Raw genomic sequence first — 57,671 nt, forward strand, 5'->3', positions numbered from 1 at the left:
TCCGTGATAACTTTAACTTGGAATCAAAAATTCCAGAAAATATCAATATTAAAATTTTAGAAATTGAAAATCATAGTGTTTTTAAGCGCTGACTAAATAATTTTAAACTTGATTATATGGGTAACGGAAAATTACTATGTTAGTTAAAATGTAAATCGTCAGCAAAAAGTAGACTACTTTTAGCATAAACCACTATAGTGTTCTCGTAGTAATATTTAGTTTTAAATATTATGGAAATGCCTACAAAACCTACACCGGAAAATCACATCAAAGATATCCACAGAAAAACCAGAAGGATTTAACAGCAGAAAAGAAAATAATAAACAGGTTTTGTACATGATCCATGATGAGACATCAATGGATTTAACCAATAAAACAGGGGGTTTAGTCCCTGTTTTAGTCCCTGGTAGTTCTTAACTGTCTGATTATTAGACTTGTTTGTAGAGAGGATGGGATTCGAACCCACGATACAGTTACCCGCATACTAGCTTTCCAGGCTAGCTCCTTCAACCACTCGGACACCTCTCTGAATGGGATTGCAAAAATAAGTTTTTTAATTGAATTCTTATGATGTTTTTTATATTTTTTTAAAAATTTTAAAAATGCTCAGATATTTCACCTCTTAAATTTTTCTCAAAGTTTTCTGCAAACGTTCCTTCGTAATTGGGATTGTCCAACAAATGCATCGCTTTGGTGATGGCACTTTCTGCCGTCATGTCTTTTCCAGAAATTGCCCCAACCTCTGCAAAAACATTGCTGTTATTATATTTACCAATGGAAATTCCACCAGATACACACTGAGAAACTACCACAATCTCGGTTCCACTCTCTCTAAGTTTTGTAAGCGTATTTCTTGTTTTTTCAGTATTAAAAATAGTACCAGAACCGAATGCTTGCAAAATCAAAACCTTCATTTTTGGCAATTCTTTAAATAGAGATAATTGCATTCCCGGAAATATGCGCCAAAACAAAACATCTTGAGAAATATGCAAGTCTGCACAAAAAGATTCTTCTTTATCTGCACGGAAAAGTTCGGCTCTTTCTATATTTAAATGAACTCCAGATTTTCCTAAAACGGAATAATTTGGACTTTGGTAAGCATCAAAAAACTCCGCAGAGTATTTTAAACTTCGGTTGCCTCTCAACAATTTATATTCAAAATAAAGGGCTACTTCTTGCACCATAGCTTCGTCGTTTTCGTACAAACTAGCGTAGTACAAACTCGTTAGTAGATTTTCCTTAGCGTCTGTCCTCAAATCTCCAATCGGCAATTGCGATCCTGTGAGAATCACTGGTTTTCGCAAACCTTTTAGCATAAAACTTAATGCTGATGCAGTATAAGACATGGTATCTGTACCATGAAGAATAAGAAATCCATCATATTTTTCATAATTTTTACCGATGTAGTTGGCAATAATTTTCCATTCTTCTGGGCCCATATCCGAAGAATCCAATGGAACTTTGAAGGGATGTACAGAAACTTTGCATTCCAGCAAATTCATCTCCGGAATTTTTTGGAAAATATTTTCAAAATTGAAAGCCTGTAAACTTCCCGTTTTGTAGTCTTTTTCCATACCGATAGTTCCGCCAGTATAGATTAGTAGTACTTTTCGTTTCATATGTAAACATATATTTTTTAATGTCATATGTTATCGCTCAAACTTTATCCTAGATTGTTTGAAAATTTGTTAACAGCGATTTCATAAATCCAAAAATACGATTATTTATTTCAACTTTAGAATCCAATTCATGAAGGAATATTTTTAATTTGTTAGAAAATTTAATAAAGAAAATTTTCACTTTTACTGATGAAAATTATACTATTATTTTCACTTATTTCCTTGCAGCTTTCTCTTAAAAAAGTTTGATGCAGGAGCTTCAAGTTTTAATGATGAGAAACTTGCAATTGCTTCTGCAGCCTCAAATATCGACAGGTTAAATATTGATAATTCGGCAACAGATCAAGTAAAAAATGAAGAGCCAAAAGATGGACTTTTCACCAAATGTTGTTTTGATGGAAACTTAAAATCAGTATTTTTTATAAGAAGCTTATTATATTCAATTACAGAAGTGAAGCGGAACACATTTAAGCAAGTGCAAATGGACAAATAAAAATATGATTAAAACGATGTATTTTTTAATAATGAATCGCATTTAGAAGTTTAACGGTTTAAATTTTTTAATTTTATAAATCTTGGTATTATTCTTGACAAGCATTCCGTAACTAAAAACCAATCTTAAATGCTCAAAAAAATCTGTACTATTTCCATGCTGTTTTGCCTTTCTTTCCTATTTCTGCAATGCGAAAAAAATGAATCGGTACAAAATACAACATCAAACAGTGCTTCTGATGTAGCTTCGAAAAAGGCTGAAGTACAACAAGAAATTGTAGAACAGAAGGTTGAACCTATTAAATATTCTGAGTTTGTTTTCCCAAAAGGTAAAAAAGATTCTGCAATGGCTGCTTTTGACGAAAAATATTCTGAAGAAGAGCAATACACGATTTTAGCCTTAAATAGATTAGATAAAAAAAATAAATGGCGCGCAGATACTTTGATAATTCCAGAAAAATTGGATACAGATTTTTTAATTTATTCGCCTTTTCCCAAAAAAGTTGAAAATCTTTCTGCGGTTAAGAAAATGGTTTTCTTTTCTTACGCCATTCACGCTTTTGCTGTTTACGAAAACGGAATTTTAAAAAAATGGGGACCATCTAGTATGGGAAAACAAGGTACGCCAACAGAAAAAGGACTTACTTTCACCAATTGGAAAAGTGAAATGGCAACTTCTACCGTAAATTCCTCTTGGAAATTAGGCTTTAATTTTAATATTTACAATAGATTAGGAATTGGTTGGCATCAATACGATTTACCCGGCTATCACGCTTCCCATTCTTGTTTAAGATTGCTAAATGAAGATGCAAAATGGTTGTATGGCTTTGCAGATCAGTGGGTTTTGGACAATACTGGAAACAAAGTTTTGGCAAAAGGAACTCCTGTATTGGTTTTTGGTGATGCGGAATTTAAAACAAAACCATGGCGAAATCTACTGAAAAATCCGGAAGCAAATACCTTATCTGAAGAAAAGATGTCTGAAATAGTACAACCAATTCTTACCAAAATTTTGGAAGAGCAAAAGAATTCTGAAGAAGTAAGAAGTAGGAGAGAAGCAGAAAAAAATAACGATGCTTAATCTTCATTTTCTACATCTAAATCTTCAAATTCTAAGGTAGATTCTATAGCAAATCTGCGGAGTTGTGCCATTTCCCTTTTGCTTTTATTTTGTCCAAATCTTGCTGCAGCGTAGGTGAAGATTATCAAAGCGAGTACAACTAATGCCACGGGTAAACACCAAGTAAAATCCTCGATTTTTATATTATTTCCTACAAACCAGAGCATCATTAAACTACCAAAAGATAGTATTAAAAAACTATAGAGAAACATAAACATCGTCCAGATATTAGAACTAGGACCAAAAACTCCTCGCACTACCGTTTTGCCTTCATCTATTTCTGTGCGCAAAGATAAATAAGGTTTGTAGTAAAAATCTTCCTCTGTTTCTAGGTAAATTGTAGCAATTTCCCTATTCACGTTGCCGCTAAATTCCTTATTTTCAGCGATGTATTTTTTCAAACTAGATGCATATTCATCTGGAGATAATGTTGTATAAACTTTAAATCTTGGCCGGGTGCGAATTCTATCAATACTGGATATTTCTGGTTTCATAGTTATTTTTGATAAGGGATTGGATCTTTCAATGTGATGGTGAATTCCATAGGATATCCACCTCTTAATATTTCGAATTTGAATGTTTTTCCATCTTCTTGCTTCATCATTTCATTTAACTCTGATAGAGTAGTGTAGGATGTACTTCTACCATTTATTTTTTGCAAAACATCATCCTTTTGCAAACCAGCAAAATATGAAGATGAATTTGAACGAACCGACGAAATTGCAAAGACTGGCTTCAAAACAAATTTGTATATAAATTCTGAAGTGGTGACCAATGCTTGAGAAGATACATTGTTTTCATTACCTCCATTAGACATTTTTATATACTCTTTTTCATAGGTGACGCCAATATGTTTAAAATCTAATCCACTTTTATTAAAAAGAAATGGCTCCTCAAAAAATCTATTTTTTTTGATATAAATTTTGCGGTTAGGATAGTCAAAAACTACATCAAGTCTGCGCATTATTTCGCTACCGATGGATCCTTTTCTTTCATTTTTCAATTCCAATTGTTGTATAGAAATCGAATCTGGAAGCGAAGTAATGGGTTGATCAAATACAAAATCTTTTAAAATAAGTTTCTCTATTCTTGTTCGTTTTCCAAATATATCTCCATTAAAACCTCTTCCCAAAAAATCGTCTATATTTGGTCTATCCACTGGAATTTTTTTTAATGCAGACGGAAATAACCACAATGCATCACTATTTCCAATATCTATCAAAAGTTTTGCGGCGTTGTTTTCATTGTTGAAATTTGCATTTGTTACCACGTAAGGCTTGTTTCCATCAATAGAAATGGGAACTTCTGCAAATGATTTCGTTTTTCTTTTGAAATATTTTGCATCATTATAAATGGTGATTCTTTTTGTACTATAATCAATTTGTATTTGATGTTTTTGAAAAAAATCGTATCCTATAATACCGTGAACGGGAATACCAACATGTGCAGAAAAATTAAAAAATTCATCTAATATTATGTAGACTGTATGGTGATAATCTATAAACTTCTCAGAAATTTTCATCATGTTATTGGTAGATTTCAAACCATCTACATTTAATTCACCTCCTAAACCTGTGAATTTTATTTTTTCAGCATTTGTAAAATTTATATCTGTATCGCCTTTGCTGATTAATAAAGTTTGGTTCACGCCAGTATCTACTAAAAAAGTGAGCGGAACGGAATTTAATTCTACCTCTACAAATATCAAATTATTAATTAATTGAAAAGGTATGGTGATTTTTCTATCTCCACTTGGTATCGTAAATCTGCTTTGCCCGAAGCAAAACTGACCAAAAAATACAAATATTAGAAGAAACCATTTCATCTCTTGAATTTACGATTTATTTCTGGAATTATTTCAAAATAAAAAATCCGTTTCAATATTGAAACGGATTAATTAATTATTAAGATTTAAATCTAGTATCTGTAGTATTCTGGTTTGTATGGACCTTCAACTTCAACTCCAATATATGCAGCTTGTTTGTCTGAAAGTACTTCCAATTCTACTCCTAATTTTGCAAGGTGCAAGTAAGCTACTTTTTCATCTAAATGTTTTGGTAGCATATACACTTCGTTTCCATAAGCTTCAGAATTTTTCCAAAGTTCTAATTGTGCTAAAGTTTGGTTGGTGAAAGAGTTACTCATCACAAAACTTGGGTGTCCTGTTGCGCAACCTAAATTTACCAATCTACCTTCTGCAAGGATGATGATATCGTTTCCATCAATGTTGTATAAATCTACTTGAGGTTTGATCTCGTCTTTTGTGTGGCCATAATTTCCGTTCAACCAAGCCATATCAATTTCATTATCAAAATGTCCGATGTTACAAACGATTGTTTTATCTTTCATTTTTTTGAAATGTTCACCTGTAATGATGTTGAAATTTCCTGTAGTGGTAATTACGATATCTGCAGTTGCAACTACGGTATCTAGTTTTTTTACTTCAAAACCGTCCATTGCAGCTTGTAGAGCACAAATTGGGTCAATTTCTGTAACAGTAACGATAGAACCAGCACCTTTGAAAGATGCAGCAGTACCTTTACCAACATCACCATATCCGCAAACTACTACTCTTTTACCAGCAAGCATAATATCTGTAGCTCTTCTTACAGCATCTACAGCAGATTCTTTACATCCGTATTTGTTATCAAATTTAGATTTTGTTACAGAATCATTTACGTTGATTGCAGGCATTACCAAAGTTCCATTTTTCATTCTTTCGTACAATCTATGTACTCCAGTTGTAGTTTCTTCAGAAAGTCCTTTAATTCCAGCAGTTAATTCTGGATAGTGATCAAAAACCAAATTGGTTAAATCTCCACCATCATCCAAAATCATATTTAATGGCTGTCTATCTTCACCAAAAAATACTGTTTGCTCTATACACCAGTTAAATTCTTCTTCCGTAAGACCTTTCCAAGCGTAAACTGGGATTCCTGCTGCTGCAATTGCTGCTGCTGCATGATCTTGTGTAGAAAAAATATTACAAGAAGACCAAGTAACATCTGCTCCAAGTGCTACCAAAGTTTCGATTAAAACTGCAGTTTGTATTGTCATGTGAAGACAACCTGCTATTCTTGCTCCTTTCAAAGGTTGAGATGCGCCATATTCTTCACGAAGAGCCATCAAACCTGGCATTTCTGCTTCGGCTAATGTAATTTCTTTTCTTCCCCAGTCTGCTAGAGAAATGTCCTTCACTTTGTAAGGAACGTATTGTGTTGTAGTTTCCATATATCTTTTAAATATTTATGCAAATTTACGAACTATAATTTTCTTACACAAAATACTGGATAAAAAATAACAAGATATCTTTCTTTAATTTTAATAATGATAAGATTTAGTTCTAAATTTATAAATAAAGTTTTTTCATTTCTTTTACGTAGTCTGTGTAATGCAAAATTGCTCTCTTGTTTTCCCCAGATTCTACCAACATTACTGAAGGCAAAACTAAATTTTCATAAATATGATCTAAAATTTCTCCCTTATTATACGCATTGTTTATATTTGTGAGCATTTTTGGGGCGATAATTTCGTATTCAGAAATCAATTTTTTATAGTTGATGTCTGGATTCATGATATTTTTTCGCAAATTTCTTAACGTCGTTAATTCATAGCAATCATCTGGAAAACCTTTATGAAATACGCATGCTGTAGTTAAAAAACATTCAATATTATCCGGTATTTCTCTTTCTTCAACATTAAAATTAATATCGGTTTCCAAATCCTTATTATAAATTAAAGCGTTTACACCTCTATCTATGAGCAAAACCGATTTTTCTCCAAAATTATCCTCTGCAAATTCAATATCGCCGTAGGTTTTATTTTCATTTATTTTAAGAGATAAATAGTATAAATTTTTTGAGCCGGATTTTTTAAAATAAAAATTATTTATATCGAAGTATAAAGTCTTATTTACATTTGGTTCTTCTTTCATTACAAACATTTGTATTTGCTTTAACATTATGATATCTCTTGTAGATTTTGTGAGTTTAATATTATCAATTGTAAATGATAAAACCCATTTTTCACCATCTACATCTTTAAAATCAACAGATTTATAATCTTCATAAACGCTATCAATTTCATGTTTTTCATTAAATGATATTAATGGAAGTAATGTTGCTGCAATTACTCCAGATGAGGCTTTTTTTAAGAATTTTTTGCGATCCATAGTGTTGATTTTTTGTAATTAGCTTAATTTACAAAAAAAATTATTTAGAAAATGATGAATATGAAGAATTCTCTCTTTTTCCAGAGTTATACAATTCTAATTTTTTGTTTATTTTTACTTTTAAAATTAATAAATGCCTTTATACCAAGATTTTTCAACAGACGATGCAATTATTTTGATTTGGTCTTTTGATGAAAATGAAGAATTTGACCATCAAAAATTAATCGAACCAGAAAACAGAGCACGAGTAGAGCGTTTTTTGCCAGAGAAATTAGCAGAGTATTTAATGATTCGAACGATGCTGAAAAGGATTTATCCCGATCATAAAATTTTGTACAAAACCATCGGTCAACCTTATTTGCTCCCAAAAGATGCTTTTATTTCTATCACGCACTCTTTTCCACTGGCTGCATTGGCAATTTCTAAAAAAAGAATTGGTATAGATTTGGAAAAAGCGACTCCAAAAATCATCAGAATAAAGGAAAAGTTTCTACATCCTAATGAACATTTGTGGATTCCAAAAGATCATGAAGTAGATTTTTTGACAATTATTTGGGTGATAAAAGAAGCTTTGTACAAACTTCATGCTTCTAAATATTGGTCTTTAAAAATGCATTACGAAGTAGAGAAATTTACTTTAGATAGTTTGGATGAGGTAAAATGTCGGGTTTTTGATGATGAATTTGAAGATAATTATATCGCAAAAGTTACTACGATTGATGATGTCTACTTTGCAACTATTGAAGAAAATCACAAAATAAATTACAAAATTCCAAGAGATAAAAAGATGTTTTAAAGCAATTTACAATAACTTATACTTATTCTTTTTTGCTCGGCAAGTACTTCTGACAAGAGTTCTAGTAACTCTGTAATGTTATTTAATTCTGCAAGCATAGAAATTTTTGATATATCTCTTTTATCAAAAAATTCATTTTCTTCTATCTCGTTTTTCCTTATCTTTAATAAACTTTCTAGGTGATTTTTCGGTTTTTCCAAAATCGCGGAATTTTGTGGAGAATCTTCTTCATTTTTAAAAATTTCTTCAATTTCTGCAAATTGCTGCAAAATTTTGATGTTCCATTGGTTAAAATCAATTTTGCTAAACAATTTCGTAGCATCGGAAAATTGGGAAAGAGAAGCGGTGTAACCCAAAGCGAGGTGAGAAGTGTTTACAAATTGATGCACATATTCCAATCTTTCTTGATGATTCTTTGGGTCGGAAAGCATCCGCTGAAAGTTATCTGATAGATTTGCTAAAGAAATGATGGCATCTCTTCTTTTCAACTTATAATTTTCTGCCTTTTCTGTGTTTTGTAGCAGATTTTCCATGACGACTTTGTAATAGTTGAGGTTTTCTTTCAAACAAATTTCCATCAAAGGTTTGTTGAGTGCCTCTTCCCAAATAGGAAAAATAAATAGAGAAACTAAAAACACCAAAACGCCTGCAATAGTAGTATCTACAAGTCTATCTTTAAAAATTACATTTACATTACCAGGATTTAAAAAATTGAAAGAAATAAAAATATAAATGGTCATAAAGAATACTGCCCAAGCATATTTGGTTTTTAGCAATGAAAAACACAAAATCATGCTGGAAAATAAAATGGTGAGTAAAACGGTATTATTTCCTACAAAATGCAGAATTAAATACGCTAAAAGTGCACCGGCAAATGTGCCGTAAATTCGCAATAAATTTCGGTGTTTTGTAATGCTGTACGCTGGTCTTATAATCGCGATAATGGTGATCAAAATCCAATAGGAATGCCCAATGCCGAGAAATTCAAATTTTGAAATTGCATAGCCCAAAAGCATAGCAACTGTTAAACGGATTGCATGGCGAAAATGAGAAGACTTTAAAGAAAAATTTTGCGCAAATATTTTAAAATTTATTTTTTCTTCTTGAGGTAAAAATTTTAAGACATCAAAATTTTTAGAAATGTTCTTTTCAATTTTTTCGTTCTGTGACCATTTTTTTTGAATGATTTTTACCTCATCGTTCATTTCTTTTATGCGCATCATCACTAATCTTAGAGATAAATATTTCTCTAGATTGGTTTCATTTAAATTAGCATTGCGAAGTTGAAAATATTTTTGATATACTTTTTCTAAATGGATGTTGATATTAATATTGGGTGAAATTTTATTCCCACTTTGCAGTGCTATTCCTACATTTTCTACTTCTTCTGCAAGATAGAGGAGATGATCATGGATATCTGTGAGAATTCCCGTCTCGGAAAAATTTTCTTGTAACTTCTTAAAATCCGTATTTGTGGTAATTAATTTTTCGTAAAAATCTATAGATGTCAGAAACATCAACATCAACATTCTACTTTGGTTGGTGGCTTCATCAACAATCTTTCTGGTTTTAAATAATACTTCTCGTGTATCTTCTTGCAATGTTTTTATGATGCTCAGCTGAGAAATTACCTCACTTATTTTATTTTCTGCCTCTACACCAACTTTGTAAAATTGTGCTCTTAATCTTAAATACTCGGCAAGTTGAATATAATTTTCACCTATCAGTTGGCTCGCTAGTTTGTAAGGTTGAAGTTTTGAAACAACAAGGAAAATAAATAAAAACCAAAAACAACCTGCGGAAAATATAAGTATGCTTTTTAAAATATCATCTCCGGATAGATGACCATCTACAAATACAGAAAAAATGACCAGGGAAATACCACCAACTACTGACAATCTTTGTCCGTACACTCCAAACATAGAGTAAATAATGCCAAATATGATGATTTCTAAATAAATAAATACAGTGTAATCTTTTAATAGTGAGGCAATTGCGGCAACGAGAATGAAATTTGTAATTGCAAAAATTAAGGTATTTCTCCGTCTGATATATGGCCCTATTTGATCTGTAAGTCCTACAAAACTTGTGGCTAGTGGAAATAGGAAATACTCTTTTAGCAAGCCAAAATAGGCCAAAATTATACTCGGAATTACCACTGCAAGAGCAACTCTCATTCCGGAGAATAAGGCTTGGCTGGTTGCAAATTTTTTTAATTCAGATGTATAATTCACTTGTATTCTTTGATGTTATGCAAAACTACTGAAACCTATTCATAAAAAAAACCTCAAGCAATTGAGGTTTTATATTTTAAGAAATTATTTTATTAATAATCTTGTGCGTTGTAAGTTTCTTCGCCGATATTCCATGTAAGACCAAATCTTAATGTATTGTCTAGCGCTGAATTTATTTTTGAAGTATTTATTAAATAAGAAACATCCAAAGCGAAAGAATTATATTTCAATCCAATACCAGCAGTACCGAATTGTCTTGCGCCTTGCTCCTCACTCTCATGGAAGTAACCTCCTCTTAAAAAGAACGCATTATCATAAGAATATTCTACACCTCCAGAAAGCATGATGCTTTTTTCATTGTTAAAGGATTTTCCTATACCTTGTAGAACGCCTACATTTGGTATAGCAAAAGTATCGTTTCCATTTCTATCTTGTCCAGTAACTTCTTGCCCTGGAACCAATAATTTAGATCCTTCTGCGGTGATGCTCACTTTGTTCATGTCATCAATAAAGAAATCATATCCTAAACCTAATCTACCAATGGTTGGCAAATAAGATCTAGATTCATCGTCTCCTGTATAGTCTAGTTTTGGTCCTAAATTTTGAACAGAAAAACCTGCATTTAATTTATTATCCATACCTCCTAATCCAGAGAATTTTGGAGAAGAATAGTATCCAGAAACATCAACTGCAAAAGAGTTTGCTGCTTTTAAAGTTGTATCTGTGTTGAAACCACCCGATAAATCTGAACGTATAAATCTACCAGTAACAGCCATAGAAAAAGAGTCTGCTAATTTTAAAGCATACGCTACATCTACTGAAAATTCATTTGGTTTTGCTGTACCGCCATCTGCCACAGTATTTTCACCAACCAAAGTTCTCAAATCTACCTCTCCCATGTTGAAATAATACAAACTTGCAGATATTGTAGATCTTTCTTCATCACCTATAAATGTGAAGTAAGAACCATAAATGAGAAAAACATCGTTGGTAAGTTTATTAAGATATGGAGTATAATTGACACCTACACCAGAAGTAGTTCTGCTGAAAGGATATTTTGCTGCATTCCAAAATTGAGAATAAACATCCGGAGATGTAACCACACCTTGATCTCCTAGACCACCAGATCTAGCATCTGGTGCAACGCGCAAAAAAGGTGCTCCGGTTAGAACGGGCCGTATGTTGCTCAAGTCTTGTGCAAAAGCAGCGAAACTAAATCCTAATCCTACGCCTAAAAGCAATTTTTTTGTGAAATCCATATAATCTTATTTTTTAAAGTTCAAATATAATAATTATTTTAATAATACCATCTTTTCTATTGCAGTTGCTCCACCTTTGCATTTGTCTTGATTCTGGCTGCGAGCAAAAATCTTAAAAATATAGGTTCCTTTCCCTACTGTATCGCCAAAATCGTCTTTTCCATCCCACATTATCGCTTGTCTTGGTGTTCTGAAACCTTCAAAAAATGGTTCTCCAGATACAGATTGGCTTATTGTTTTTACTAATTTTCCGGTGATGGTATAAATTTGTACGTTCACATCAAGAATATCATCACAATTATGTTCAAATTGGATATACGTTTTATCTGTGAAAGGGTTTGGCCAGTTCAGCAATCTTTTTACTTGCAATTGTTGATCAGTTTCATCTTTTACTATAAAGTTTAACGTTTCCGTAGTAGAATTATTGTTGATGTCCCAAACTTTAAATGTAAGTGTGTGCTCACCTGGTGCAAGATTTCTAAAAGGGTAGGTTACATATCCCTTTTGATATTCTGCAAGATTTGGACTGGCACAGCCCAATCCATCTCCCGGACTATAGAAATCATTTAACACTACAGTGTTTATTATTTGCCCATCTAGAAATACCGTTATATCATGTCCGATACCTGATCCTGTGCTATTAATACCTGTATCATCTGTGATACATGCCAATAAAAGTGGATTTTGATTGGTGATGCCGCCGTTTGCAAAATTCGTGTTATTCATATATAATCTTACCGCTGGTGGAGTGCTGTCTGTAATTCCATTAGGATTGATGTCTCCTATTTGATAAGGTAAATTTGTGAATACATCAAAAACATTATTATCCGCATAAGCAAGAATTCTACCTGTTCCAACTACATAATTAATATCATTTGGCACATAAAATTCTACCGTAAATTGCCCATTAATGGCTACTCCTGCAGCTTTTACGATTGGGCTTCCTTCTTCTATATAATTTAAAATTGGAACCAGATTCCCATCATTATTTAAAGTAGATTTGGATACCTTTTTGTCGAAAATATTAATTGCAACCTTCCCATTAAATGTAGTATCTACAGATCCACTTGCATTATTTATATGTCCGGTAATAGTTACAAAATCTAAAGCTCTTATAATATTTGGAACTGGTGTTGCAATGTTATCAATTTGTATTAATCTTTTGGGTCTACTCATTTTCATGGCTGGATCTCCAAAAAAGTTTACTTTAAAATGATTGGAATTTCCGCCAAAATTCTGTTTCGCTTCAAGGTGTGCATCTCCCAATGTTTTAAAATCATCATTGAGAAGTTTGAACATCGTCCGCGTAAATTCCGCAGTAAAAAGTACACCATATCCTACATCTATTGCTCTGCTAGAGGTAATCATAGAAGATGCTCCGCCATTCTTCAATTTCATGGTTTGCTCTCCAGTAGAAAATACATTCGGCTCGTCCCAAAGCGTAAATTCGCAGGTAATGGTAGATACGAAAGGCGTTCTACTATAAATTTGATTAAAATTATTAAAATTTGAAACTTCATCTGAGGTTAAAATTCTTTCTTGAGACCATCCATTTGGTCCACCATGTCCAAAGTAGAACATATACATGCTATTGCTTATATCATTAGAAATAATTTGATTTACTTGCGGATATCTTTGTCCACCTGCCGTGCTTATAGCGGGGAAAGAATCATTATATGCTTTTCTTACGTTGTACTCTGGCTTATCAGAAGTGCCTTCAAATGTTTGCACCAATGCACTATTCATTACCGTGTGAAAAGGTGTTCCGCCATCATTATCATCATCTGCGAAAAAATCTAATTTCATTCTCCACACACCAAATGGGGTAGATTGTCCTGGCAAAGCATTGTAATAGCCCAATGTTTTATCAATCATATTTGTCGCTTCTGTAATATTTGCCGCAGGAATTCTACCGACTGGTATATCTGGAATGATACCCGGGATGAATGTAGAAGTTTGCGGTTGCGTCATTGCAAAATAATCATCTGTTACATAAGAATTTACAAAATCTGCACTATATTCACTTTGAAATCCTGGTACGATGTTAAAATTATTGGGTGTTCTATTTTTGAAATCATAAGTTGCATCACCTAAGATAAAAACATATTTTAATGTTCCAGCTGGTCTATTTAGTTCCGTAATAAAATCTCTAATTGCAGTCATATCTTGGCTACCACTGCTATATTCGTTATAAATTTTATTAATATCTACTATTTGTACATTATAATTATTCTTTGTTTGATGGTAATTTGCCAATCTTTGTGCTTGGGGAATCATTTGAGGTTGAGTAAGAATCACATAATCTACATTTTGCAAACCTTTCAAATTTTGATTGGTTATTTTCCCGACGAAAGCTGGCGAGAAGGCTGCATCTGCACGAAATGCCACAAATTCATTATTGAAAACAGGACTATTGGTAGAGTATCCAAAATTAAACGTAGAATTATTTGATGCTTTATTCACTTTTCTACTCGCATTTGTAAGGTCAGATACATCCCAAATCTGATCCATCGCAGTAGCATTTGCTACAGAAAAACCATATAGCGTTCCGGATCCGCTTTGAAGAGAAAAATCTCTAAAATTCATCTGCGAACCATTAAAATTTAGATTTTCTTTGTACTGCACCTCTGCATAATCTAAATAAAATACACCATTAGGATTAATAGTCACATTTGGAGTATAATTAATTGAGATAGAATTACCAGATAAATTACTCACAAAACCGCTATATCGCAGTGGAATGAATATTTGTGCAGCTCCACTTGGTACGGTTTGAGTAGAATTATTCTGTGAGTTTACGTTGAATTGAATATTTGTGCCTTGTGCGTTAGAACCAACAACTTGGGTTCTGTATCTTATTAAATCCCCAGCTTGTATTGGGGAATTTGTATTAAAAGTAACAGTTTTTGGGGTAGAAAAAAATGCGGCATCTAGCCATAATCTACCTAATTTTAATAAATTTACTTCGTCTTTATTTATAAATTGAAAATCATCATACCTCGTTATTAGATTAGCAGGTAGCACTTCATCTTGCAACTGTACCCTTTTACCAGGCCCTTTATCAAAATTGATAAAGTAATAAGAAACGTCTTCATATATATTTTTCACGTTATTGCTTCTGTCTGTTCTGGTATCCGTTCTTTTAAAGCCATTGCCATTTGTAGTATCATACAAATTATATCCATCCGGACCTTGAGCATAAAACAATGCGAAATCCCCAGTATTCCAAACTCCATCATCTTCACCTACAACTTGTATAGCATTTTCTTGCAATGCATCATATTTTGTATTTTGGTTAAATTCTGAAAGCATGACTCCACCATTACCGTAAATTCTAAAATTTTTGGGGTTTACATTTCCTGGATTTATACCATTGCTCTGTAAAAATTGACTTGTAATTTTAAAAATACCAGATTTATCTACTTTTATTTTGTAGAAATCACCAGAAGAAAGCGGATTATTAGTTGTTCCAACCTTCTGTATTTGTCGCGGAGTACTATTTCCACTCGATAAATTAAAAGAAGATACACGTTGTAATTGATTATTAAAAGATCTAAATAATGCTAAATTGATAGAAGCTATACTACCGTTTTCTCCGTTGTAGTAAGAAATTCCAGAAATTTCATGATCTGCAATATCATTCGGAACCAAATCATACAAGTCTTTTCCAGTAATATTATCCCATTGAATATTATCAATTTTTAAATTTTTTTCTGGAACATTTTGTTTTATATTAATAAATATATTATTTTGGTCGAATGAAAATCCTTCATTGGTAAAATGAGGAAGATTCATTTTGGCTACACCGAAATCGTGGATTTGAGAGCCATCCCATTGAATATTGACTCTTTGAGAAAAATAAAAACTATTAAAAACTAATAAAAATAAAAAAGTATAAAGCCTGATCATATTGCGAATGTATTTCTAAATTACAAATTAAACGAAAATTTATAAAATATTGTATGATAGAATAAAAATAATTTCGCTGCATTCGATAAAAAAATCAATTTTTTACTTGATTTATTAATAAAAATATTATTTCTTTGTACTTTGTAAACATTAATTAAACTATGAAAAAACTAAAGTTATTTTCATTAATAGCATTAAGTTCAGCATTTATTCTTTCCAGTTGTGGAGGTAGTAATGGTGGTGGCACTAAAAGCTTTGTGAGTAAAACAGGATGGAAACCAAACGACAAGAAAGGTTGGTTCTTTGCCGGAAAACAAGAAAAACAAAAAGGTTGGCCAGGAATGGTGCTTGTTGAAGGAGGAACTTTCACGATGGGATTGGTGAAAGATGATGTAATGCATGATTGGAACAATACGCCGCATAGAATGCAGGTAAGTTCTTTCTTCATGGGTGAAACGGAAATCACAAATTATGAATACCGTGAATATCTTACGTGGTTAAAGTACGTATTTCCACCATCTGATCCAGATTTTAAAGAAATTTATAGTGGAGCTTTACCAGATACTTTGCTTTGGGAAAACAAATTATCAAGAAATGATAATGCTACCAATTATTTCAGAGATCCAGGTTATGATTTCTACCCAGTTGTAGGAGTTACTTGGACACAAGCAAATAATTATTGTGATTGGCTTACCAATAGAGCAAATGAAAAAGCATTAATGGATAAAGGCGTAATAGCTAAAAATTTATACCTTAATGATTCTAATAATATTGGAGCTACAGCCTTTAATATGGATAAATTCAAATCGAATGATCCAGAGATGGCAGCTTATATTAATAAACAAAGGTTAGATCAAAAATCTGGATTGAAAGGAGTTACTGATAGAGTAAGATCAGCAAATGGTTCTCCAAATTCAGATCTAGTTACCAAATTCAGACTTCCTACAGAAGTAGAATGGGAATTTGCTGCTCTTGCAGTTGAAAAAAATAGAGAATACAATAATCTTCTAGGTAAAAATCCAGAGATTGAAAATTTAAGAGGAACAAAAGGAAAAAATTCTGGTATGTTCTTAGAAAATTTCAAAAATGGAACTGGTGATTACTCTGGTGTACCTGGATGGAAAAATGATGGTGCTGCAAGAACTGCAGATGTTAAAGATTTCCCATCTAATGCTCTAGGTCTTTATGGAATGTATGGAAACGTTGCAGAATGGTGCGCGGATGTTTACAGACCTATAATTGATGCAGAATATAGCGATTTCAATTACTTTAGAGGAAATGTTACTCAAAAAATTAATAGAAATGGAGACGGTTCTTATAAAAAAGTAGAACAAGGTACAATGAAATTTGATACTTTGAATGACGGAAGATTAGTTCCAAGAAATTTACCAGGTGAATTCGAAAGAGAAGTAATTGCAGATTACAGTAATTTCAGAGACGGTGATAGAAGATCTTCTCTTGAATACAGAACAGAATCTGACAGCACAGATCCGAATTTTTCTATGTATAATGCTCCAAAAAAGAACTTTTATGTAGATGCAAACGGTAAAGTGATTTTAGAAAAAGACGTTGCAAACAGAACCTCGCAAGTTGCTAATTATATTAGAGTTGTGAAAGGTGGTTCTTGGCAAGATACAGCATACTGGTTAGATCCGGGCCAAAGAAGATACAAAGATGAAAAACAAGGCTTTGGTTGGATTGGTTTCCGTGTAGCGCAAGATGCTAAATCAAATGAAAAAAGTAGAACGAGAAGATAATATCTTCTAAATTTAATACAAATCCTTCCTATTTATAGGAAGGATTTTTTATTTTTGCAAAGATGAATGCACAAGATTTTTATTCGATATTTAAAAGATGTACCGCTGTACAAATAGACAGTAGAAAAGTGAAAAAGAATGATATTTTCTTTGCCTTTTCTGGCGATAATTTCAATGCTGCCCAACTTGCAGAAAGTGCAATAGAAAATGGCGCACTTGCAGCAATTGTAGAATTACAAGAGTTTGAAAACAAAGAAAAAAATATTTATTATGTAGCATCCACTTTGCAATTTTTACAAGAATTAGCCATTTATCATAGAAGTAAAATTGATATTCCTATCATTGGTTTAACGGGAAGTAATGGGAAAACTACTACCAAAGAACTCATTCATACAGTACTTTCCGCAAAGTACAACGTATTAGCAACAGAAGGTAATTTTAACAATCATATTGGTGTTCCCCTTACTTTGCTTTCTATAAAACCGGATCATGAGATTGCAGTGGTAGAGATGGGTGCTAATCATCAAAAAGAAATTGAATTTTTGTGCACGCTGGCTAAACCAACTTTAGGATATATTACTAATTTTGGAAAAGCACACTTAGAAGGTTTTGGTGGTTTTGAAGGTGTAATAAAAGGTAAATCTGAGATGTATGCTTACTTAATGAGTGAGAACAAAACAATTTTAATTAATAAATCTGACCAAATACAAGTTGAAAAAACGGTAGATTATAAAGATGTCATTTCTTTTGGAACTCCAAATGCAGACTATTATTTTGAAAATTACACAGAAAACAATCTGGTTGGTCTAGAATTCTTAGGTCAAAAACTACTTTCACAACTAACTGGAAGCTACAATTTCTCCAATCTTTCAGCTGCTGTCGCATTAGGATTAAAGTACGACATTGATTTTACAAGTATAAAAAATGCTGTTGAATTGTATGTTCCTACAAATATGCGCTCTCAAATACTAAGAAAAAATGATAAAACTTTAGTTTTAGATACCTACAATGCAAATCCTTCTTCGATGGTAGAATCTTTGAAAAACTTTAGTTCATTTGCTGGTTCCAAAACTATCATCATTGGCGATATGCTTGAATTAGGCAATGAAAGTGAAACAGAACATAAAGAGATTTTAAATTTCGCTAAAAACTTTTCTTTTAATCAAATTATTACGGTCGGAAGAGAATTTCAAAAAGCGAATACTGGAGATTTAAGTTTTACAAATACTCAAGAACTGATTGAATATTTGCAGGGAAATAAAATTATTACAGAAAATATTCTATTAAAAGCATCACGAGGAATAGCTTTGGAGAAAATTTTAGATTTTATAGATTGATTGTTTGCTAGATTTTTTATGAAATTAAACTAATGAAATCCTATGTTTTCAAGAATCATTTTTATATTTTTGAACGTTTTAGGATATACTATTTCCACTATATCACGTTTGTTTTTCCAGGCAACTTCAGAAATTCCTTCTTCAATTTGAGGAATAGGAATTTCATTTCCAGCATAATTCATAGAAAACCAATGCGTGATTTTTAAAATATTTTTCAAATTTCTATCTGTGTAGATGTGGTATGTTTCTGTAATGAATTCTGTAATTTCTAGATGAGTAATTCCTGTTTCCTCTTCAACTTCACGTAAAGCAGCATTTTCTGTAGATTCACCGATTTCAATTTTACCTTTTGGCAAATCCCATTTACCCATTCTTTTTATAAATAAAATTTCCTCGTCCATGTTTTTCACAATTCCGCCTGCCGCTTCTATTGTAATTATAGATTTTTTGAAATTTTCCCACAAAGCATCAGAATTTTCAAAATAAATATTCAGAGCTTTGCAAGATGTGTTTTGTAGAATATCAATTCCCATCTCGAAGGTTTTTGCATCTTCAAATTTTAAATTTTTTTCGACACTTTTTTCTGATTTTGAGAGAAATAATTCTTTCTCGTTTACAAAAACTTTATACATTTGCATTATTGTTGTTTAATACTACAAAAATATAAAAAATGAATTTAGAAGGAAGAAAAATAATCATTAATAAACCAGTTTCTGAAATTGTAGAATTACTAAAAACATCCTCCAATTATGAACAATTAATGCCAGAAAGTTTGCAAAAATTTGAATCTAGAGAAGGGAGTTTTAAATTTTCTTTGCAAGGAATGCCAGAAATAGCACTGAAACTGGGAGATATCAACGAAGAAAAAGCTGTATTAACCTCTGCAAGTTCTAGTTTAGAATTCGAATTGGTTACTCATTTTACCAAAATTAATGAAGAAACAACAGAAGCTCAGATGCTTTTCGAGGGAAAATTTAATCCATTTATAAAAATGATGGTAGAAAAACCTTTGCAAAATTTTATGAATGCACTCACAGATAAAATAGAAAAGCATTTTGCTTAATTAATTTCACAGAATTTACAAAGCCTGAAATTTATATTTTGGGCTTTTTTATTTAAACTAATATTCCGCTGCAATGATCTTTAGAACTTCCCGTTGCGGAAGAAAGTATATTTATCTCATTATTGATTCTTAAAACGCCCATAAAAGCAAAAATCAAAGCTTCCTTAAAATTGATAATGTCACTTTCAGGAATTATAATTTCTGCCTTTGTTTTAGTTTTTAATAATGAAATTAAATATCCATTAAAGCTTCCTCCACCAGTAATCAAGATGTTTTTTAACGAATAATAGTTAGCAATATCCGCAATTTGGTTTGCAATATGATGCGTGAAGGTGGCCAATATATTTTCATCTTTTAAATTCTCTAAAAGAGGAAATACATTCTCGTTTACCCATTCTAAACCCAAAGATTTAGGTGCTTTTTGTATATAAAATTTTAAATTATCTAATTTTTCTAAAATTTGTTGATCTACGATACCTGATTTTGCGATGTTTCCATTGTTATCATATTTTTCACCAAAATTTTCGGCGATTTTATTTAAGACAATATTTACTGGGCAAATATCAAAAGCCAATCTTTTTTCATTTTTAATAAAAGAAATATTGGAAAATCCACCCAAATTTAAACAAGAATCATATGCTGAGAATAAAAGAGAATCTCCAATTGGAACCAATGGCGCTCCATTTCCGCCCATTAGCACATCTTGGCTGCGAAAATCATAAACTACTGGGAAATTGTTAAATAGCTTAATGGCTCGTCCATCGCCGATTTGGGTTGTAAATTTTTTTGATGGTTGATGAAAAACCGTGTGACCGTGAGATGCAATTACATCTAGCTTTTGAATTTTATTTTTAGAAATGAAAATTTTTATTTTTTCGCCCAAATAAAAACCATATTGCGAGTTTAGCTCCATCAATTCTGGTGCAGATAACGAAAAACTGCTTTTTAATTTATTTTCCCAATCTGCAGGATAGGGGATTGTTTCTGCTTTCAAAATGTTGAAATTCCATGAAGAACCATGTTTCTCGAATGTTGCATAGCAAATATCCAGACCATCCAAACTTGTCCCAGACATTAAACCTATAGCGTAGAATTTCATTTCTATTTTTTTTGAATACCAGGTGCAGACATTTTACTTTTATTAAATGCACCAGAATTATTGAAAAATTGATAGCTAGAAAAATCGTCTTTCGCAGTCATACCATTAGCGCCAACTAAGGTGTTTCCATCTGGATCTGTGACGAAAACAGTGTCACTTGTGTAAATTTCTTTCTTAGTTTGATTCCAAAATACAGATTGTGTTGCAAACAATTGATCTTTATTTGTGCGGATTACAACATTGCCGCGTGCTTCATAAAATCTACTTTTTTCATTGTATTTCGCGAAATTTGCTTTTATATTTCCAGGTTTGTCGGGTGTTTCTTTGTCATAAAAATCTATGACGATACCTTTTCTTGCGACAACATAAGGAGAGTCTGAAAGTTCAAACTTTTCTAATAGTTTTGCACTTGCTCGCAGTTTTACAAGTCCAGAATCTCGCTGCACTATCTTTGCATTGTAAATAACCTGTGTAGGCACATTTTTCAATTTGTTTTTGGCATTATTTTCCGCAATATCTTCATCACAAGAAATAAAAAATACAGCACATCCAAAAAGGAAAGCTGTATTTTTAATTATTTTTTTGAGGAAAATATTCATCCTAGTTGATCAACCTTTTATTAAACCATTTATCAGAAAAATTAATTCCAATTTTTAAATTTACAAAATTCTGGTTGATAAGATTATTTTTGGTAGTACCTCTTTTTCCTAAATCCACACCAATATCTAAACCGCTTAATCTATTTGCACCAGTATTTTTAAATGGCAATGTAGCTCCGAAAGAAAGTCCAACCGTGTTGATGTTTGTATCGTTTATGAACAGATTTCCTTTTTCATAATACGCACCATACCTATAAATAACTCTATTAAAATAATTTCTAAAGTCATTAGCATTTGGTAAAAACCAACCACCTGCAATAAATTTGTAAGAATCTCTATATTCGAAAACTTGTCCAAACAAATCTACTGTTTGTCCTTTTTTATAGTCTACCTGCGTACCTACAAACCATTTGTTTAAATGACCGTATCCTGCTCCAGTAGAAATTTCTAAAGGAAATAGACTTTTCACATCTCCTTCTTTTTCTTCAATAATGTCTTCCTGAACTTTTACCGACAGACCATCGTAATAATAAGTACTGTTGGTATATTTAGTCGTCAATTTACTACTATTTCCAAAAGTACTTGTTGCGCCAAAAGTTAATTTATGATCATTATCAAATTTTTTCTGATAAGTTGTACCAGCTGTAAAATTTAAATTTTGAATTTTTGTGTTGGTTTCATACCCATTAATTAATTCTGAATTGGAAGTTGTAACTTCATCTATATCAGAAATATTTCCAAAATAATAATTTGTTCTTAATCCTAAGGATAATTCTGGAGTAATTTTGTAAGAAACCGCTGCTTGTAATGTATTTACACTACCTGTACCTTCAAAATTATTTGCTTTAATAGTACCATCCGAAAACAACTCGGTTTGTACTACATTATAACTCTTGCTGCTGTATGGTTGATATCCTAAACCAAATTTCACCTTTGGGGATAGTGGAAATGCCAAAGAAATATTAGACAGATAAGTAGAATGTTTGGTAGATTTAGAATCTGTAACACCAGATTTGAAAAAATTATTTTCATTTCTAGCTTCTATCCTGAAAGAGGTAAGTTCCAGATTATCATTAGCTGCAGGATTTTTAAAATTAAAACTATTTGGAAAATCTGAAATGTACGCGGTTGATAATCCACCCATAGAGTTGGTTTCCACAGTGTTGTCATATTTTACATCTCCAATTCCATAGGATGCATAAGGAGAATTTCCAATACTTTGAGCGTTGAAGAAATATCCTACGATGAGAAATGAGCCAACAAAAATTTTTTTCATACTGTTTTTTAAGCGAGCGCAAATATCCTAAAATATAATGAATTCTGAAAATTAAGCATGGTTAAAGTTTGTTAAGGAGAATATGGTCTTTTTAACAAAATATTTCCATAAATTTTCATTAAAAAAAATAAATATTTTTCAAAATAAAGTATCTTTGAGCATGAATTGGGAACAAATAGCTGGCCAAGAAATTTTGAAGCAACATCTAAAGGATAGTATTGCAAATAATAGAGTAAGCCATGCACAACTTTTTGTGGGAAATGAAGGAAATGGAATTTTGCCATTAGCTTTAGCATACGCAAAAGAAATATTGCTGAAAGAAAATGAGAAGGCAAGTTCAAAGGTAGAGCATCTCAATCATCTTGATATGCATTTCAGTTTCCCAGTTTTTTCTGAGGATGGAAAATCTGTGAGCAAAAGATTGATGCCAGAATTTCGGGAGATAATCTTAGAAGATCCATACTTTAACTTTGCAGATTGGCAAGAAAAATTGGATTCTAAAAACAAGCAGTTCAGTATTTCTGTACAGGAAATAGAAGAGCAGACAAGTCAATTTGTGCTAAAGAGTTTTGAAGGAGGTACAAAAATTTTAATTATTTGGCGTGCTGATAAAATGAATATTCAAGCGTCTAATAAATTACTTAAATTTCTAGAGGAGCCGCCAGAAAAAACTATAATTTTACTTTTAGCAGAAACTACAGATAATTTTCTTCCTACCATTACCTCTAGATGCCAGATTTTGGAAATTCCTAGAATTTCAGATGAAGATCTAAGCAACTATTTATTGAAAAATAATCTTTGTGAAGAGCATGAATTGCTAAAAGTAATACAAAAAGCCCAAGGGAATTTGAATACCGCTTTAAAAATTATTAGCGCTGGAGATACTGTTTCGGAATTTGAAGAATTGTTTGTGGATTGGGTAAGGTTTGCTTTTCAGGTAAAGAAGAAGCCAGAATTTCTTATTCAAATTTTAAAATGGGCAGAAACTATTTCTAAATGGAATAGAGACAAGCAAAAAAGTTTTCTAGAATTTTGCGCAGAGATGTTTCGTCTTGCAATGTTGCAATCTTATGGTGCAAAAGATCTTGTATACACAAAAATAGATGCAGGTAATTTTAATTGGGATAGTTTCTCTAAATTTATACATGGTGCAAATATAGAAAGCATTTTGGAAGAGATTTCTATGGCAGATTTGCACCTGCTGAGAAATGGAAATGCCAAAATAATATGGACAGATCTTGGCATAAAATTATCTAGATTCATACATAGGACTCCATAAAAAAACCACTTAAAAAAGTGGTTTATATTTTATTTAAAATTTTATTATTTAGTAGGTGGCCTTACAAAAACCATTACGTCTGTATCTCCAGTGTATATGTTCCCTATTTCAAATTGATTTGGATCTGTGTAGTGATAGAATAAATTTATAGAAGGATAAGTAGCCTCGTTTTTTGGTGTTAAAGACATGATCATCTCTCCAACGCTAAAACTATAATCCTTTGAAGTTCCATCTATCTTTGTGATTGTTAATTCTCTATCTGACGTAAAATTAATGGTTGTGCGAAATTCTGTTGGAGATTTCTCTACATAAATTCCGTTTGGTCTTTCAGAAAGTTCTGTAGTACAGCCAGTTGTGAAAACTAAGATTAGGGAGAAAAGAAGTAGTAATTTTTTCATAGAATTATCGTTTTTTTAACAATGACTAAAATTACAAAATTATTTTAAGATAAGAGAAACTTTTTTTTAAATAGCAAAAGAAAAAATTATTTCAAAATCTGATCTGGATAATATGTTAAGATTTATTTTTTGTATTAAAATAGATAAATGTCGCAATTACAATCAATGCCATTAGTGCTAAAGTGAAATAATATCCATACTCCGATTCCAATTCTGGCATATATTTAAAATTCATACCATACAAACCAGCGAGAAAGGTGATTGGTAAAAAATAAACCGAAAACCTCGTCAAAATTTTCATCGTTTGATTGGCTTTTTGATCTGATAGAGCCAAAAACATGAATATTAAGTTGATTGCTTGTCCATTTAAATGATCATAATCTACAATCACATCTTTATGCTTATCTTTCAAATCGGTGATTTCTGTATCAGAAAGGTCTAATTTTTTAAATTTATCTACCCAATCTGTAGACATGTTTAGAATTCTATTATTTAAGCCAGTTTTTCTTTTTAAACGATACAGTTTTCGCAGTAGATTTGGAGATTCTTTATTTTGTAGAAAGATTTCACTTTCCAATTCGTCTATTAAATTCAAGGTATGTTTGGCTTCATCATCATAAAATTTCATCACTTTTATGGCTAAAGAAAGTGCAATATCATCTCTAGAAATAGCTTCTTTTTTCAACAAAATATCTTTTTTTACTTCATACACACTTCGATTTTTTAAACGATGTATGGTAATGATGATATTATCTATTAAATAAATACCCAATTTTGTACTTACATCACTTATGCTATTTAAGTTTTTACGATCTAATTCCGTATTTTCGCGCATCAAAAAAAATTTCAAATTACTATCTTCCTCATATTTCGGCAAGTGATTGGGATCTATAGTATCTTCTAATAATAGATAGTTGATGCCAAATCTTTCATGCAAGAATTTTAAATCTTCTTGGGTAGCACCTTCTACATCTATCCATTCACAATTTTTATTTTTAAAAATGAGTTCTATTGCCATATCGATTTTGAGAAAAATATTTATAAATTTAAGTGAATTGAAAAATTTTGACTAATTTAGTAAAACTTATGATTAAAAGCACAATACTCGGAACAGGGCATTATTTGCCAGAAAATATCGTCACGAATGATGATCTTTCAAAATTGATGAATACCAACGACGATTGGATCACAGAACGAACAGGAATTAAAGAAAGGCGACATCGCAAAAATAGAAATGATAGCGAAGAAACTACTGCTTTTCTAGGTTTCAAAGCTGCAGAAATAGCACTTAAAAACGCAAATATATCTGCAAAAGATGTGGATTTTATCGTTTTTGCAACCCTTTCTCCAGATTATTTTTTTCCTGGTTGTGGTGTGCAATTGCAAGATATGCTTGGATGCGAAACTATTGGAGCTTTGGATGTGCGCAACCAGTGTTCTGGTTTTGTATATGCAATTAGTGTTGCCAATGCGTTTATAAAATCTGGAACTTACAAAAATATTTTAGTTGTAGGTGCAGATATTCATTCTTTTGGTTTAGATTTTTCTGATGCTGGTCGTGGAGTTTCCGTCATTTTTGGAGATGGAGCAGGAGCTTTAATTTTATCTGCCACAGAAGAAGAAAATTCTGGTGATATTTTACATTGCAACCTTCACTCGGAAGGTAAATATGCAGAAGAATTGTGCACAAAATTCCCTGGATCTAAATTTGGATGGAGTGATAGATTGCGAACGGAACCAGAAGCTGTGACGGAAGCAGAAATTTATCCGCACATGAATGGTAATTTTGTTTTCAAAAATGCAGTTACCAGATTTCCAGAAACCATGCTGGAAGCTCTAAATTCTGCAGGCAAATCTATAGAAGATTTAGATTTATTTATCCCACATCAAGCGAATTTGAGAATTTCTCAATTTATACAACAGAAATTTGGCTTGCCAGACGAAAAAGTATTTAATAATATCCAGAAGTATGGCAATACAACTTCTGCCTCCATCGCAATTGCATTAAGCGAAGCCATAGAACAAGATAGAGTAAAACGTGGTGATTTGGTGCTACTTTCTGCCTTCGGTAGTGGATTTACTTGGGGAAGTGTATTATTTAATTATTAAAAAAGATTCTAGATTCAAGAGTCGAGAATCAAGAATGAAATTTTGATTAAATTGTAGAAAAAATTATTATTTCATCATTATTTATTTTTTAAATTATCATAAATATTATGGATCAAACCATCTGCGACAGATATTTTTGGTACAAATATTTTGGTAATTTTTGCGGAAGATAATATTTTATTGAAGATAGAAAGTGCAGGTACAATCACATCTGCACGATCTCTCCTCAGATTGTATTTTTCCATACGCTCTTCTATAGATAGTGGAGAAAGTTCTTTGTAAAATTTATTCATCGTAGAAAATTGAATAGCCTTACCATCTTTTGTCTTGCTCAATGAAGCTATTTTATTAATATTTCCACCAGAGCCTATCCCTAATATTGGTTTTTTGCTTAGGATGTTATTTTTCACTTCGGTCTCCAATTCCTTCCACATTTCTTTGGTCACCAAATCATTCATCACACGAATGGTCCCAATGTTGAAAGATTTTTTATACTTCAATTTTTCATTTTCATAGTACATCAATTCCGTAGATCCACCACCTACATCTACATACAAGTAACCGAAATTTTTGTCTAGGCCATCTTCAATATGGTTTTCTACAATGATGCTTGCTTCCTCGTCTCCAGAGATAATTTCTATATTGATGCCCGTATTTTCTTTAATTTTTTTGATGATGTCTTGCCCATTTTTTGCATCTCTCATCGCACTTGTAGCGCAAGCTCGGTAATGCTCTACTTCGTAAATTTTCATCAAATCGCTGAAAATTTTCATGGTATCTAGCATCATTTTTTCCCGTGTTTCGCCAATTTCTCCCGTGGTAAAAACATCCATTCCCAAACGAAGTGGTATTCTTAAAAGATTGAGTTTAGTATAATCTTCTCCATTTTTTTTGGGCAATACTTCATTGATGAGCAATCTTGCAGCATTACTTCCTATATCTATCGCGGCTATTTTCATTATTTTCTAGTTATTTTGCTGTGTTTTTGTACGTAGATATTTGTAGGTCTCTATCTGAGATCGGAATGGTGTTTCCGTAATTTCTACATATTTATTTTTCATTTTATTGTCCAAAATTCTGGCTTTCACGTTGTCTTTCAGCTGAATTTCTAGCAAATCTTTGATCTCTTTTTTCAAATCTTTTTGCGTTATTTTTACTGCTGCTTCTATTCTATAGTCCAAATTTCTGCGCATCCAGTCTGCGGAAGATATGTAGATGTCTCCCATACCTTTGTTGTAAAAATACATAATTCTAGAATGTTCCAGATATTCATCTACAATGCTGATGGCTTCTATTTGTTTTTTAAAACTTTTTCTATTCACCGCGCAATATATACCACGTACAATCATCTTCACCGCTACACCCGCTTCTGCAGCTTGGTATAGTTTGATGATGATTTCCCTATCGCTCAGAGAATTTACTTTGATGATCATCTCTGCTTTTCTGCCGGCTTTTGCTTCAGCAATTTCTCTATCTATTTGCCAATTTATTTTCTCCCGCATGAAATCTGGGCACATCAGCAATGTTTTGCAATTTTTCAAAGATTGATGAATGTCTGCATTAGGCTTTTTAAATAAATTAAATATTTTATTTATATCTGCCATCACACTTCTATTGCTTGTCATCAGCAGATTATCACTATAGATTTTTGCCGTCTTTTCGTTGAAGTTTCCTGTGCTCACAAAACCATATTGTATGGTTTTATTGTTCACTCTTTTTTTGATGATGCACAATTTTGCGTGCACTTTTTTGTTGGGTATTCCGTGCAGTACATTCACACCTTCCAATTGCATTCTCTCTGTCCAGAGTAGATTATTCTCTTCATCAAATCTTGCGCGAAGTTCTATGATGATGGTTACAATTTTCCCATTTCTCGCAGCATAGATGAGCGCATTCACGATTTTGGAATTATTGGCCAATCTGTATGCAGTAATCTGTATGCTTTTCACATGTGGGTCCATTGCTGCTTCTCTCAAAAGGTCTATCACTGGTCTATAGGTGTGATATGGGAAGGTGAGCATCACATCTTTTTTTAATAATATATCTGTAATTCTTGCAGAATTTTCAAAAGCTGGATGGTGGAAGGAAGTTCTTTCTATGGGCGTTTCTTCTTTTTGTAGAATATCTGGGAAATCCATAAAATGTTTGAAATTATGAATCTTTTGTCCAGCAATAATACTATCTCTTTGGCTGAGTTTCAATTTCGTAATTAGAAATTTCACCAATTCAGCATTCATATCTTTATCAAATATAAAACGCGTTGGCTTGCCTTTTCTACGAGATTTTACGGCTTTTTCTATCTTTTCAGATAGCGTTGTTTTGATGTCGTTATCCAAATCAAATTCGGCATCTTTGGTTACTTTAAAACAATGTGCTTCAAAATGATCAAATTCAAAATAAGAAAATATAATCGGCAGATTATAGATAATCACATCTTCTAGTAAAATCACGTTTCTTTCTTCATTATCAGAAGGTAAAAGTACAAACCTACCAGAAAATCTAGAAGGAACTTCTATGATGGCAAAGTTGTGCTCATTTGGTTTTTCATCCTTTTTCATGGCAACACCTATGTACAAACTTTTATCTCTTAGGTAGGGCATCGGCGTATGAGAATTGAGCAAAATAGGGATTACATTGCTCTCTACTTCTTTATCAAAATATTGGGCTACAAATTTTTCTTCCTTCTCATTTAAATTTTTAGCAGTTTTGATAAAGACCTTATTTTCGGCCATTTCTGCTTGAATTTTCTCCCAACATTCATTAAATTTATCTTGCTGCGTGATTACGATATCATGCACCTGTTTCAATATTTTGGAAGGCGGCTGAAAGAAAGAATCGGATATTATTTTTTGTTTAAAATCCATGGCGCGCTTCAAACCAGCAACACGCACACGAAAAAACTCATCCAAATTATTAGAAAAAATACCCAAAAACCGAATGCGAATATGCAACGGCACGCTTTCATCCATCGCTTCTTGCATCACTCTTTCGTTGAAGGAAAGCCAAGTAACGTCTCTTGCATTAAACTGATCTTGCATAAAATCTAAATTTCCTCAAAAATAAGGATTTAAAAATCTTTTCTATATTAAATTGGCTTAAGATTACGCAAACTTTATAGAATTTATGCCAAAAAACCACTCCCAACTAGTAAAAACTCCTCGCTCCACGTTCCATACATATCTGTTGGGGTTGTAGAACCCAAATTTTGGGGTTTCGGAATAATGTGTTGCGGTTTTGAGATGATGGTTTCTGGTTCTGCAACTATATTTTGCGGTCTATCAACCTCAACGATGGTGTTTTGTCTGCCGTGATTTGGTTTTTATACCCTACAATATCATTTTTAGACGGCATTAGATTAGTATTGGAACCTCAATTTATAAAGAAATAAGCCCGAAATACAGGTTTCGGGCTTGTTTGTATATTATTTTTATCGTTTTCTATTGGGTGGGTGGTGTTTCTGTGGTTTTTGAAGTCCTGGTGAAAAATTGTTTCAATTCGTTTTGTTTGGTTTCAAAACTTGGCGATGCGTACCTGCTTTGTAGGATGTAAAACCATAGTCTATCAATGCTGCTTGATAATTATCGTAATCGTGCAAGATTTTTGCATTTTTTAGGCTCATGGTAATACTTTCTAAACGGGCGATGATGGCTTCATAATTTTGGCGGGAGGCAAAATCTTTTTGAAACTCTTCCCAATCTATTTCCGAAGCACTAAGGTCTGCTTGATTTTTGTTGAAATCTGAAACTTTGTTTACGAACAATTTATTTTGCTCGTTAATGCTTCCATATTTTTGGCGGTCTTTTGCAGAAAGATTGACGGCAATGCTTGCCAGCGAAGTTTCCAGATCAGCAAGGGCTTTTGTTGCGTTAGAAAATTCTTGCTCGGTGAGGTGTTTGTTGTTTAGATTTGTGATAGGAATTTTAGTATATTTTTTAAGATTAATGAAATAAAATTACGCTTTATTTACATATAAACATGGGAATTGTAAATAAATTTATTTATCATTGCAAAACTTTAACCATAAAAACAGAATTAATCTGAAGAAAAAGTACTTTAATATAATACCAGCGATGCTTTTGCTCTTTGCATTCCTATTCTCTTGCCGCCCAGATATTCTCTTGGAGCAAGATGCAAGAAATCAAGCTGCACAAAGCGGCTTAACTTCTAAAATAATTTCTTTACAAGAAAGTGCGCATCGAAGTAGAATTTTACCAGAGTTGCAATTTGCGAAACAACAGCTCACTAATAAAACTGGGAATATATTTGGAAAAGTGGTGAGTTTTGGAGATAGTATTTCTATAGATACAGATAATGTGATCTATATAGAAAATGGGCCAAATTTTCATACCTACACTTTTAATATTAATAGAACCAACCCACAACCAAATGATCCTGTAGAAAACCTATTGCTTTCTCTTCTTCCAGATGGCACTTACAAAGAATTTTTGTTTTCTTACAATCTTACTGCTCAAGAAAAGCAAAAATTAGAAAGTGGCGAAAATGTAGATCTCAAAAACAAAACAAATATTACAGAACTTACAAAGGGAACCTTTAATGGAAACAATCAATTAGGAAAAAGTACTGTAAATTGTGGTTTTACAACATCTATATATTATGTACCATGTTGCCACGGAGTACATAATGAATCCAATTATACCAACGATATACCTGGAAACTTTAGTAATTGGAATACATGCTCTTGTGCTCAATCAGGACAGGAAGGACCAGGGGTTTATCTGATCTCTACTTATGGATGCACAGAAGTTGCAGAAGTGATTGCCCCATCTGAAGGTGGTGGAGGAAATTCTGGCGGACCAGGAGGTGGTGGTGGAGATCCAGGACCAGCACCAGAGCCTTGTGTAGCGGCAGCATCAAATCCTGGGGAAGTAGGTCTTGTAGATGGAAATGGTTGTGCTATTGGTGTGCCTACGCAGCCGAATGTGGGAAATGATGCTGATGATAGAACTTCTTGCCAAATTTTAAAAGATAATACTGATAATGTAATAATGCAAAGTAAATTGGATAGTCTCCAAAATATTGTTTCGATAAATAATCCAAATAGAGATAGCATAGAAACAAGTATAACGGTACGAAAAGGTAAATCTATAACATATAAAATGAACCAAACCCCCAAAGATATTGGCGTTGGTAATACTATTTCGGTATTACTGTATAATGACAACTTAGATATAGCACAGATGCACAATCATCCTGAAGGTTATTTACCTATTTTTTCTTTCGGAGATATTGTTACTTATTATGCAGGTTATAAATCATTAATACCAGTACGAAAGCCAGTTTATATTTCTTATGTTACTAGTGCAAATGGTACCACTTATGCTATAAAAATAAATGATACTTCATTTTTAGATACTTTATTTGCTGGATTAGATTTAGATACAGCTGAAGGAACTCTAAATGCAGATTTATTAGTTAGAAAAATATATAAGGATTATGGAGGCGATGAAGATGCATCTACACAAACAAAAGCTGAAAAATTATTTTTAGATGTTTTAAATGATGAAAATATGGGCTTTGGAAATGGAATCAGTATCTATAGAAAAGATGGAAATATTTGGGGAGAATTAAAAAAAGATTCTAATGGAATTATTAATAAAACAAATTGTACACTTTAAACCACTTATTATGAATAAAATATTATATCTTTTTACTTTCATTGTTTGCATGTCTTGTAAAGGTCAAACTAATATTATAGATGCAACAAATATTTGTTATCAAAAGTTTAGTTCAACTAATGGCAATACATACCTCAAAGATATTAGTAACTTATACCAACCATTTATTGGTACTTGGAAATGGACATCTGGTAATAGAGAAATGACATTAGTTTTAATGAAACAAAATAAATTTCATGTAACCGAAAGTGTATTTAATTACTATGAAGACAGAATGTTAGGTTATTATATTTATAAAGAAAATAATATAACACTTGTAAATACTTCAAATGAAAATTTAAGTTCTTTTTATGGTATTTCTGTTAATTTTGAAATTGTATGTGGAGGAAATATTCGTAGTTACTTTTTCAAAGATATTCCTAAAAATAAAAGTTATGAAGTGAAATTGACATCACTATCTCCTACACAGTTTAAATTTCAAGGTAAAATGGGTGAAAGTAGTATTATAAAAACTAGTACTCCTACAATAGTATATGGAGGTTCTACTTTTCCTTTAGAAATGATTTTTACTAAACAATAAAAAATTTCCTGCAAACCCGCAGGAATTTTATAATTTCACGTAATGAAAACAATATTAAATACTTTATTACTAATTATTTTAAATTTTACTGGAACTTTTAATGCACAAAAAACACCATTAGATACATTAAATTACCTAAAACAATTTGAGATTAATAAGGCTCAATATATTAATAAACCCCTCTCAATATTGCTCAATAATATGACGGCAATAAAACCAAAAACACATTGGGGAGATTCCAATCCAAACAATAAAAATGCTGTAGTTTCTACAATGTTTAATTTTTGCGAAAAATATTATACTTTTAATAATGCAATTACTATGCGAATAACATGGGATATTAGTTTTCCTAGATCTGAAGTAGAATTTCCTCAAAATAATAATAATTTTTATTACACAAATGAAGAAAAATTATTTTATCAAGATAAAATTGTAAAAGATATTAGTGTTTATCGAAGATAATAATATATATGTATTGCAGATTAATTTTATTTGTTTTAATAAATTTTGTTTTTAGTGTAAGCTTAAAGGCACAAAAAACACCATTGGACACGTTAAATTACCTAAAACAATTTGAGATTAATAAATCTCAATATATTAATAAACCCCTCTCAATTTTGCTCAATGATATGACGGCAATACAACCAAAAACACATTGGGGAGATTCTAATCCAAAAAATAAAAATGTGATAGTTTCTTCACAATTTAATTTTTGCGAAAAAGTTTATACTTTTAATAATGCAATTACTTTACTCATTATATGGAAAGATAGTTTTCCTAGATCTGGTGTAAAATTTCTTCAAAACAAAAATAATTTATACTTTACAAATGAAGAAAATTTATTCTATCAAGATAAAATTGTAAAAGATATTATGGTTTATAGATGATAAAAATTTTTGAAATTAAAAATTAAATTCCTGCATCACGCAGGAATTTTTGTTTAGAAGTAGTTCATTTTTATAAGATGCCAACTTGCTTCATGCACCATTTCATCTTTTCGTAAGTCCTTTTTATATCATGATCCAAACCAATGGACATTCTTATTAAACCTGGGGAAAGTCCCATTTCTTTTTGCTCATCTTCTGGTATTTCAGATGAGGTAGAACTTCCAGATGCGCAAAATAATGTTTTATAAAAACCAAGACTTACGGCTAAATATCCCAAATTTTCATTTTGCATGAGTTCCATCAATTCATTGGCTTTCTCTACGGTTTGCACATCTAGAGTTAGTAAACCGCCAAAACCATACTCTTTGTTGATCATTGTAGAATATAGCTCATGTTGTCTATGGCTTTTTAATCCGGGATATTTTACTACTAAACCATCTTTTTCAAAATTCTCTGCAAGATATTGTGCATTTTCGCTGTGCTTTTTTATTCTGATGTGTAGTGTTCTTAAATTCTTCAAAATACTTGCTGCACGAAAACTGTCCATCGTTGGTCCAAGCAACATGCATGCACCAGAATTGACATCTTTTAAAGAATTCACAAAGTCAGAAGATGCGCAAACTACACCACCAACAGCATCACTGCTACCATTGATGAATTTTGTAAGACTGTGTATCGTAATATCTGCACCCAGTTTTTGGGATGAAATAGATAATGGTGAAAATGTATTGTCTACAATAAGTTTAATATTATGCTTTTTAGCAATTTTTGAAAGTTCCCGAAGATCTGCAATTTCTAAAAGCGGATTACTCACAGTTTCGCAAAACAGAACCTTTGTATTTTCGGTAATGGCAGCTTCTACCGCTTCTAAATTGGTGATGTCTACGAAAGAAGTTTTGATTTTATAATCTGGCAAGAAGTTTTTCATAAAAGCATAAGTTCCACCGTAGATGGTTCTGCTAGAAACTATTTCGTCGCCGCTTTTGCAGAGTTGAAGAAGGGTAGAAGTGATTGCACCCATTCCAGAAGCTGTTACGTTGGCACTTTCTGTACCTTCCAATTGTGCCAATGCTTCGCCTAAATAGAGATTGCTTGGCGAGGAATGTCTGGAATATAGATAGCAACCTTCTGTGTTGCCTTCGAAAGTATCAAACATGGTTTTTGCAGAAAGGAAAGTGTAGGTAGAACTATCTGAAATTGATGGATTTACTCCGCCAAATTCGCCAAAATATTGCAAATCTTGGATATTATTTGCTGCATCAAAGTCTTTCATAATTGTTAATTTAAATTTCGATAAAAATCAGATTATTTAAAATTTAAAACAATACTTTTACCAAAAATTAGATTTTAAATTTATTTTAATAACTAAATACAGAATTAAAATCTATTTTTCTAAATTTATAAAAACCTTATTAGAATTAAAAACTAAAATAAATGGATGCAATCGATAAAAAGCTTCTCGTTTTATTGCAAAATGATGCAAAACAAACCACCAAACAACTCGCTCAGAAATTAGATTTGTCTGCAACGGCAGTTTTTGAAAGAATAAAAAAATTGGAAAGGCAGAAAATTATCGAAAAATATGTTTGCTTAATTAATAAAAAACAGATAGAAAAGAATTTTATCGTGCTTTCTCATGTAAAATTGGCGCAGCATAAAAAAGAATACATCACCCAATTTGAAAAGGAAATCATCCAGTTTCCAGAAGTTTTGGAATGTTTTCATGTTGCTGGTGATTTTGATTATATTTTGAAAATTTGTGTGAAAGATATTGAAGAATATCGAGATTTCATGGTAAGTAAACTCACCAATTTACAGCATATTGGCAGTACTCAAAGTTCATTCATGATCAAAGAAGTGAAAAATTCTACGGTTATAGAACCTTGAAAATAATACTACTCAAATTTTTATTTGAACCATCAAGCTATTAAAATAATTTAGTTAGGTCATGATTTTTAATTATGTATCATGTCTGAAATGCAATTTTTTCTTAATGCGTCTTAATACCTTCCATGGTAAATATTTTACTTTGAATACTAACTTTTATTCCATTAGTTATCTTGTAATTCGTAATTTTACAATTAATAATTCAACAAAAAATTTTTTCTAATGAAATTAAAATATCTTATCTGTACCCTAATTTTTCCTTTAATGATGAATGCACAAAATGTGATGACACCAGAAATGCTCTGGACTTTAAACAAAATGTCTGTTGCTGCGGTGGCTCCCAATCAATCTTCGCTTATATACAGCGTAGGAAAAGTAGATTTGAAAACTGAAAAAACGAATAGTAAAAAGTTTTTTCTAAATACCAAAACTGACGCAACATCAGATGTAGATTTGGGCAAAAAATCCATCATTCAATGGGACGAAAATGGCTTGTATGCGCAAGAAGATGGCAAAATTTTTATTTCTAAAGATGCTGGGAAATCTTGGAACTTATTTTATGAAATTGGCGAAGTAGACGAAATAAAAATCTCTCCAGATGGAAAAAAAATCGCTTTCAGCAAAGCAGTTCAAATGGAAAAATTACTTGGAAAAGATAAATATAATGATGCTCCAAAATCTACCGCTCAAATTTACACAGACCTCAATCACAGACATTGGGATGCTTGGAATGAAGGGAAATACAACCACGTTTTCGTTGTTGAAACTTCTAAAAATGCAACTGAAGCAACGGATCTATTATTAAATGAAATGTTTGATAGTCCACAAAAGCCATTTGGTGGAAGCGAAGATTTTCTTTGGACACCAGATTCTACAGAATTGCTGTATGTGAGCAAAAAGAAAAGCGGTGCAGAATACGCACAAAGCACGAATACAGACATTTATGCTTACAATTTACAATCTAAAACGACAGAAAATTTAACCAAAAGCAATTTAGGATATGATGTAAACCCAAAATTTTCGCCAAACGGACAAATTTTATCTTGGCAAAGTATGGAAAGAGATGGTTTTGAAGCTGATAAAAACAGAATTATGGTGATGGATTGGAAAACAAAAACCAAAACAGATCTTACAAATAATTGGGACGAAAGTGCAACTGGAGATGTTTTTTGGGATCAAAAATCTGAAAAAATTTATTTCGCGGCTGCTTTCCGAGGTACCAATCAATTGTTTTCTGTGAATATTAAAAATCCTAAAATTCAACAAATAACAAAAGGAAATTTTGATGTTACAGGAATTGTTGCTCAATCTGATGCAGCATTAATGGTAACCAGAACAGATTTTAACCACAATGCAGATTTATTTTCCGTGAATTTGAAAAATGGGGAAATGAAAAAAGTGACCGACGTTAACAAAGAAAATTACGCAAAAATTTCGCCGAGCACATCAGAATTAAAACTGATAAAAACCACAGACGGAAAAGAAATGGGCGTTTGGATGATCTATCCACCAAATTTTGATCCTTCCAAGAAATATCCAACACTTTTGTACTGTCAAGGTGGACCGCAATCTGCGCTCACACAATTCTTTTCGGTTCGTTGGAATTTCGCTTTGATGGCAGCAAATGGATATGTAATTGTTGCGCCAAACAGACGAGGAATGCCTGGTTGGGGAACTCAATGGAACGAAGATATTTCTAAAGATTGGGGAGGACAACCAATGGACGATTATCTTTCCGCTGCAGATTTTGCAAAAACTTTACCATTTGTAGATGGAAATAGAATGGGTGCAGTTGGCGCAAGTTATGGTGGATATTCCGTCTTTATGCTCGCTGGAATTCATGAAAATAGATTCAAAACTTTCATTGCTCATGATGGATTATTTGATATGAAATCTTGGTACGGAACTACGGAAGAATTATTTTTCGCGAATTGGGATTTGGGTGGAAAACCTTGGGACGTACCAACACCGAAAGCCTATACAGAATTTAACCCAAGTAATTATGTAGCGAAATGGAACACGCCAATTTACATCATCCAGGGTGGAATAGATTTCCGTGTTCCTTATGAGCAAGGGCAACAAGCATTTCAATCGGCAAAATTGAAAGGGTTGAAAACAAAATTCTTGTATCTTCCAAATGAAAACCACTGGGTTTTGCATGCTCAAAATGGTTTGGTTTGGCAAAGAGAATTTTTTGGTTGGTTGAAGGAGACGTTGTAGGATATTAGAAAATTTAAATAAGTAATAGAAATTATTTTAAACTAAAGATTTTTTCTTGATATTTAAATAAATAAAACTGCTTAAAATTCCTAAAAATGGTAAAGCGATAGTTAAACAAATTAACAAAGTTTTATTTGCATCAGAAATATCTGCCTTCACTAATTTGTAGATAGTGAAAATTAAAATAAACAGATATAAAAATGGCAAAGAAATTAGTAACATTTCTAAAAAATCTACAGACATCGAAAAAGGGATTAATATTTCAAATTTACTAAATTATATTTTTAAAATAAGTAACAATAATTTTAATGTTAAAAAATAAAACCGCAATCAAATTATTTGAAGAAAAAAAAGTTCGTTCCACTTGGAGCGAAGAAGATGAGAGATGGTATTTTTCTATTGTTGATATCATTGAAATATTAACAGATTCTGAACGACCAAGAAAATATTGGAGTGATTTAAAATCTAAACTTAATGTGGAAGGAAGTGAGTTGTCCGAAAATATCGGACAACTGAAAATGCAATCTACGGATGGGAAATTTTATAAAACAGATGTAGCAGATACCGAACAACTTTTCCGTTTAATTCAATCTATTCCATCGCCAAAAGCAGAGCCCTTTAAACTTTGGATCGCAAAAGTAGCACGAGAAAGAATTGATGAAATAGAGGATCCAGAAATAGGAATAGATCGTTTGATGGAAACTTACCTGAAGAAAGGATATAGCAAAGATTGGATCAACCAAAGATTAAAAAGCATAGAAGTTCGTAAAGATCTTACAGACGAATGGGACGAAAGAGGCGTAAAAAAAGATTAAGAGTATGCAATCTTAACAGACGAAATCACAAAAGCCTGGAGCGGTTTTTCTGTGAAAGATTACAAAAAATTGAAAGAAAGAAAACCTTCGCGACAATATGACGAATCTTGAGTTGGTTTTAAACATGCTTGCAGAAGCAACCACTACAGAAATCAGCAAAGAAAAAAAGCCCAAAAATTTTAATGAAAATAAAATTATCGCCAAACAAGGAGGAACAATTGCTGGAAATACCCGAAAAGAAATAGAAGAAAAAACGGGTAAAAAAGTGGTAAATTCTATCTCTGCAAAGAAAATTTCGGAAAATAATAAGAAAAATATTAGTTAGTTTTTATACAAAATATTAGCAAAAATTCATTCTCAAAAACAAATTTCCAAAAACACTTGACTTTGCCCCTTTCATAATCGTATATTTGCAGACTGAAAATTTTGTAAATTCTGCAAAATTTTATGTTCAAAAATAAAAATAATCGAGTTATGAAATCGGTATCTATTTATTATTTAGAAAATAATAGTACTAAACCGACCTCATAAGACCTTAAAAAAATAAATATTCTACTTATGAAAATGAAAACCTCCGACTTTAATTTTGATTTGCCAGATGAACTTCTAGCAGAACATCCGGCTCCAAATAGAGACGAATCAAGATTAATGGTTTTAAATAGAGCTACACAAACCATAGAACACAAACTTTTCAAAGACGTTATTGATTATTTCGACGAAAAAGATTTGTTCATATTTAATAATACCAAAGTTTTCCCAGCGAGATTGTATGGTAATAAAGAAAAAACGGGTGCAAAAATTGAAGTTTTCTTATTAAGAGAATTAGATAAAGAAACAAAAGTTTGGGACGTTCTCGTAGATCCGGCAAGAAAAATAAGAATCGGTAACAAATTATTCTTCACTGAGGATGAATCTTTGGTTGCAGAAGTTATTGATAATACAACAAGTAGAGGAAGAACTTTACGTTTTCTATACGATGGATCTTACGAAGAATTTCGTTCAAAATTGAGAGAGTTAGGAAATACTCCCCTTCCAAAATACATCACCAGAGAAGTAGAACCAGAAGATGAGGAGCGCTACCAAACCATTTACGCAAAAGAGGAAGGAGCTGTAGCGGCACCAACTGCAGGTTTGCATTTCTCGAGACATTTGATGAAAAGATTGGAAATAAAAGGGATCGATTTCGCAGAAGTTACACTTCACGTTGGACTTGGAACTTTTAATCCTATCGAAGTAGAAGATCTTTCTAAACATAAAATGGAATCCGAAGAAGCGAAAATTACGCAAGAAAATGCAGATATCATCAACAAAGCATTAGATGAAAATCGTAGAATTTGTGCTGTAGGAACTACCACAATGCGTACTTTAGAAACTTCTGTTTCTTCTAACAACAGATTGGGACAATACCACGGTTGGACGAATAAATTCATCTTCCCGCCACACGATTTTGGAATTGCAAACGCGATGATTACCAATTTTCATACGCCAAAATCAACTTTGTTAATGATGATTGCTGCTTTCGCTGGCAAAGATTTCCTTTTGGAAGCGTATCACACTGCCATCAAAGAAAAGTATAAATTTTATACTTACGGAGATGCAATGCTCATCATATAATTTTGCAAAAAATATAAATCTTCTAATGTGCAGCTTATGGTTGCACATTTTTTTTATGTATTTTTGAACTTCAATTCCAATTAAAATGAAATCTCTAATTATTCCTATTTTGCTTATTTTTTCAAATTCTTGTATCTCCAAAGCCCAAAAATTAGAAGTTGTTGCCGAACTTCCTGGCAAAATAAATGAAGCTTCGGCTTGTGAAATTGCATCAAAATCTGATTTAATATGGACTATTGAAGATCAAAAAAATGATAATGTTCTTCTTGGTCTTAACAAAAGTGGAGAATTGATGCAAAAGATAAAAATCAACAATGTAGAAAATCATGATTGGGAAGATTTAACTTCCGATGAAGAAGGAAATATCTATATTGGCGATTTTGGAAACAATGATAATGATAGAAAAAACCTTGCAATTTATAAAATTAATGCTGCAGATTTGAATAAAGATGATGTGCAAGCATTAGAAGTTGTGCAATTTTTCTATCCAGAGCAGATAGATTTTCCGGCCAAGAAAAAAGATCGAAATTTTGATACAGAATCTTTTTTTATATTTGAAAATAATTTTTATCTATTCACCAAAAATAGAAGCTCCAATTTTGATGGAACAACGAATTTGTATCGCGTAAAAAATCAAACAAAAGAAAAACTTGCGGCAGAAAAAATATCCAGTTTCGTAACCTGCGATGATTTTAATCGTTGCGCAATTACGGGTGCAGATATGAGTCCCAACAAAAAGCAAGTTGCACTTTTAACATCGGATAAAGTCTTTATTTTCTCTGATTTTAAAGGCGACGATTTCTTTTCTGGGAAATCCCAAACGATAGATTTAGAAAATTATACCCAAAAAGAAGGTATTTGCTTTGAAGACGATAAAAATTTATTAATCACCGATGAAGCATCGAAGAAAGGTTCTTTTTTATATCGTCTAAAATTATAAAAAATTTAAAAATTTAATCCGAAAGTTACAGCAAACCTTCCTCCATCTTTTGCATAGAAATAAGATCCTTGAAAAACAAGCTGATCCAAAGCATTTATCCAAATTCCGCCTCCAAAAGAATTGTGCCATTTGTCGGTATTTTCTGTAGGAATCCAAACTCTTCCATAATCAAAACCGCTGTAAATTCCGAAATTTAAAGGTAGAAAGGAATTTCTAAAAGTTCCTAGATTTACGCGTAAATCTGTAGTTTGATAAAAAGAAGATTTACCATAAAATCGATCGAAATTGTAAGCACGAAGATGATCATTTCCTCCTAATGTGGTCATTTGATAAAATTCGTAATCATTGCTAAGCAGCCATTTTGCTTTTGCATAAGTAGACAAAATTAATTTTTCGTTGTTGGTGAGATAATGTATAAAACCTAATCCTGTAGCAATACTGGGTAGTTTTTTGTCATTATTAAATAAATTTTGTCGGTAGCTGAAATCAATGTCTAGTTTCATTCCCAAGCTAGGATTTGCCTTATTATTCAGGTTCAAATAATTAAAGCTGATATCTGCGCCACCAAAATGATTGGTTTTGAAGACGTCTTCATTCACAATATTTGCAGTGGCAATTCTCCTAGCATCTGTTTTTTCTATTTCTATTGCTTCGTAAACTAATTTGGAAGTGAAAGAAGCTGCATTTTTTTTCCAATTTAAAGAGGGTGCAAAATGGTAATCTTTAGCACGAACTCTGTAATAATTTTCTTCGAAAAGATCATCGTAATTTTCAGTTAAATTTCCCACGCCGAAAAAATTTCTAATAAATTTTGAAGAAGAAATTCCTGCATCTATCTGATAAAACCAATTTCCTGTGAGGTTCGGAATTGTAGCTGCATACGCAAATTCATAACCTTTCGAACTTGTAAAATAATTGGCAAGCAATTTATGTTTTGCTGAAAAAGGATTCTGCTTAAATCCTTTTTTTTCGTAAACCGCATTGATGCCTACAATCAATCCATCATCAGGATTAAATCCGATATTGAGATTTTGTGTAAAAAAACTATATTTTGGTCTGGTGAAATTATACTCATTTAAGTAATAATCGTCTGTTAATTTTACATTCGTTTTTTTATTATTGAAGGTATTTTTCTTAGTTTTATAATCATAGATTTTCACGTTTTTGTTATTATTAATGGTATAAACATCATTATTCAAACCTCCCAATAATCTTATTTTTATACCGCTTTTATTTCCATTTACTTCAAATTCATCATCGTCAGAAAGTCCATAGATCCATATTTCTTTAGTTAAATCTTTAGAATAAATTTTATTGAAAGTTAATTCTTCTCCAGATTTTTTAAGCCGATAAATTTTTATTTCCGTTTCCTTATTATTTAGACGATTGATGATGAATTTATCTTTTTTATCTGTTCCTGTTAGCAAAACTGTTTCTTGTAAAATATTGAAGTACTGCTTTGCGTATAATTTCAAATCATTTTTTCGAATTTCTAGATTTTGTTTAATGCTTTTCAGGTTTTCATTTTGTGCTGCATTTGGCAATTGATCCAAGGCTTTTTCAATGTCATTTTTATCTAAATTTTGTTGAATGTATTCTGCTTCATTCAGCCAATCTGCGAGTGTGGAATTTTTAGTAAAAGCTAAATCTATAGCGTATGCTTCTCGGTTGAACCATTTTATGTTTTTTATTTTCGGGCCAAAACTTTGCATATGTTTCAGCTCAGGAAAGGCCAAAATAATTTTGGTAAGAAATCCGTCATATTTCACAAAAGCTTGGTCGCGATCTTTGGGAATAGGGGAAATGTACACACTTCCATTTTCTTTTCTTTGTTCCCATTTCCATTGATCTTGGTGCCGATCCCAATCACCAATAAGCATATCAAAAAGCCGTGCTCTGATGTAAGATTTTTCATCAATGACATATTTTTCGTCTTTTGCGAGCAATTTTATAACTTCATGGGTGCTCAAAATTTCACTAGGATTTTCTAAAGTTTCCTCTGGTCTTTTTTCTAAATAATACAATTCATCGCCAAAATTTTGATTGAATTTTCCCAATCTATTTTGTTTTGGAACATAAAATAGCTCCGGATTTGAGTGTTTTATGCCAATTTGATCAGAAAGATTTCCAATGGCTAATGGTGTATATGGATGAGAAGAGGTGAAAAAATCTAATAAAAATTGATCTGCAAACCCATTTTCTAAATCTTTGCTCATATATTGATTTTTGAAAGCGACGGATTGCAAAAAACGAATACCACTTTTCTTCAAAGCACGCAAAACATATTCTCCTTTTGGTGTTTCTAAACGTAAGGAATTGGTTTGATGGCCACCTCCAGAACGACTTGCTTGTGCGCCACCAAATAAAGTATCTAAAGCTAAAACTGGCGCTTTTATAGGTTCGGAATATAGATTTCTGTAATTTTTGCCCCATAAAAATTCGTAAAATTTCCCTTTTTTGGTCATGGCAACATCATAAACGGACGCTTCAATTTCTGTGGGAAATTTATAAGGATAGCTAGGAATTTTTGGGTCTGAATTTTTTAAAATTTGTTTTCTATATAATAGCTTTTCGGTGTTATTTTCTCTTCCAAAATAAGAAACTTCCGCATCTCCAGATTTGGATATTTCTAGCACAGCATATCCATTTTTGCCGTAAGAAAAGTCGGATTTGCCAATTGCAGAAGCAGCTTCAGATTTAGATCCAGCTCCACTTATTATTTGATGAATATTATCTTTTTCGATGTATTGAAGATTGTGATCATGCCCAGAAACTACAATTACATTGTCTCGATCTGCAAGTAAAGTTTGAATTCTAGAAGATAATTTTCTGTAATTTTCGTTTGATAAATCTTGGTGCGTAATTCCTCCTGTTGCGCGCATCAAATTCATAAAGCTACCTAAAATTGGCAGTGGAAATTTATTTTCTAAGGGGAAAATTTGTTTTTCTAAAGAAAATTTTCCACCATGAGAACCGTTATCTAGCAATGGATGATGAAAAGCTACGACGATGGTTCTGTTTTGATTTTTATTGAGCTCTCCTTCAAAAGCCTCGAAAAAATCTTCTCTGGTTTTTATCTCGCATTTTTCATTTATTCCGGGATTTTTGTTCCAGTCAGCTAGAAACCATTCAGAATCAACGATAATTAAAGCAATATTTTTATCTATTTTTCTAGTTTCTATCGCGCAAGAATTTTTTGGTGCAAATGCTTTTTTGTCTTGCAACTTTTTGGTGATGTAATCTTGCTGATTTTCTAAGCCAATGATTCCGTTGCTATACCAATCGTGATTTCCAGGTATGAAAATGGTTTGTCCTTTATAGTTTTTTGCTAAAGCAATTTGATTATCAAGATGTGCTTCTGCAATTTTTCTGTCTTTGCTTTTTTTGTTAGGCAATCCTTTTGGATAAATGTTATCTCCTAAAAATATCAAAGTACTCTTAGCATTTGCAGAATCTAGTTTATCCTTTAATTGATTGAGCGTGTTTTTGGCTTCCAAACTTTTTATATCTCCTACGGTTGCAGAGTTTTCTAGATTTCCTGCATCTCCTACCAAATAAAATGTGTGGGCAACTTCTTGTCTTTCTATTTTTTCGCTGATAGGATTATTTGCAACTGCACTTCCATAATGTGCATTTCTACTTGCGCAAGAATGTATTAAAATCCCCAAAAGAAGTAATGTCGCATTTTTTATAGTAAATATTTTCATAAATTTGATTCAAATATAAAATATGAGCATTGTACAAAAAGCTGAAATTTATGTTAGTCAGCTCTTTACAAATAAATTGTCTTCAGAATATACTTTTCATAATCTTTTTCATACCAAAAGGGTTGTTGCTAGTGCGAAGCTTCTTGCAGAAAAAGAAAATATTAGTGATAAAGATACAGAAAATTTGCTTGTAGCAGCATGGTTTCATGATGTGGGGTATGTAGATTCTTGCACCAATCATGAGTCTATCGGCATGAAAGCTTGCGAAAATTTCTTGCAGCAAGAAAATTTGCCAGAAGATGATATAGCAGTGATAAAATCGCTGATCTATGCTACTTCTATGCAGTATTTCCCGAAAAATTTACTAGAGAAAATAATTAAAGATGCAGATTTATCTCATATCGGGTCTGATGAATTTTTGGAAGTTACAGAATATCTACGAAAAGAATGCAGAGTGGTTTTGGAGCAGAGATTCAACAAATTGGAATGGGCGAAATTTAACTTGCTTTTTTTAGAATCTAAGCATGAATTTTTCACGGATTATGCAAAAGCAAATTGGAACGAAAAGAAAAAGGAAAATATTGCAAAAACTAAGGCGGTTATTAAAAAATTAGAAGGTAATAAAGCTGATAAGGAAAGTAAAGACAACGACAAATCTCAACTGAATAAGAAAAAATTGGAGAAAATGAATTCTCCAGAACGCGGCATAGAAACCATGTTTCGGACGACGCTTAATAATCACACCAGATTTAGCCAAATTGCAGATACAAAAGCAAATATTTTATTATCCGTAAATGCCATTATCATTTCTGTAGCGCTTTCAACTATAATTCCAAAGCTGGATGCGCCGAAAAACGAACATTTAATAATACCCACTTTTATACTTATTATTTTCAGTGTGGCAACTGTTGTGATGGCTATTATTTCTACGAGACCAAAAATATCGAGTGGCACTTTTACCAGAAAAGAGATCGAAGAACGTAAAATAAACCTACTGTTTTTTGGTAATTTTCACCAAATGCCATTAGAAGAATATATGTGGGCAATGAAAGATTTAATGAAAAATAAAGACTATTTATACGAAAGTATGGTGAAAGATCTCTATTATTTGGGAATTGTGCTCAATAGAAAATACAAGCTTTTGAGAACCACATATACCATTTTCATGATCGGAATTTTAGTCTCTGTTTTAGCTTTCTATTTTGCTTTTAAAGGAATTTTATAAATAGAATTTGAAACTATTAATTATAATTTACCGCAACTCTTATAGCTTTCAAACCTATAATACTTTGCAAATCTTCTAATTCTACAATCTCGATTTCATCTGTAAGTTTGCCTTCTTTTTGTAGAATTTTTATATAGTTGAGGTATTTTATTTCATCGTTTTTTTGAGTGTACACAATGCTTATTGTTCCTATTTTCACCAATCTTTCGGTAGAATTTTTCAAATGTGCTTTGTCTATTCTTTTTTTGATGATTTCGTATCTGGCATTATAGCTTCCATCTACATCAAATCGTTTTTCATCCATTCTAAATTGAATGCTAAGCGGCGTGCTATACACCAAAATAAGCGATGTAATTTCTAATGGCTGAGATAATTCTGATTGAATCTCGCGAAAAAGCAGTTCAGTTTCTGCAATTGCTGATAATTGCCAAATCCGCAAATTATTTTCAAAAACTTCATCATAGCTTAACCAAGGAGCAATGCTTGCACCGAGATATAAATTATGTTCAACACCATCTGTTTTGAATCTTTCATAAAAGAACGGAAATTTTTGCTGTTGCAAGTCTTGCTTTCTATCTAAAAACCGACTCAATTTTTTATTAACAAAAGACATGCTGTCATCAAATTTCTTCCTAAAATGATAGAATCCTTTGGTTTTAGAATCCAACAAACCGAAATAATCTGTTATTTTTTTATTATTATCAATATTTTCATATTTAAGTTGATCTAGAATTGGATAAATTTCCATCGTTAAATAAAAATGAAAATCGGCTTCAGAATTAGCCTTTAAATTACCGATAAATTCCTCTTTCAAAGTCTGCAATTTCAGTAGAATTTGCGCAAAATTTTCCTCAGAATCTATATTTTTAAATAAATTTTCTAAATGCTCAATCTGTAACTTTAAATCTTTTAAAATTGCTTCATTTCTTAGATTAGAAGAACTTTTCACATCAGATTGACCATAAAATGGAATTAAATGATCAAATGCAATTTTTTTATAATTGGATTTGTCTATTTCTTCGCCACCAAAACTAATGTGCCGAGAAACTTCTTTTCTAAATTTCCAGTATACACTCGGGTGAATAGAGGTGTATTCTTTCTGTATAATTGCAGAAATCTTATTTTCGTAAGTATTGTAAATCCGCTCCAAAGTGTCTTCAATAAAGGGACGAACTTCATCAAAATTAATTTCGTTGATGCCGTTTAATGATTTTTCTTTAGAAAACATTTCTATCACTCCCAACTGGTTGCTTTCTTTTCTAATAGCCGCAAATATGGCACTTCGAATTCCTTTATTATAGAGGAATTTCACTATTTCATCACTAGGATTTTCTTTATAAGATTTTTCTACGTCGGAGATTGTATAGTATTTTTGAAGATTTGTAAACATATCATTTGTAGAATCTTCATTACTATCATTGTATTCTATTTTTTCAGAATACATCGTACTTGGAATGATAGAATTTATCGGAGACGCAACAAATGTACCTTTGCTCAAATCAATACCAGTATATCCAATTTCCAAATCTTTAATTTGAAATATAGATCGGAAAATTGTAGTTAATTCACCCATCAAAAACGACGTATCATTATTTTGTAATAGTCTACCTTTTAAGTTACTCATCGCAACTTCTTTTGTAGCATTATACATATTGATGATTGCAAAACCTTCTAAAGACCATGAGTTTGGCGGAAATTTTTCCAACCACAAATCGAAATTATCAAAATTATTTAGTAAATCTTCAATTTCATCTTGTTTTAAAATTTTGGAATTTGCTGCAGGTTTAATCTTAATGAAATCTGCATTATTCAGAATTCTAAAATGATTAATAATGCCATTTTTAGCAGGAATATCAAAGATGAAGGAAAACCCCGGATTTGCAGTAGAAACGCCAAAGTAGCTTTGCAAAATAATACAGCAACTCAGTATATAAAATTGTTGCGGATCATAATCTCTAAACGATAGGCTGAAATCTGGTCCAGCATTATACAAAATGTTTTGTAGCCTTTCTGTGGGATTATAAATATAATTAATATAGGGTAAACTCACCGCTTTAATTTCGTTTTTCGTAAGCACAGCAGGAAAAATAAAACTTAATAATCTTTTAATAAAAATTTTATTTTCTTCCAAATAATCCGTGTCTTCTATACCCGAAATCAACTCTGGATAATTTTGTAATTCTTCAAGAATTTCCTTTTGTTGATGAGCAAAATGTACATCTTGCTTTGCAAGCAATTGCATTTTTTCTATTAAATATTTAAAAGAAAAATTAATGGTAAAAGGACTTTGAAAAATTTGCTCGAAACGCATAAATATAAAATATACTGCAAAGGTATTGTATTAATATCTAAAGATAAATGAATGCTTTAAATACTATAAAAAACATATCTTTGCACCTTACTTTAAAGCTATTATTTTTTGAAAGACATCCGCACTTTATCTTTAGAAGAACTCAAATCTCACTTTGTAACTATAGACGAGAAACCCTTTCGTGCAAAACAAGTGTATGATTGGCTTTGGAGCAAAAATTTGCATTCCATACAAGAAATGACGAATCTTTCTAAAGATTTGCGAGACAAACTAGATTTAGAATTTTTCATAAAACCAATTGCCGTAGATCTTTTACAAAAATCTACTGACGGAACCATAAAAAATGGTGTAAAATTGCACGACGGACTTCTAGTAGAATCCGTACTGATTCCCACAGCAACCAGAACTACAGCCTGCGTTTCTTCCCAAGTGGGTTGTTCTCTAAATTGTGAATTTTGTGCAACCGCAAAACTCAAAAGGATGCGAAATCTAGACGTTGCAGAAATTGTAGATCAAGTAGCATTAATAGATCAGCAAAGCAGAACCTATTTCAATCGTCCACTTTCCAATATCGTATTTATGGGAATGGGAGAACCGATGATGAACTACAAAAATGTGGTAGAAGCCATCAGAAAAATTACTCAACCGGAAGGTTTAGGTATGTCTGCACGTAGAATTACGGTTTCCACTTCTGGAATTCCAAAGATGATAAAAATGCTTGCCGACGAAGAAATAAAAGTGAAATTAGCACTTTCTCTTCACTCCGCAATCGAAGAAATTAGGAATGATATTATGCCGTTTTCCACAGCGTTTCCTTTAACGGATATTATGGATTCTCTGCAATATTGGTATCAAAAAACAGGTTCCACCATCACTTTTGAATATTGTATTTGGAAAGGAATAAACGACCAAGAAAAAGACATTCAAGCCTTAATTAAATTTTGCAGATTGGTGCCTTCCAAAGTAAATATCATCCAATACAACCCAATTGGCGAAGGTAAATTTGATTTCAAAAATACCAAAGCAGAAGAGCGTTATGTAGAACAATTGACGCGCGCAAACATCACCGTTATGGTTCGCAGAAGTAGAGGTGGAGATATAGACGCAGCTTGCGGACAATTGGCGAATAAATCTGCGGAGTAATCCCTTATATCAAATTTTGAACAAAGTAAAGCAATTTCAACATTCTGTTATTGCGAGGTGCGAAGCATTTTTTTTCGCCGTTATTTAATTTCGTTGAATGCCAATTCAGTATTTTTTCATGGCAGCTTGAACTTAGTTCGTAAATTTCAAATAAGGCATCCGCTTCATTCTCATTTATGTCTTCCGTTCCCAATCTTTTTTTTTCAAAAAAAGGATTTCCACTCAAGTCAGGCTGCAAGATTACCCTAAATACTAAATTATTTTTTGAGTTTAAAATTTATTCCCAAAATTTTTGAAGAACAATTTTTTACTCCCATAAATCCAAACGCTAATTTCCCATAAAATATCTTTACTTTTACCGAAATAATTTAAAAAATAATGGTCAAAAAAATAGTCATCAATTTCCTGAAAATTATTGCGGGAATTTTGGGTTTTATAGTTTTATACATTATCTGTGCGTTACTAATTCCTTACATTCAAATAGATGAAAAACCAACATCGGAACCAAAAAATATAGCTGTATATATTTATACAAACGGCGTGCATACAGATATTGTGATGCCTATAAAAACGGAACAAATAGACTGGAGTGCAAAAATTCCGTATAATAATATACTCTCAAAATCAACAGATTTTAAGTATGTGGGAATTGGATGGGGAGACAAAGGTTTCTATTTAGATACACCAACTTGGGCAGATCTCAAATTTTCTACCGCTTTCAATGCGGCGTTTTGGTTGGGAGATTCTGCTTTGCACACTACCTTTTACAAAACAATGACGGAAGCTGAAGATAGCCGAAAAATAATGATTACGAAATCTCAATATGCGGAGTTGATAAAATTTGTAGACGAACGATTTGATAAAAATGCATCTGGTCAAAATATTTTGATTCCAACAAATGCAGTTTATAGCAAGTCAGATGCGTTTTATGAGGCAAAAGGAAGTTATAGTTTTTTTTATACTTGCAATACTTGGACAAACCAAGCTTTAAAAATTTCTGGACAAAAAGCCGCACTTTGGACACCCACAGATTTTGGAATTTTCCAGCACTATAAACTTGATGAATTAAAATAAGAAATATAAAAATTGGCAATCTATCATAAGATATATAAATCAAGATTGTACTTCTTATCTTATGTAATGAGAAAGTATAATTGCATAGATTGCAATGTAAACCAGAAATAATATATAAGAATCTACTTGTTGTGCATTTGGGAATATTTTTTTTACATTAAAGAATGCCAATATTCGCATTTGAAGCGACCGTTTAATCAAATTTGCTTGCAGATTTCACTTTGCTAGTTTAAATATGACGTAAAAAAAACAAACTTTGCGTTTAATATTTTTAACTAACTGATAATAGAAGTTTTAAATTATAAACTCTAAATGCACAACAAGTAAGAATTTTTAAATTTCAGCAATAATCCGATTTTCAAAATAAAATTACAATTATGAGTAAGAAAACAATACTAAAAGAAATAATAGAAACTAGAAAAAGCAAGTATCCAAAAGATTACACTACAGAAAAGATTTCTAAAAAGGTTTTAAATAAAATATTAAAGTCTGCCGATTTTGCGCCCAATCATAAATTAACAAAACCATGGAGATTAGAACTTTTTCAAGATGATGCAAAGATGGAATTGGCTGTAGCTTTGGGCAAGGTTTGCATTTTAAATTTAGACGCAACGACTTCTGAAAAAAAAATAAAGAATATTCAAGAAAAATTTGAGCAAACGAATGCTATCGTTTCTATCAGTGTAAATTACTCTGGAAAAGTACCACAATGGGAAGAATTGGCTGCGACTGCAATGGCTGTTCAAAATATGTATCTCACTTGCAATGCACACAATGTTGGTTGCTATTGGAGTACACCAAAAGAGGCTGAAAACTTAAGTGAATTTTTAAAATTAGAAGACAACCAAATGTGTTTGGGCTTATTTTATATGGGCAAATTGCCGAAGTAAGAAGGGATTAAATTTGTTTAAAATAAACCTTTGCCAAGACGGGAAAATTAATTATCTTTGCAAACTTAATAACAAACCGGGACGAGTTCCCACAATATTTTAAATTATGTCCGTAAAAATTAGATTACAAAGACACGGTAAAAAAGGTAAACCTTTTTTCCACATCGTAGTTGCAGATGCAAGAGCAAGAAGAGATGGTAGATTGATTGAAAAATTAGGTACTTACAATCCAGTTGCTAATCCAGCAATTATTGAATTAGATGTAGATGCAGCAGTTTCTTGGTTGAACAAAGGAGCGCAGCCTACAGATACTGCAAGAGCAATTTTGTCTTACAAAGGAGCATTGTACAAAAAACATCTTCAAGGTGGTGTAGCAAAAGGTGCATTTAATGAAGAAGAAGCAGAGAAGAAATTCGCAGCTTGGTTAGAAGGTAAAAATACACAAGTAGAAACTAAAGTTTCTGGACTTGCTAAATCTAAAGATGATGCTAAAAAAGCAGCATTTGAAGCTGAAACTAAAGTAAACGAAGCAAGAACTGCAGCGTCTCAAAAATTAGTTGATGATGCAAAAGCTGAAGAAGAAGCAAAATTAGCTGAAGAAAAAGCAGCAGAAGATGCAAAAATAGCTGAAGCAAAAGCAGCAGAAGATGCGGCGAAAGTAGAAGAAGAAAAAACTACAGCGGAAGCAGTAGCAAATAAAGTAGGAGAAGTAGCTGCAACAGTAGAAACTGCTGTAAGTACTGCAACTGAAATAGTAGCGGAAGTTGCAAAGAAAGTATCTGATGCCGTAACTGGTGAAGGTAAATCTGAGGAATCTGCTGACGAAGCAAAAGCTTAAAAATAAATTTGTGATGCGTAAAGAAGATTGCTATTTTTTAGGAAAAATCACACGCAGACACGGTTTGGCAGGAAATGTAATTCTGAAAATGGATACAGATCAGCCAGAATTTTATAGAAATTTGGAATCAATATTCGTTGAAATCAACGGATTATTGGTTCCTTTTTTTATTGATAAATTGGGCTTCCCGAAGAAGGATACGCTCAATATTTCCTTCAAAAATGCTACTGAAGGAACGGTAGATCAAAGTCTTGGTAAAAACGTATTTCTACCAATGACCACTTTGCCACCACTTTCTGGTACAAAATTCTACTACCATGAAGTTGTAGGTTTCAAAATTTTGGATCAAGACGACAACTTTTGTGGTACCATCAAAGAGATCAACGATTCTATATCTCAACACTATTTTATTCTCAATTTAGAAGGTACAGAAGTCATCATTCCCGTAATCAAAGATTGGATTCTTGAAGTAGACCGCGCTGAAAAATTCATCAAAATGCAAGTTCCAGAAGGACTTTTGGATGTATATTTGAAGCCGACTGATAATGATGAGCGGTAATTCTTAATTTTCTACGCTCACAAACTTTCCTTCAAAACTTCAATTCTTGTCCTCATTTTATTGAAAAACAATTTTCGATCTCTATTTCCAGCGGTATTTAAAGATTTACAATTTTTTATTTGATGCTCAAAATAATTCAAACTTTCTGCGCAGGTTTTGGTGTCATTTACCAACAAATATCCAAACATATTACATGGAATTGCCAATGTGGATTGAGTACCTTCACTGAAAAATATATCATTCGACAAATGAATCAATTCATTTTGATATATTTGAAAACGGGAATTGTTCTCTGTTTTATTTTCGATGTATTGTATTAGTTCATGCAATTCTGATAATATTTCTATGGCATCTTGTTTAGAAAGCAATGCAATTTCATAATAAAACGAAATTTGTTGCAAAATGCTAGAAATCGTCATGTCATTCCACAATTCTATTACATTTTGTTTTTCGTACGTATCTCTTAATACATCTGTTTTTGAGCCGAATAATACGGGTTTGAAATCTTGAAACGGTTTAAAAACTTGTTTAGAATTAAGTAAATTCATCCAGACATAAATTTTAAATCTAGACAATAGTGTATCTGATAAAGTATAGAAAAAAGGAATATCTTTCGCTGAATAATATATTTCAGACTTTTCTGAAAACGGCAATGAATTTAAAATTTCCAATGAACTAGCGAAGAATGAGAATAAATCTTCGGTTTTATTTACTGTTTTCGTTTTTCGTACCAATAATTTGTTATCATTTTCTAAAAATTGATCTAGAGAAATTTGATAAAAATCTGAAAGTGCAACTGCTTCCTCGAAACTAAATTTCGATTTTGATGAAGTTCTTCTGTGTGCAGCATCATAACTAATATTTAAAACATTGGCAATTTCGTCGTTCAAAGATTTCGTGCCTATTTTACTTCTTATCTCTTTAATTAATTTTTCTTGAAACATTTCTTTTGCGATTTTCACAAATTTACAAAAATTGTTTATTCTTTTTCACATTTAGAAATGCGATTTCCGCTTATACATTTGTAGTATAATTTTAAATAAAAATATTATGAAAACTACCATCTTATTTATTGCAATGATGATTACTTCATTTGCTTTTGCTCAGAAACCAGATGTAAAGAATGATGATGAAATTCTAGATTTGTTGATTCCAACCAGAATAGAATTGACTATTTTTGATGATAAATCATATTTTTCAGTCGGTCCAAAATATGCCTTGAATGAAAAAAATTATATCGGTTTACGTGGTCACTTTAATTGGTGGGATGCAGATGGTAGCAAATTAATTGTGGTGCCAGAATTAGATTATATCTATAGAATTTCCACATATGATGCCAGTAAATCTATGATTACAAGCTTGCAGACAGGAGTTGGAATTACGCCAAACGCTATTTCACCCAAAATTGGATTTACATTTTATCACTTCTTAACTGCGGAATTGGGTAATAATTTTCAATTTAAAGAATATGAAAATTTCACAACCAAAGGTTTTAGACTCTCTTTTGGAATTAATATTATTTTCTAAATTAACCTTAAATTTATTCTGTCAATTTCTTAATTAAAAATTTAAATCATGAAAAAAATTCCATTATCCCTCATCATATTCCGATTTTTATTAGCTCCAATTATACTTTTTCTTGCATATTATTTAGGTGAAGAAAGCAGAATCATTATATTAGTTTTAATGTATCTGGGTTTAATTTCAGATATTTTTGATGGAATTATCGCTAGAAAAGCAGGCGTTTCTTCGGAGAAATTACGAAGATTAGACAGTCAAACAGATTTGATATTCTGGGTTTCTATTGGTGTGGCAACCTATATTTTATTTCCCATATTAATTGTGGAAAATAAGTTTGCTATCATCTCTATTTTTGCGATGGAAGCACTTTGCTACATCATCAGCTTTGCAAAATTCGGAAAAGAAACTTGTACGCACGCTTTTTTGTCCAAAATGTGGGGATTAAGTTTGTTGGTCGCGTTCACTTCATTATTATCGTTTGAATATGCGGGAATTCCTTTTTATATCGCTGTAGTTTTAGGTTTAATAGCGCATTTAGATGTCATTTTTATTATTTTAATCTTACCAAAATGGCAGCATGATATTCCAAGTTCTTACCATGCATGGCAAATAAAAAAGGGTGTAAAAATTAAAAGAAGTAAATTTTTAAACGGATAATTTTATAAATTTCCATAGTTTCTCTTAGAATTACAAAATTTTGCACTTAAGATTTGTAAAATTTGTAAATTCTGCGAGAGCAGTAGTCGTTATTATTTAGGGATAATGTAAGTTCTGTTTCGCCAATTATTAGTTTAAATTTTTCCGCACGGCAACAATAATTACGCCAATTTTTTAGTAAATTTGCCTTTATTGATTTAAAGGAAATATGAAAACTACAATTAAAGAATTACTTTCAGACTACAAAAAGTTGATTCATCATGATATAACCATACAAGGTTGGGCAAGAGCATTTCGCTCAAATCGGTTTATCGCTTTAAATGATGGTTCTACCATAGAAAACTTACAAATTGTAGTAGATTTTGAAAATATTCCAGAAGATATTTTAAAAAACATCAGCGTTGCCTCTTCTTTAAAAATAACTGGCGAATTGGTAGAAAGCCAAGGAGCCGGGCAAAGTATAGAAATCATCGCTAAAAAAGTAGAAATTCTGGGTGATAACTTCACCGAAGAAAGAGATAAAACTATTCTTCAGCCAAAACGCCATACTTTAGAGATTTTACGAGAACAAGCTCATTTAAGAATGAGAACGAATTTGTTTTCGTCCGTTTTTCGTGTAAGACATGCAGTGAGTTTTGCAATTCACCAATTTTTTAATCAAAATCAATTTTTCTACATCAATACACCAATAATTACGGGTGCAGATGCAGAAGGTGCAGGAGAAATGTTTGGTGTTACCAATTTTGACCTGAACAATATCCCAAAAAATGATGATGGAGAAATTAATTATGATGAAGATTTTTTTGGAAAGAAAACAAATCTTACCGTTTCAGGCCAATTAAGTGTAGAAACCGCCATGATGGGATTGGGCAGAGTGTATACTTTTGGGCCAACTTTTCGTGCAGAAAATTCTAATACTACCCGCCATCTTGCAGAATTTTGGATGGTAGAACCAGAAGTTGCTTTCAATAATCTAGAAGCAAACATTGATCTTGCAGAAGACTTCTTGAAATACATAATTACCTATGTTTTAGAAAATTGCAAAGAAGATTTAAAATCTCTAGACGAAAGATTTGCAGCTGAGCAAAAAGCAAAACCAGAAAAAGATAGAGCAAAAGAAGGTTTGATAGAAAAACTAGAAAACGTGATCAGCAAAAGATTCAAGAGGGTTTCTTATACAGAGGCAATTGATATTTTGATGAATTCTAAAGAAAATAAAAAAGGGAAATTCAAGTTTCCAATTACTGAATGGGGTGCAGATTTGCAAAGTGAGCACGAAAGATTTTTGGTAGAAAAGCATTTTGAAAGTCCTGTTGTTTTATTTGATTATCCAAAAGACATCAAAGCATTTTATATGCGTTTGAACGAAGATGGCAAAACGGTAGCTGCAATGGATGTATTGTTTCCAGGAATTGGAGAAATAATCGGTGGATCACAAAGGGAAGAAAGATACCAGGTTTTGAAAGATAAAATGGAAATAATGGGTGTAGATGAAGAGGAACTTTGGTGGTACATGGATACTAGAAAATTTGGATCTGTTCCACACGCTGGCTTTGGTTTAGGATTGGAGAGATTGGTGCTTTTTGTAACAGGAATGAGTAATATTCGTGATGTAATACCTTTCCCAAGAACACCAAAAAATGCTGAATTTTAAATAAATTTCTTTAACTTTATTAAAAATTTAGAGATGAGCACAATTACTTTACATAATGAAACAGAAAATCAATTAAGTTTAATTGAAAATTTATTGGAAGAATTGAAAATTCGATTTGATATTTCCAAAGAAATTGAGATGGAAGAATTAACTGATTGGCAAAAAGAATCAATTGAAAGAGGTATTGATGATTTTGAGAATGCGAGATTTACAACATCAGAAGAAGTTCGAAAAGGCGCTCGCTTATGTTTGAAATAAATTGGTCAGATGAAGCAAAAAATGTCTATTATGAAACGTTAGAATATTGGTCTTTTCGTAATAAATCGGATTTATATTCTGAAAAAATAATTGAGGAAGTAGAAAACATGGAACTTTTAATTGCCAAAAATCCTTCAATCGGAATTAAAATCAACTTTAAAGGATCTCGAAAAGTTAAAGTGCTAAAATATTTTTCACTGATTTACTTGATCAATGCAAATAATGTAGAAATCCTTTCATTCTGGGACAACAGAAGAGATCCAGAAAATTTAGATATAAAATAAAAGTTAGTACAAAAAGATAAATGTTAAAACAAAATTTTCAGTTAAAATTAGGGCAAAAATTAGCGCCACAGCAAATTCAATTAATGAAGTTGATACAACTGCATACACTTGAGTTTGAAGAAGAACTAGAACGCGAAATTGAAGAAAACCCTGCCCTAGAAAGAACTGAAAATAAAGAAGAAGAAACCTACGAAGCGCCGAGTGCAGATTTGGAAAATGAAGGATCGGAAAGTATAGATACAGATTTTGACGTCAATGACTATATGTACGATGATGAACCTGCATACAAATCTACTTCTAATAATTACTCTGCAGACGATGAAGAATTTGATAATCAAAGTTTGCTTACAGAAGGTCAATCTTTGTACGATTATTTACTAGAGCAGATACGCCTTGCAAATATCGAAGATCAAGATCTTATAATTGCGGAATACATCATCGGAAATCTAGATAA

General features: G+C 32.0%; 49 protein-coding genes, 1 tRNA gene and 1 pseudogene (1 of these 51 running past the window's edge). 29 read left to right on the forward strand and 22 right to left on the reverse strand.

The features are described 5' to 3' along the window. Positions 1–441 precede the first annotated feature (441 nt). Both HNQ03_RS11570 and HNQ03_RS11575 read right to left on the reverse strand, forming a co-directional pair. A tRNA-Ser gene (locus tag HNQ03_RS11570) sits at positions 442–528 on the reverse strand. A 68-nt stretch (positions 529–596) separates the two neighbouring features. Beyond that, entirely contained in the window at positions 597–1,619 is a 1,023-nt protein-coding gene (locus HNQ03_RS11575; RefSeq protein WP_173779848.1) for an asparaginase, read from the reverse strand. A gap of 622 nt (positions 1,620–2,241) precedes the next feature. Here HNQ03_RS11575 and HNQ03_RS11580 point away from each other — a divergent pair. After that, complete coding sequence (locus HNQ03_RS11580; RefSeq protein WP_173779849.1) at positions 2,242–3,192, forward strand: L,D-transpeptidase; 951 nt, start codon at positions 2,242–2,244, stop codon at positions 3,190–3,192. Here the strand turns inward: HNQ03_RS11580 and HNQ03_RS11585 are convergent. The 4 genes from HNQ03_RS11585 to HNQ03_RS11600 form a co-directional block, all read right to left on the reverse strand. Then, positions 3,189–3,725, reverse strand: coding sequence for a hypothetical protein (locus tag HNQ03_RS11585; protein ID WP_173779850.1), 537 nt, complete (start codon positions 3,723–3,725; stop codon positions 3,189–3,191). The two genes, HNQ03_RS11580 and HNQ03_RS11585, sit on opposite strands and share 4 nt — an antisense overlap. Before the next feature lie 2 nt (positions 3,726–3,727). Further along, positions 3,728–5,056, reverse strand: a complete 1,329-nt coding sequence (locus tag HNQ03_RS11590; RefSeq protein ID WP_173779851.1) for an aspartyl protease family protein — start codon at positions 5,054–5,056, stop codon at positions 3,728–3,730. 92 nt (positions 5,057–5,148) lie between these two features. Beyond that, entirely contained in the window at positions 5,149–6,462 is a 1,314-nt protein-coding gene (gene ahcY / locus HNQ03_RS11595) for an adenosylhomocysteinase (protein ID WP_173779852.1), read from the reverse strand. A 118-nt stretch (positions 6,463–6,580) separates the two neighbouring features. Beyond that, positions 6,581–7,402 carry a hypothetical protein gene (locus HNQ03_RS11600; protein ID WP_173779853.1) on the reverse strand — a complete coding sequence of 274 codons (822 nt, stop codon included), beginning with the start codon at positions 7,400–7,402 and terminating at the stop codon, positions 6,581–6,583. Positions 7,403–7,535: 133 nt separating this feature from the next. Between HNQ03_RS11600 and HNQ03_RS11605 the strand changes: the two genes are divergently transcribed. Next, the gene (locus tag HNQ03_RS11605) at positions 7,536–8,198 is read left to right on the forward strand and encodes a 4'-phosphopantetheinyl transferase family protein (protein ID WP_173779854.1); all 663 of its coding nucleotides are present in this window, start codon (positions 7,536–7,538) and stop codon (positions 8,196–8,198) included. Here the strand turns inward: HNQ03_RS11605 and HNQ03_RS11610 are convergent. The 3 genes from HNQ03_RS11610 to porU form a co-directional block, all read right to left on the reverse strand. Then, positions 8,195–10,432 carry an FUSC family protein gene (locus HNQ03_RS11610; RefSeq protein ID WP_173779855.1) on the reverse strand — a complete coding sequence of 746 codons (2,238 nt, stop codon included), beginning with the start codon at positions 10,430–10,432 and terminating at the stop codon, positions 8,195–8,197. The genes HNQ03_RS11605 and HNQ03_RS11610 overlap by 4 nt on opposite strands. A gap of 92 nt (positions 10,433–10,524) precedes the next feature. Continuing rightward, positions 10,525–11,691, reverse strand: coding sequence for a type IX secretion system outer membrane channel protein PorV (gene porV / locus HNQ03_RS11615; protein WP_173779856.1), 1,167 nt, complete (start codon positions 11,689–11,691; stop codon positions 10,525–10,527). Between the two features lie 33 nt (positions 11,692–11,724). Continuing rightward, positions 11,725–15,600 (reverse strand): type IX secretion system sortase PorU, encoded by a 3,876-nt coding sequence (gene porU / locus HNQ03_RS11620; RefSeq protein WP_173779857.1) that lies wholly within the window; start codon positions 15,598–15,600, stop codon positions 11,725–11,727. Between the two features lie 161 nt (positions 15,601–15,761). Between porU and gldJ the strand changes: the two genes are divergently transcribed. Together gldJ and HNQ03_RS11630 are read left to right on the forward strand one after the other, a co-directional pair. Continuing rightward, positions 15,762–17,357 (forward strand): gliding motility lipoprotein GldJ, encoded by a 1,596-nt coding sequence (gene gldJ, locus HNQ03_RS11625; RefSeq protein ID WP_173779858.1) that lies wholly within the window; start codon positions 15,762–15,764, stop codon positions 17,355–17,357. A gap of 62 nt (positions 17,358–17,419) precedes the next feature. Beyond that, the gene (locus HNQ03_RS11630; protein WP_173779859.1) at positions 17,420–18,694 is read left to right on the forward strand and encodes a UDP-N-acetylmuramoyl-tripeptide--D-alanyl-D-alanine ligase; all 1,275 of its coding nucleotides are present in this window, start codon (positions 17,420–17,422) and stop codon (positions 18,692–18,694) included. A gap of 29 nt (positions 18,695–18,723) precedes the next feature. On the opposite strand, the gene HNQ03_RS11635 is transcribed toward HNQ03_RS11630, so the two are convergent. Further along, entirely contained in the window at positions 18,724–19,326 is a 603-nt protein-coding gene (locus tag HNQ03_RS11635; protein ID WP_173779860.1) for an NUDIX hydrolase, read from the reverse strand. A 38-nt stretch (positions 19,327–19,364) separates the two neighbouring features. On the opposite strand from HNQ03_RS11635, the gene HNQ03_RS11640 reads away from it, so the two are divergent. Beyond that, on the forward strand, positions 19,365–19,757 hold the full coding sequence (locus tag HNQ03_RS11640) for an SRPBCC family protein (protein WP_173779861.1): 393 nt from the start codon (positions 19,365–19,367) through the stop codon (positions 19,755–19,757). Between the two features lie 52 nt (positions 19,758–19,809). On the opposite strand, the gene HNQ03_RS11645 is transcribed toward HNQ03_RS11640, so the two are convergent. The 3 genes from HNQ03_RS11645 to HNQ03_RS11655 are packed head-to-tail and all read right to left on the reverse strand — an operon-like array spanning position 19,810 to position 22,731. Next, positions 19,810–20,856 (reverse strand): anhydro-N-acetylmuramic acid kinase, encoded by a 1,047-nt coding sequence (locus HNQ03_RS11645; protein WP_173779862.1) that lies wholly within the window; start codon positions 20,854–20,856, stop codon positions 19,810–19,812. 2 nt (positions 20,857–20,858) lie between these two features. After that, positions 20,859–21,455 (reverse strand): LPS export ABC transporter periplasmic protein LptC, encoded by a 597-nt coding sequence (gene lptC, locus HNQ03_RS11650; protein ID WP_173779863.1) that lies wholly within the window; start codon positions 21,453–21,455, stop codon positions 20,859–20,861. 1 nt (position 21,456) lies between these two features. Further along, on the reverse strand, positions 21,457–22,731 hold the full coding sequence (locus HNQ03_RS11655; protein ID WP_173779864.1) for a hypothetical protein: 1,275 nt from the start codon (positions 22,729–22,731) through the stop codon (positions 21,457–21,459). 160 nt (positions 22,732–22,891) lie between these two features. Here HNQ03_RS11655 and HNQ03_RS11660 point away from each other — a divergent pair, with 160 nt between their 5' ends. Further along, positions 22,892–24,010: a DNA polymerase III subunit gene (locus HNQ03_RS11660; RefSeq protein ID WP_173779865.1), complete on the forward strand. Its 1,119-nt coding sequence runs from the start codon at positions 22,892–22,894 to the stop codon at positions 24,008–24,010. 44 nt (positions 24,011–24,054) lie between these two features. Here the strand turns inward: HNQ03_RS11660 and HNQ03_RS11665 are convergent, their stop codons facing one another. Further along, positions 24,055–24,408, reverse strand: coding sequence for a hypothetical protein (locus HNQ03_RS11665; RefSeq protein WP_173779866.1), 354 nt, complete (start codon positions 24,406–24,408; stop codon positions 24,055–24,057). 115 nt (positions 24,409–24,523) lie between these two features. Continuing rightward, positions 24,524–25,426 carry a CorA family divalent cation transporter gene (locus tag HNQ03_RS11670; protein WP_173779867.1) on the reverse strand — a complete coding sequence of 301 codons (903 nt, stop codon included), beginning with the start codon at positions 25,424–25,426 and terminating at the stop codon, positions 24,524–24,526. Positions 25,427–25,494: 68 nt separating this feature from the next. On the opposite strand from HNQ03_RS11670, the gene HNQ03_RS11675 reads away from it, so the two are divergent. Next, the gene (locus HNQ03_RS11675) at positions 25,495–26,517 is read left to right on the forward strand and encodes a 3-oxoacyl-ACP synthase III family protein (protein ID WP_173779868.1); all 1,023 of its coding nucleotides are present in this window, start codon (positions 25,495–25,497) and stop codon (positions 26,515–26,517) included. A 77-nt stretch (positions 26,518–26,594) separates the two neighbouring features. On the opposite strand, the gene HNQ03_RS11680 is transcribed toward HNQ03_RS11675, so the two are convergent. The 3 genes from HNQ03_RS11680 to HNQ03_RS16230 form a co-directional block, all read right to left on the reverse strand. Beyond that, positions 26,595–27,476: a Ppx/GppA phosphatase family protein gene (locus HNQ03_RS11680; RefSeq protein WP_173779869.1), complete on the reverse strand. Its 882-nt coding sequence runs from the start codon at positions 27,474–27,476 to the stop codon at positions 26,595–26,597. Positions 27,477–27,482: 6 nt separating this feature from the next. Next, positions 27,483–29,555, reverse strand: a complete 2,073-nt coding sequence (ppk1, locus tag HNQ03_RS11685) for a polyphosphate kinase 1 (RefSeq protein WP_173779870.1) — start codon at positions 29,553–29,555, stop codon at positions 27,483–27,485. Between the two features lie 452 nt (positions 29,556–30,007). Beyond that, positions 30,008–30,277, reverse strand: coding sequence for a hypothetical protein (locus HNQ03_RS16230; RefSeq protein WP_317170373.1), 270 nt, complete (start codon positions 30,275–30,277; stop codon positions 30,008–30,010). A gap of 310 nt (positions 30,278–30,587) precedes the next feature. Between HNQ03_RS16230 and HNQ03_RS11695 the strand changes: the two genes are divergently transcribed. From HNQ03_RS11695 to HNQ03_RS11710, 4 genes are all read left to right on the forward strand, one after another. Then, on the forward strand, positions 30,588–32,153 hold the full coding sequence (locus tag HNQ03_RS11695; RefSeq protein WP_173779871.1) for a hypothetical protein: 1,566 nt from the start codon (positions 30,588–30,590) through the stop codon (positions 32,151–32,153). 10 nt (positions 32,154–32,163) lie between these two features. Continuing rightward, on the forward strand, positions 32,164–32,733 hold the full coding sequence (locus HNQ03_RS11700) for a DUF6705 family protein (protein ID WP_173779872.1): 570 nt from the start codon (positions 32,164–32,166) through the stop codon (positions 32,731–32,733). A 42-nt stretch (positions 32,734–32,775) separates the two neighbouring features. Then, complete coding sequence (locus HNQ03_RS11705) at positions 32,776–33,195, forward strand: hypothetical protein (RefSeq protein ID WP_173779873.1); 420 nt, start codon at positions 32,776–32,778, stop codon at positions 33,193–33,195. Between the two features lie 167 nt (positions 33,196–33,362). Then, a complete protein-coding gene (locus HNQ03_RS11710; protein WP_226927503.1) occupies positions 33,363–33,620 on the forward strand; it encodes a hypothetical protein in 258 nt (85 codons plus the stop codon). A gap of 70 nt (positions 33,621–33,690) precedes the next feature. On the opposite strand, the gene HNQ03_RS11715 is transcribed toward HNQ03_RS11710, so the two are convergent. Next, positions 33,691–34,893: an aminotransferase class I/II-fold pyridoxal phosphate-dependent enzyme gene (locus tag HNQ03_RS11715; protein WP_173779875.1), complete on the reverse strand. Its 1,203-nt coding sequence runs from the start codon at positions 34,891–34,893 to the stop codon at positions 33,691–33,693. A 161-nt stretch (positions 34,894–35,054) separates the two neighbouring features. Between HNQ03_RS11715 and HNQ03_RS11720 the strand changes: the two genes are divergently transcribed. From HNQ03_RS11720 to HNQ03_RS11740, 6 genes are all read left to right on the forward strand, one after another. Further along, complete coding sequence (locus HNQ03_RS11720) at positions 35,055–35,507, forward strand: Lrp/AsnC family transcriptional regulator (RefSeq protein ID WP_173779876.1); 453 nt, start codon at positions 35,055–35,057, stop codon at positions 35,505–35,507. A 222-nt stretch (positions 35,508–35,729) separates the two neighbouring features. Next, positions 35,730–37,727: a S9 family peptidase gene (locus tag HNQ03_RS11725; protein ID WP_173779877.1), complete on the forward strand. Its 1,998-nt coding sequence runs from the start codon at positions 35,730–35,732 to the stop codon at positions 37,725–37,727. Between the two features lie 308 nt (positions 37,728–38,035). After that, positions 38,036–38,542, forward strand: a complete 507-nt coding sequence (locus tag HNQ03_RS16125; protein WP_226927504.1) for a BRO-N domain-containing protein — start codon at positions 38,036–38,038, stop codon at positions 38,540–38,542. Positions 38,543–38,639: 97 nt separating this feature from the next. Further along, positions 38,640–38,867, forward strand: coding sequence for a hypothetical protein (locus HNQ03_RS16130; protein ID WP_226927505.1), 228 nt, complete (start codon positions 38,640–38,642; stop codon positions 38,865–38,867). A gap of 239 nt (positions 38,868–39,106) precedes the next feature. Beyond that, a complete protein-coding gene (queA, locus tag HNQ03_RS11735; protein ID WP_173779878.1) occupies positions 39,107–40,156 on the forward strand; it encodes a tRNA preQ1(34) S-adenosylmethionine ribosyltransferase-isomerase QueA in 1,050 nt (349 codons plus the stop codon). An 85-nt stretch (positions 40,157–40,241) separates the two neighbouring features. Continuing rightward, entirely contained in the window at positions 40,242–41,096 is an 855-nt protein-coding gene (locus HNQ03_RS11740) for a hypothetical protein (protein ID WP_173779879.1), read from the forward strand. 5 nt (positions 41,097–41,101) lie between these two features. Here HNQ03_RS11740 and HNQ03_RS11745 read toward each other — a convergent pair whose 3' ends face one another. Continuing rightward, a complete protein-coding gene (locus tag HNQ03_RS11745; RefSeq protein ID WP_173779880.1) occupies positions 41,102–44,803 on the reverse strand; it encodes a metallophosphoesterase in 3,702 nt (1,233 codons plus the stop codon). Positions 44,804–44,825: 22 nt separating this feature from the next. On the opposite strand from HNQ03_RS11745, the gene HNQ03_RS11750 reads away from it, so the two are divergent. Beyond that, positions 44,826–46,028, forward strand: coding sequence for a Pycsar system effector family protein (locus HNQ03_RS11750; RefSeq protein WP_173779881.1), 1,203 nt, complete (start codon positions 44,826–44,828; stop codon positions 46,026–46,028). 16 nt (positions 46,029–46,044) lie between these two features. On the opposite strand, the gene HNQ03_RS11755 is transcribed toward HNQ03_RS11750, so the two are convergent. Continuing rightward, on the reverse strand, positions 46,045–48,270 hold the full coding sequence (locus HNQ03_RS11755) for a GAF domain-containing protein (RefSeq protein WP_173779882.1): 2,226 nt from the start codon (positions 48,268–48,270) through the stop codon (positions 46,045–46,047). A 177-nt stretch (positions 48,271–48,447) separates the two neighbouring features. On the opposite strand from HNQ03_RS11755, the gene rlmN reads away from it, so the two are divergent. The 5 genes and pseudogenes from rlmN (at position 48,448) to rimM (ending at position 52,843) form a co-directional block, all read left to right on the forward strand. Beyond that, positions 48,448–49,482: a 23S rRNA (adenine(2503)-C(2))-methyltransferase RlmN gene (gene rlmN, locus HNQ03_RS11760; RefSeq protein WP_173779883.1), complete on the forward strand. Its 1,035-nt coding sequence runs from the start codon at positions 48,448–48,450 to the stop codon at positions 49,480–49,482. 378 nt (positions 49,483–49,860) lie between these two features. Then, positions 49,861–50,556, forward strand: a complete 696-nt coding sequence (locus HNQ03_RS11765) for a TIGR02117 family protein (RefSeq protein WP_173779884.1) — start codon at positions 49,861–49,863, stop codon at positions 50,554–50,556. Positions 50,557–50,933: 377 nt separating this feature from the next. Then, positions 50,934–51,446 carry a nitroreductase family protein gene (locus HNQ03_RS11770; RefSeq protein ID WP_173779885.1) on the forward strand — a complete coding sequence of 171 codons (513 nt, stop codon included), beginning with the start codon at positions 50,934–50,936 and terminating at the stop codon, positions 51,444–51,446. Between the two features lie 106 nt (positions 51,447–51,552). Next, positions 51,553–52,092, forward strand: a pseudogene (locus HNQ03_RS11775) (30S ribosomal protein S16); the annotation flags it as partial. Between the two features lie 205 nt (positions 52,093–52,297). After that, a complete protein-coding gene (rimM, locus tag HNQ03_RS11780; RefSeq protein WP_173779903.1) occupies positions 52,298–52,843 on the forward strand; it encodes a ribosome maturation factor RimM in 546 nt (181 codons plus the stop codon). A gap of 17 nt (positions 52,844–52,860) precedes the next feature. On the opposite strand, the gene HNQ03_RS11785 is transcribed toward rimM, so the two are convergent. Next, entirely contained in the window at positions 52,861–53,805 is a 945-nt protein-coding gene (locus HNQ03_RS11785; RefSeq protein ID WP_317170374.1) for an XRE family transcriptional regulator, read from the reverse strand. Between the two features lie 88 nt (positions 53,806–53,893). Between HNQ03_RS11785 and HNQ03_RS11790 the strand changes: the two genes are divergently transcribed. From HNQ03_RS11790 to rpoN, 6 genes are all read left to right on the forward strand, one after another. Then, positions 53,894–54,370 carry a hypothetical protein gene (locus HNQ03_RS11790; RefSeq protein ID WP_173779888.1) on the forward strand — a complete coding sequence of 159 codons (477 nt, stop codon included), beginning with the start codon at positions 53,894–53,896 and terminating at the stop codon, positions 54,368–54,370. A 48-nt stretch (positions 54,371–54,418) separates the two neighbouring features. Then, positions 54,419–55,021: a CDP-alcohol phosphatidyltransferase family protein gene (locus tag HNQ03_RS11795; RefSeq protein WP_173779889.1), complete on the forward strand. Its 603-nt coding sequence runs from the start codon at positions 54,419–54,421 to the stop codon at positions 55,019–55,021. A 208-nt stretch (positions 55,022–55,229) separates the two neighbouring features. After that, positions 55,230–56,675: an asparagine--tRNA ligase gene (gene asnS, locus HNQ03_RS11800; protein WP_173779890.1), complete on the forward strand. Its 1,446-nt coding sequence runs from the start codon at positions 55,230–55,232 to the stop codon at positions 56,673–56,675. 33 nt (positions 56,676–56,708) lie between these two features. Continuing rightward, a complete protein-coding gene (locus HNQ03_RS11805) occupies positions 56,709–56,933 on the forward strand; it encodes a hypothetical protein (RefSeq protein ID WP_173779891.1) in 225 nt (74 codons plus the stop codon). Next, on the forward strand, positions 56,921–57,217 hold the full coding sequence (locus tag HNQ03_RS11810; RefSeq protein ID WP_173779892.1) for a type II toxin-antitoxin system RelE/ParE family toxin: 297 nt from the start codon (positions 56,921–56,923) through the stop codon (positions 57,215–57,217). Before HNQ03_RS11805 ends, HNQ03_RS11810 begins: the two co-directional genes overlap by 13 nt. Positions 57,218–57,237: 20 nt before the next feature. Beyond that, positions 57,238–57,671, forward strand: the beginning of a protein-coding gene (rpoN, locus tag HNQ03_RS11815; protein ID WP_173779893.1) for an RNA polymerase factor sigma-54. 1,042 nt of this gene lie beyond the right edge of the window; the window shows 434 of its 1,476 coding nt (coding positions 1–434); the start codon lies at positions 57,238–57,240; its stop codon lies off the right edge, out of view.

The sequence above is a fragment of the Frigoriflavimonas asaccharolytica genome (assembly GCF_013294015.1).
GTDB lineage: Bacteria > Bacteroidota > Bacteroidia > Flavobacteriales > Weeksellaceae > Frigoriflavimonas > Frigoriflavimonas asaccharolytica.

Bases quoted from the DNA above. Each gene is read 5' to 3' on its own strand.
- HNQ03_RS11660 (WP_173779865.1), top strand. From the start codon at position 22,892: ATGAATTGGGAACAAATAGCTGGCCAAGAAATTTTGAAGCAACATCTA.
- ppk1 (WP_173779870.1), bottom strand. From the start codon at position 29,555: ATGCAAGATCAGTTTAATGCAAGAGACGTTACTTGGCTTTCCTTCAAC.
- HNQ03_RS11790 (WP_173779888.1), top strand. From the start codon at position 53,894: ATGAAAACTACCATCTTATTTATTGCAATGATGATTACTTCATTTGCT.
- HNQ03_RS11675 (WP_173779868.1), top strand. From the start codon at position 25,495: ATGATTAAAAGCACAATACTCGGAACAGGGCATTATTTGCCAGAAAAT.
- HNQ03_RS11590 (WP_173779851.1), bottom strand. From the start codon at position 5,056: ATGAAATGGTTTCTTCTAATATTTGTATTTTTTGGTCAGTTTTGCTTC.
- HNQ03_RS11645 (WP_173779862.1), bottom strand. From the start codon at position 20,856: ATGAAATTCTACGCTATAGGTTTAATGTCTGGGACAAGTTTGGATGGT.
- HNQ03_RS11770 (WP_173779885.1), top strand. From the start codon at position 50,934: ATGAGTAAGAAAACAATACTAAAAGAAATAATAGAAACTAGAAAAAGC.
- HNQ03_RS11695 (WP_173779871.1), top strand. From the start codon at position 30,588: ATGCTTTTGCTCTTTGCATTCCTATTCTCTTGCCGCCCAGATATTCTC.
- HNQ03_RS11740 (WP_173779879.1), top strand. From the start codon at position 40,242: ATGAAATCTCTAATTATTCCTATTTTGCTTATTTTTTCAAATTCTTGT.
- HNQ03_RS11640 (WP_173779861.1), top strand. From the start codon at position 19,365: ATGAATTTAGAAGGAAGAAAAATAATCATTAATAAACCAGTTTCTGAA.
- porV (WP_173779856.1), bottom strand. From the start codon at position 11,691: ATGGATTTCACAAAAAAATTGCTTTTAGGCGTAGGATTAGGATTTAGT.
- HNQ03_RS11705 (WP_173779873.1), top strand. From the start codon at position 32,776: ATGAAAACAATATTAAATACTTTATTACTAATTATTTTAAATTTTACT.
- HNQ03_RS11745 (WP_173779880.1), bottom strand. From the start codon at position 44,803: ATGAAAATATTTACTATAAAAAATGCGACATTACTTCTTTTGGGGATT.
- rimM (WP_173779903.1), top strand. From the start codon at position 52,298: ATGCGTAAAGAAGATTGCTATTTTTTAGGAAAAATCACACGCAGACAC.
- gldJ (WP_173779858.1), top strand. From the start codon at position 15,762: ATGAAAAAACTAAAGTTATTTTCATTAATAGCATTAAGTTCAGCATTT.
- HNQ03_RS11575 (WP_173779848.1), bottom strand. From the start codon at position 1,619: ATGAAACGAAAAGTACTACTAATCTATACTGGCGGAACTATCGGTATG.
- HNQ03_RS11580 (WP_173779849.1), top strand. From the start codon at position 2,242: ATGCTCAAAAAAATCTGTACTATTTCCATGCTGTTTTGCCTTTCTTTC.
- HNQ03_RS11795 (WP_173779889.1), top strand. From the start codon at position 54,419: ATGAAAAAAATTCCATTATCCCTCATCATATTCCGATTTTTATTAGCT.
- HNQ03_RS11725 (WP_173779877.1), top strand. From the start codon at position 35,730: ATGAAATTAAAATATCTTATCTGTACCCTAATTTTTCCTTTAATGATG.
- lptC (WP_173779863.1), bottom strand. From the start codon at position 21,455: ATGAATATTTTCCTCAAAAAAATAATTAAAAATACAGCTTTCCTTTTT.
- HNQ03_RS11635 (WP_173779860.1), bottom strand. From the start codon at position 19,326: ATGTATAAAGTTTTTGTAAACGAGAAAGAATTATTTCTCTCAAAATCA.
- porU (WP_173779857.1), bottom strand. From the start codon at position 15,600: ATGATCAGGCTTTATACTTTTTTATTTTTATTAGTTTTTAATAGTTTT.
- HNQ03_RS16125 (WP_226927504.1), top strand. From the start codon at position 38,036: ATGTTAAAAAATAAAACCGCAATCAAATTATTTGAAGAAAAAAAAGTT.
- HNQ03_RS11605 (WP_173779854.1), top strand. From the start codon at position 7,536: ATGCCTTTATACCAAGATTTTTCAACAGACGATGCAATTATTTTGATT.
- HNQ03_RS11750 (WP_173779881.1), top strand. From the start codon at position 44,826: ATGAGCATTGTACAAAAAGCTGAAATTTATGTTAGTCAGCTCTTTACA.
- HNQ03_RS11805 (WP_173779891.1), top strand. From the start codon at position 56,709: ATGAGCACAATTACTTTACATAATGAAACAGAAAATCAATTAAGTTTA.
- HNQ03_RS11710 (WP_226927503.1), top strand. From the start codon at position 33,363: ATGACGGCAATACAACCAAAAACACATTGGGGAGATTCTAATCCAAAA.
- HNQ03_RS11585 (WP_173779850.1), bottom strand. From the start codon at position 3,725: ATGAAACCAGAAATATCCAGTATTGATAGAATTCGCACCCGGCCAAGA.
- ahcY (WP_173779852.1), bottom strand. From the start codon at position 6,462: ATGGAAACTACAACACAATACGTTCCTTACAAAGTGAAGGACATTTCT.
- HNQ03_RS11600 (WP_173779853.1), bottom strand. From the start codon at position 7,402: ATGGATCGCAAAAAATTCTTAAAAAAAGCCTCATCTGGAGTAATTGCA.
- HNQ03_RS16130 (WP_226927505.1), top strand. From the start codon at position 38,640: ATGACGAATCTTGAGTTGGTTTTAAACATGCTTGCAGAAGCAACCACT.
- HNQ03_RS11670 (WP_173779867.1), bottom strand. From the start codon at position 25,426: ATGGCAATAGAACTCATTTTTAAAAATAAAAATTGTGAATGGATAGAT.
- HNQ03_RS11810 (WP_173779892.1), top strand. From the start codon at position 56,921: ATGTTTGAAATAAATTGGTCAGATGAAGCAAAAAATGTCTATTATGAA.
- asnS (WP_173779890.1), top strand. From the start codon at position 55,230: ATGAAAACTACAATTAAAGAATTACTTTCAGACTACAAAAAGTTGATT.
- HNQ03_RS11715 (WP_173779875.1), bottom strand. From the start codon at position 34,893: ATGAAAGACTTTGATGCAGCAAATAATATCCAAGATTTGCAATATTTT.
- HNQ03_RS11665 (WP_173779866.1), bottom strand. From the start codon at position 24,408: ATGAAAAAATTACTACTTCTTTTCTCCCTAATCTTAGTTTTCACAACT.
- HNQ03_RS11755 (WP_173779882.1), bottom strand. From the start codon at position 48,270: ATGCAATTGCTTGCAAAGCAAGATGTACATTTTGCTCATCAACAAAAG.
- HNQ03_RS11720 (WP_173779876.1), top strand. From the start codon at position 35,055: ATGGATGCAATCGATAAAAAGCTTCTCGTTTTATTGCAAAATGATGCA.
- HNQ03_RS11630 (WP_173779859.1), top strand. From the start codon at position 17,420: ATGAATGCACAAGATTTTTATTCGATATTTAAAAGATGTACCGCTGTA.
- HNQ03_RS11700 (WP_173779872.1), top strand. From the start codon at position 32,164: ATGAATAAAATATTATATCTTTTTACTTTCATTGTTTGCATGTCTTGT.
- HNQ03_RS11680 (WP_173779869.1), bottom strand. From the start codon at position 27,476: ATGAAAATAGCCGCGATAGATATAGGAAGTAATGCTGCAAGATTGCTC.
- HNQ03_RS11765 (WP_173779884.1), top strand. From the start codon at position 49,861: ATGGTCAAAAAAATAGTCATCAATTTCCTGAAAATTATTGCGGGAATT.
- queA (WP_173779878.1), top strand. From the start codon at position 39,107: ATGAAAACCTCCGACTTTAATTTTGATTTGCCAGATGAACTTCTAGCA.
- HNQ03_RS11655 (WP_173779864.1), bottom strand. From the start codon at position 22,731: ATGAAAAAAATTTTTGTTGGCTCATTTCTCATCGTAGGATATTTCTTC.